The sequence below is a fragment of the Aeromonas sp. 604176 genome (genome assembly GCF_049170755.1).
Lineage (GTDB): Bacteria > Pseudomonadota > Gammaproteobacteria > Enterobacterales > Aeromonadaceae > Aeromonas > Aeromonas veronii_A.
Genome location: NZ_JAAKNE010000009.1, coordinates 1 through 57,671 on the forward strand (window position 1 = coordinate 1; position 57,671 = coordinate 57,671).

At 53.9% G+C, this 57,671-nt stretch carries 40 protein-coding genes and 3 tRNA genes (1 of these 43 running past the window's edge); 17 read left to right on the top strand and 26 right to left on the bottom strand.

The window, feature by feature from the left end:
* Window positions 1-2: 2 nt before the first annotated feature.
* The 5 genes from G5358_RS02855 to G5358_RS02875 all read right to left on the bottom strand — a co-directional run bounded on the left by G5358_RS02855 (window position 3) and on the right by G5358_RS02875 (window position 2,154).
* A tRNA-Val gene (locus G5358_RS02855) sits at window positions 3-76 on the bottom strand.
* Window positions 77-94: 18 nt separating this feature from the next.
* Window positions 95-171, bottom strand: a tRNA-Val gene (locus G5358_RS02860).
* A 12-nt stretch (window positions 172-183) separates the two neighbouring features.
* Window positions 184-260: transfer RNA gene (locus G5358_RS02865), tRNA-Val, on the bottom strand.
* A gap of 159 nt (window positions 261-419) precedes the next feature.
* On the bottom strand, window positions 420-1,799 hold the full coding sequence (locus G5358_RS02870; RefSeq protein ID WP_040069252.1) for an MATE family efflux transporter: 1,380 nt from the start codon (window positions 1,797-1,799) through the stop codon (window positions 420-422).
* Window positions 1,800-1,947: 148 nt separating this feature from the next.
* Complete coding sequence (locus G5358_RS02875) at window positions 1,948-2,154, bottom strand: YaeP family protein (RefSeq protein WP_113739999.1); 207 nt, start codon at window positions 2,152-2,154, stop codon at window positions 1,948-1,950.
* Window positions 2,155-2,287: 133 nt separating this feature from the next.
* Here G5358_RS02875 and G5358_RS02880 point away from each other — a divergent pair, with 133 nt between their 5' ends.
* The 3 genes from G5358_RS02880 (at window position 2,288) to G5358_RS02890 (ending at window position 7,831) form a co-directional block, all read left to right on the top strand.
* On the top strand, window positions 2,288-2,911 hold the full coding sequence (locus G5358_RS02880) for a riboflavin synthase subunit alpha (RefSeq protein ID WP_216953512.1): 624 nt from the start codon (window positions 2,288-2,290) through the stop codon (window positions 2,909-2,911).
* 522 nt (window positions 2,912-3,433) lie between these two features.
* The gene (locus G5358_RS02885) at window positions 3,434-4,714 is read left to right on the top strand and encodes an MFS transporter (protein WP_302055949.1); all 1,281 of its coding nucleotides are present in this window, start codon (window positions 3,434-3,436) and stop codon (window positions 4,712-4,714) included.
* A 54-nt stretch (window positions 4,715-4,768) separates the two neighbouring features.
* Window positions 4,769-7,831: a beta-galactosidase gene (locus tag G5358_RS02890; RefSeq protein WP_421323574.1), complete on the top strand. Its 3,063-nt coding sequence runs from the start codon at window positions 4,769-4,771 to the stop codon at window positions 7,829-7,831.
* Window positions 7,832-8,411: 580 nt separating this feature from the next.
* On the opposite strand, the gene G5358_RS02895 is transcribed toward G5358_RS02890, so the two are convergent.
* The 3 genes from G5358_RS02895 to G5358_RS02905 form a co-directional block, all read right to left on the bottom strand.
* Window positions 8,412-9,719 carry a carbohydrate porin gene (locus G5358_RS02895; protein ID WP_421323575.1) on the bottom strand — a complete coding sequence of 436 codons (1,308 nt, stop codon included), beginning with the start codon at window positions 9,717-9,719 and terminating at the stop codon, window positions 8,412-8,414.
* A gap of 174 nt (window positions 9,720-9,893) precedes the next feature.
* Entirely contained in the window at window positions 9,894-11,237 is a 1,344-nt protein-coding gene (gene melB / locus G5358_RS02900) for a melibiose:sodium transporter MelB (protein ID WP_421323576.1), read from the bottom strand.
* A 208-nt stretch (window positions 11,238-11,445) separates the two neighbouring features.
* Window positions 11,446-13,572, bottom strand: coding sequence for an alpha-galactosidase (locus G5358_RS02905; protein ID WP_421323577.1), 2,127 nt, complete (start codon window positions 13,570-13,572; stop codon window positions 11,446-11,448).
* 1,284 nt (window positions 13,573-14,856) lie between these two features.
* Between G5358_RS02905 and G5358_RS02910 the strand changes: the two genes are divergently transcribed.
* The 5 genes from G5358_RS02910 to G5358_RS02930 all read left to right on the top strand — a co-directional run bounded on the left by G5358_RS02910 (window position 14,857) and on the right by G5358_RS02930 (window position 23,533).
* The gene (locus tag G5358_RS02910) at window positions 14,857-17,454 is read left to right on the top strand and encodes an inverse autotransporter beta domain-containing protein (protein WP_421323590.1); all 2,598 of its coding nucleotides are present in this window, start codon (window positions 14,857-14,859) and stop codon (window positions 17,452-17,454) included.
* Between the two features lie 68 nt (window positions 17,455-17,522).
* The gene (locus G5358_RS02915; RefSeq protein WP_270906224.1) at window positions 17,523-18,227 is read left to right on the top strand and encodes a ZirU family protein; all 705 of its coding nucleotides are present in this window, start codon (window positions 17,523-17,525) and stop codon (window positions 18,225-18,227) included.
* 243 nt (window positions 18,228-18,470) lie between these two features.
* Complete coding sequence (locus G5358_RS02920) at window positions 18,471-20,147, top strand: Ig-like domain-containing protein (protein WP_421323578.1); 1,677 nt, start codon at window positions 18,471-18,473, stop codon at window positions 20,145-20,147.
* Between the two features lie 477 nt (window positions 20,148-20,624).
* Window positions 20,625-21,371, top strand: coding sequence for a hypothetical protein (locus G5358_RS02925; protein ID WP_216953520.1), 747 nt, complete (start codon window positions 20,625-20,627; stop codon window positions 21,369-21,371).
* The gene (locus G5358_RS02930) at window positions 21,368-23,533 is read left to right on the top strand and encodes a putative bifunctional diguanylate cyclase/phosphodiesterase (RefSeq protein WP_323912471.1); all 2,166 of its coding nucleotides are present in this window, start codon (window positions 21,368-21,370) and stop codon (window positions 23,531-23,533) included. Before G5358_RS02925 ends, G5358_RS02930 begins: the two co-directional genes overlap by 4 nt.
* A 75-nt stretch (window positions 23,534-23,608) precedes the next feature.
* Here G5358_RS02930 and G5358_RS02935 read toward each other — a convergent pair whose 3' ends face one another.
* Both G5358_RS02935 and G5358_RS02940 read right to left on the bottom strand, forming a co-directional pair.
* Window positions 23,609-23,920, bottom strand: coding sequence for a hypothetical protein (locus G5358_RS02935; protein WP_216953522.1), 312 nt, complete (start codon window positions 23,918-23,920; stop codon window positions 23,609-23,611).
* An 85-nt stretch (window positions 23,921-24,005) separates the two neighbouring features.
* On the bottom strand, window positions 24,006-24,722 hold the full coding sequence (locus G5358_RS02940) for a winged helix-turn-helix domain-containing protein (protein WP_421323579.1): 717 nt from the start codon (window positions 24,720-24,722) through the stop codon (window positions 24,006-24,008).
* Between the two features lie 1,065 nt (window positions 24,723-25,787).
* Here G5358_RS02940 and G5358_RS02945 point away from each other — a divergent pair.
* From G5358_RS02945 to rplY, 6 genes are all read left to right on the top strand, one after another.
* The gene (locus G5358_RS02945) at window positions 25,788-26,165 is read left to right on the top strand and encodes a winged helix-turn-helix domain-containing protein (RefSeq protein WP_216953524.1); all 378 of its coding nucleotides are present in this window, start codon (window positions 25,788-25,790) and stop codon (window positions 26,163-26,165) included.
* A 750-nt stretch (window positions 26,166-26,915) separates the two neighbouring features.
* The gene (locus tag G5358_RS02950) at window positions 26,916-28,193 is read left to right on the top strand and encodes an HD-GYP domain-containing protein (protein ID WP_216953525.1); all 1,278 of its coding nucleotides are present in this window, start codon (window positions 26,916-26,918) and stop codon (window positions 28,191-28,193) included.
* A gap of 120 nt (window positions 28,194-28,313) precedes the next feature.
* Window positions 28,314-28,736, top strand: coding sequence for a CBS domain-containing protein (locus G5358_RS02955; protein WP_005333273.1), 423 nt, complete (start codon window positions 28,314-28,316; stop codon window positions 28,734-28,736).
* 240 nt (window positions 28,737-28,976) lie between these two features.
* The gene (gene hrpA / locus G5358_RS02960; protein WP_421323580.1) at window positions 28,977-32,876 is read left to right on the top strand and encodes an ATP-dependent RNA helicase HrpA; all 3,900 of its coding nucleotides are present in this window, start codon (window positions 28,977-28,979) and stop codon (window positions 32,874-32,876) included.
* 95 nt (window positions 32,877-32,971) lie between these two features.
* Window positions 32,972-33,805, top strand: coding sequence for a hypothetical protein (locus G5358_RS02965; RefSeq protein ID WP_421323581.1), 834 nt, complete (start codon window positions 32,972-32,974; stop codon window positions 33,803-33,805).
* Between the two features lie 115 nt (window positions 33,806-33,920).
* Window positions 33,921-34,208: a 50S ribosomal protein L25 gene (rplY, locus tag G5358_RS02970; RefSeq protein ID WP_005345280.1), complete on the top strand. Its 288-nt coding sequence runs from the start codon at window positions 33,921-33,923 to the stop codon at window positions 34,206-34,208.
* Between the two features lie 89 nt (window positions 34,209-34,297).
* Here rplY and G5358_RS02975 read toward each other — a convergent pair whose 3' ends face one another.
* Complete coding sequence (locus G5358_RS02975) at window positions 34,298-34,696, bottom strand: MerR family transcriptional regulator (protein WP_216953528.1); 399 nt, start codon at window positions 34,694-34,696, stop codon at window positions 34,298-34,300.
* 122 nt (window positions 34,697-34,818) lie between these two features.
* On the opposite strand from G5358_RS02975, the gene G5358_RS02980 reads away from it, so the two are divergent.
* The gene (locus G5358_RS02980; RefSeq protein WP_216953529.1) at window positions 34,819-35,982 is read left to right on the top strand and encodes an acetyl-CoA C-acyltransferase; all 1,164 of its coding nucleotides are present in this window, start codon (window positions 34,819-34,821) and stop codon (window positions 35,980-35,982) included.
* Here G5358_RS02980 and G5358_RS02985 read toward each other — a convergent pair.
* From G5358_RS02985 to G5358_RS03035, 11 genes are all read right to left on the bottom strand, one after another.
* A complete protein-coding gene (locus G5358_RS02985) occupies window positions 35,979-37,202 on the bottom strand; it encodes an EAL and HDOD domain-containing protein (RefSeq protein ID WP_216953530.1) in 1,224 nt (407 codons plus the stop codon). The two genes, G5358_RS02980 and G5358_RS02985, sit on opposite strands and share 4 nt — an antisense overlap.
* 116 nt (window positions 37,203-37,318) lie before the next feature.
* Window positions 37,319-38,575: an OmpP1/FadL family transporter gene (locus G5358_RS02990; RefSeq protein ID WP_216953531.1), complete on the bottom strand. Its 1,257-nt coding sequence runs from the start codon at window positions 38,573-38,575 to the stop codon at window positions 37,319-37,321.
* Window positions 38,576-38,827: 252 nt separating this feature from the next.
* The gene (locus tag G5358_RS02995) at window positions 38,828-40,114 is read right to left on the bottom strand and encodes an outer membrane protein transport protein (protein WP_421323582.1); all 1,287 of its coding nucleotides are present in this window, start codon (window positions 40,112-40,114) and stop codon (window positions 38,828-38,830) included.
* 402 nt (window positions 40,115-40,516) lie between these two features.
* The gene (locus tag G5358_RS03000) at window positions 40,517-41,296 is read right to left on the bottom strand and encodes a DUF3379 domain-containing protein (RefSeq protein ID WP_421323583.1); all 780 of its coding nucleotides are present in this window, start codon (window positions 41,294-41,296) and stop codon (window positions 40,517-40,519) included.
* Window positions 41,289-41,888, bottom strand: a complete 600-nt coding sequence (locus G5358_RS03005) for a sigma-70 family RNA polymerase sigma factor (RefSeq protein ID WP_005333245.1) — start codon at window positions 41,886-41,888, stop codon at window positions 41,289-41,291. The genes G5358_RS03000 and G5358_RS03005 overlap by 8 nt, the downstream gene beginning before the upstream one ends.
* Window positions 41,889-41,901: 13 nt before the next feature.
* A complete protein-coding gene (locus tag G5358_RS03010) occupies window positions 41,902-43,413 on the bottom strand; it encodes a hypothetical protein (protein ID WP_421323591.1) in 1,512 nt (503 codons plus the stop codon).
* A gap of 20 nt (window positions 43,414-43,433) precedes the next feature.
* A complete protein-coding gene (locus G5358_RS03015; protein WP_421323584.1) occupies window positions 43,434-44,885 on the bottom strand; it encodes a VWA domain-containing protein in 1,452 nt (483 codons plus the stop codon).
* Window positions 44,876-45,868 carry a VWA domain-containing protein gene (locus G5358_RS03020; RefSeq protein WP_421323585.1) on the bottom strand — a complete coding sequence of 331 codons (993 nt, stop codon included), beginning with the start codon at window positions 45,866-45,868 and terminating at the stop codon, window positions 44,876-44,878. The genes G5358_RS03015 and G5358_RS03020 overlap by 10 nt, the downstream gene beginning before the upstream one ends.
* Window positions 45,865-46,404, bottom strand: a complete 540-nt coding sequence (locus tag G5358_RS03025) for a DUF4381 domain-containing protein (protein ID WP_421323586.1) — start codon at window positions 46,402-46,404, stop codon at window positions 45,865-45,867. Before G5358_RS03025 ends, G5358_RS03020 begins: the two co-directional genes overlap by 4 nt.
* A complete protein-coding gene (locus G5358_RS03030) occupies window positions 46,389-47,291 on the bottom strand; it encodes a DUF58 domain-containing protein (RefSeq protein WP_421323587.1) in 903 nt (300 codons plus the stop codon). Before G5358_RS03030 ends, G5358_RS03025 begins: the two co-directional genes overlap by 16 nt.
* On the bottom strand, window positions 47,282-48,232 hold the full coding sequence (locus tag G5358_RS03035; protein ID WP_421323588.1) for an AAA family ATPase: 951 nt from the start codon (window positions 48,230-48,232) through the stop codon (window positions 47,282-47,284). Before G5358_RS03035 ends, G5358_RS03030 begins: the two co-directional genes overlap by 10 nt.
* A gap of 182 nt (window positions 48,233-48,414) precedes the next feature.
* Between G5358_RS03035 and fadI the strand changes: the two genes are divergently transcribed.
* Both fadI and fadJ read left to right on the top strand, forming a co-directional pair.
* Window positions 48,415-49,725, top strand: a complete 1,311-nt coding sequence (gene fadI, locus G5358_RS03040) for an acetyl-CoA C-acyltransferase FadI (protein ID WP_421323589.1) — start codon at window positions 48,415-48,417, stop codon at window positions 49,723-49,725.
* The gene (gene fadJ / locus G5358_RS03045; protein ID WP_337072200.1) at window positions 49,725-51,872 is read left to right on the top strand and encodes a fatty acid oxidation complex subunit alpha FadJ; all 2,148 of its coding nucleotides are present in this window, start codon (window positions 49,725-49,727) and stop codon (window positions 51,870-51,872) included. The genes fadI and fadJ overlap by 1 nt, the downstream gene beginning before the upstream one ends.
* Window positions 51,873-52,040: 168 nt before the next feature.
* On the opposite strand, the gene G5358_RS03050 is transcribed toward fadJ, so the two are convergent.
* The 4 genes from G5358_RS03050 to G5358_RS03065 form a co-directional block, all read right to left on the bottom strand.
* Complete coding sequence (locus tag G5358_RS03050) at window positions 52,041-53,561, bottom strand: SpoVR family protein (protein ID WP_337072201.1); 1,521 nt, start codon at window positions 53,559-53,561, stop codon at window positions 52,041-52,043.
* A gap of 9 nt (window positions 53,562-53,570) precedes the next feature.
* Complete coding sequence (locus G5358_RS03055; protein WP_064337906.1) at window positions 53,571-54,842, bottom strand: YeaH/YhbH family protein; 1,272 nt, start codon at window positions 54,840-54,842, stop codon at window positions 53,571-53,573.
* Window positions 54,843-54,865: 23 nt separating this feature from the next.
* Window positions 54,866-56,788 carry a PrkA family serine protein kinase gene (locus tag G5358_RS03060; protein WP_005345315.1) on the bottom strand — a complete coding sequence of 641 codons (1,923 nt, stop codon included), beginning with the start codon at window positions 56,786-56,788 and terminating at the stop codon, window positions 54,866-54,868.
* Between the two features lie 591 nt (window positions 56,789-57,379).
* A protein-coding gene (locus tag G5358_RS03065; protein ID WP_421211124.1) for a RecQ family ATP-dependent DNA helicase crosses the window boundary here: on the bottom strand, window positions 57,380-57,671 show its end. The gene runs 1,625 nt beyond the window's last position; the window shows 292 of its 1,917 coding nt (coding positions 1,626-1,917); its start codon lies off the right edge, out of view — the gene reads right to left on this strand; the stop codon is at window positions 57,380-57,382.

A 57,671-nucleotide genomic window follows, 5' to 3' on the forward strand; every position in this document is an offset into this window, starting at 1 on the left:
GGTGCGTCCTAGTGGATTCGAACCACCGACCCCCACCATGTCAAGGTGATGCTCTAACCAGCTGAGCTAAGGACGCATAATCAGTGTTCTGTAATGGTGCGTCCTAGTGGATTCGAACCACCGACCCCCACCATGTCAAGGTGGTGCTCTAACCAGCTGAGCTAAGGACGCATCACAGAAAAGTGGTGGGTTTAATTGGATTTGAACCAACGACCCCTACCATGTCAAGGTAGTGCTCTAACCAACTGAGCTATAAACCCACTTTCTCTTACTTCACTACGCCAGCGCTGCTGACGTGGTCGGCATACTACCCATGCCCCCCAAGGCTGTCAACAGGCCATATGCACAAAGGAGACTGTTTGCCCAGTTCTTGCGCAGCCTGTTGATTTTGCAGGCGAGTTGTCGCTTGCCAAGCCCTGTTACTGAGATCGCGACAGGGTAGTGCAGGCTTCCGGAGTGGCAAAACGGCCATAGATGTAGCGCAATCTCGCCCCCAGCATCAGGGCTGCACTGGTGAGGCCGACAATAAAGCCGATCCAGAATCCCTGCGGCCCCATCCGCGGCACCAGCCAGTCGGTCAGACCCAGGATCATGCCGGTGGGCAGCCCCAGTCCCCAGTAAGCGACGATGGTGACGTAGAAGATCGCCTGGGTATCCTTGTAACCGCGCAGTGCGGCGGCCGCGACCACCTGCACAGAGTCCGAGATTTGATAGATGGCGGCGAAGAACAGCAAGATGGCCGCCAGGACGATCACCTGCTGATCATCGGTATAGATGGAGGCGATCTGCTCGCGCAGCAGCACCGTCATGGCGGCAGTGGCAGCAGCGATGGCCATCCCCAGCATCAAGCCGGTGCGAGCTGCCACCCGAGCGTGATGGGGTTGCCCTTCACCGATACTGTGGCCGACCCGGATGGTGACACCCACCCCGATGGAGAGGGGTAGCATAAAGACCAGGCTGGAGAAGTTCAGCGCAATCTGGTGGCTCGCCACAGTCTCGGCACCGAAAGGAGCCAGCATCAGGGCCACCACGGTAAACAGGGTCACCTCGCAGAAGATCGCCATGGCGATGGGGAAGCCCAAGCGGAACAAGCGCCAGATCCGGCTGCCGTTGGGGCGAGCCAGCTGGGAGAAGAGCCGGATCTCGGTGAAGTGACGGGAGAGCTTCACATAGAGGATCATCGCCAGCAGCATGGCCCACAGCACAATGGCAGTAGCCACGCCACAGCCCACCCCGCCCAGTTTCGGCATGCCGAAGTGGCCGTGAATGAAGATGTAGTTGGCGGGAATATTGACCGCCAGCCCGACAAAGCCGATCACCATGGTAGGCATGGTGTGGGAGAGCCCCTCACTGAAGTTGCGCAGCACCTGGAACATCACGAACGCGGGAAGGCCCCACAGGATGGCGTGCAGATAACCAGTGGTCTTGGCCGCCATCACCGGCTCCACATCCATGAACTGCAATGCCAGCGGGCTGTAATAGAGCGCAATCATCGCCAGCGGGGTGACGATCAGTGCCAGCCAGAAGCCCTGATGGACGGCCGGGCGAATTGCCTCCCGTTTACGGGCGCCATTGAGCTGGGAGACGATGGGGGTCAGCGCCATGATGATCCCCTGCACCAGCAGGATCACCGGTAGCCAGAAGCTGGACGCCACCGACACGGCGGCCAGATCGACCGCACTCACCTGACCCGCCATCACGGTATCGACGAAGTTCATGGCGACCTGGGCCACCTGGGCGACCAGAATGGGGCTGGCTAGACGGACGAGCTGCTTCGCCTCGGACCAATAACGTTGCACTGACACCTCCGAGTGGATCAGATAAGAGTAAAAAAGAGCGGAAATCGGGAAGAGCCTTTGCACTTTCGGACGAAAGTGCAAAGGGTGGGGGAGGCATTCTAGCCTGAAATTCAGCCAGGACGAAATAGTTGCCGCCCCAGGGGCAGGATCAGGCGTCTTCGTGATCGCTGATCAGCAGGTTGGCAGCGGCATAGGCGGCCTGTTCACGCAGTTCGGCGGGTACCCGCTCATCGGCGGCGACCGCGTTGAGGGCGCGGATAGTGGCGGCGATGGCCTTCGGCACATAGCCCTGCTCGCCGGAGCCAATCTGGTTATAGGCGATACGGATCGCTTCACAACATTGATATACCTGCATTTCTTTTTTCCTTGTTTACCCGGATGTGAACGGCGTCACTATAGCGATCGGGCGCAAGCTTGTCAGCCTGTACCCTTGTCTCACCTTCTGCCCGAGGTTAACCTGCCCTTTTTGCCGTAGCAGGAGACGAGAGATGTTCACTGGCATAGTGCAGGGGACCGCCGAACTGGTGGCCATCGAGGAGCAACCCAACTTCCGTACCCATGTTATCCGCATGCCAAGCCCGGCGTGGGGGGAAGGGCTGGTCCTTGGCGCTTCGGTCGCCCACAACGGCTGCTGTTTGACCGTCACCCGGGTCGAGGGTGAGCTGGTCAGCTTTGATCTGATGCAGGAGACCCTGCGTCTCACCAATCTCGGCTTGTTGCAGGTGGGGGACAAGGTCAATGTGGAGCGGGCCGCCCGCTTTGGTGACGAGATCGGCGGTCATGCCATGTCTGGCCACATCATTGGCATGGCAGAGGTTACCTCGGTGATCGACACACCCAACAACCGTCAGGTGTGGTATCGCCTTGCTCCCGAGCTGATGAAATATGTGCTGACCAAGGGATACATCGGCATCGACGGCATCAGCCTGACCATAGGTGAGGTGCGCGAGCGGGAGCGGGAGTTTTGCGTTCACTTGATCCCCGAGACCCTGGCCCGCACCAACCTGGGTTGGGTCAAGGCTGGCTGGCAGACTAATATCGAGATCGATCCCCAGACTCAGGCCATCGTCGATACGGTGGAGCGGGTACTGGCGGCGCGCGCGGGTAACTGAAGGCACTGTCCCAGTTATATGTTGAAAGGGAGCATTGTTGCCCAAATTGATGCAGCTTGAATGAAACTAACTGAGGACTCGGTGATCTGATCACCACTACCCTCTATCAAGTCTGCATCATGGGAGCGTCCCTGTCCCCCCATCACCAACGAGTTTGTAGTGGTCTAATCATCTTGGCCACCATCGTAGGGGGAGCAGTTATCACCATGGTCTGCTTAATGACCTGATGAGATCAGGTCGCTATCTCTATAACCTCCATCTACATAATTTCGATTCTATTAATGAAGTTGCTTTAATTTTCCATATTTTATTATTTTTATAATCAGAAATTTATTATTTGATTGTGCTAGTGGGGTCTCTTTTTTATATACTTCCATATGGTGCCGGTGTAATCGTTTACATTGGTGTGTGTTACGTCACAATATGCATCGTAATTAGTTCGTAATCTTGTCATGAGGCGAGGGCAGTCTGAGGACATTCTCTCAAGTCAATGGTTTATTATGGACAATGGATGGATATTTGATGAGTATAGAAAGATTGTTTGGATTGAATAGAAATATGGTAATGTTCGGTGCCATATTTTTTCTTTACTTTTTTGTAATGGGAGCTTATTTTCCATTTTTCCCGATTTGGCTGCATGATGTCAATGGTATCAGCAAGGCTGAAACTGGAATTGTCTTCGGCACTATTTCTTTATTTGCACTTCTATTTCAGCCAGTATTTGGGCTGATTTCTGACAAGTTAGGGCTGAAAAAGAATTTGCTCTGGATCATCATTGGATTACTGGTATTCTTCGCGCCCTTCTTTCTTTATGTATTGGCACCATTGCTGAAATTGAACATCTATCTCGGTTCTATCGTAGGGGGCATGTACATCGGTTTTGTATTTGCAGGCGGGGCTCCTGCCATAGAGGCTTATGTTGAGAAGGTGAGTCGCTCCAGTCAGTTCGAGTTTGGCCGAGCAAGGATGTTTGGCGCAATAGGCTGGGCCCTTTGTGCCTCTATTGTAGGGATCATGTTTACCATCAACAATGAGTTCGTGTTCTGGATGGGGTCTGCTTTTGCTGTTGTAATGGCGGTTTTATTCTATTTTATCAACCCTGGTCGTGGTAGCACCAGTGAAGTGCTAGATAGTATTGGCGCCAATCAGAAAGGGTTTAGCGTAAAACTGGCAATGGGATTGTTAAAACAACCAAAATTCTGGTTCTTCACCCTCTATGTCGTCGGGGTGGCATGTACCTATGACGTATTTGATCAGCAATTCGCGAATTTTTTTACCGCATTCTTTGATACAAAAGAAGAAGGTACTCGTTACTTTGGTTATGTCACTACGATGGGGGAGTTACTGAACGCCAGCATCATGTTTTTTGCCCCACTGATTGTGAATCGAATTGGCGGAAAAAATGCCCTGCTAATCGCTGGGACCATCATGTCTATTCGAATCATCGGCTCCTCATTCGCCGAGACAGTTAGCCATGTCATTTTGCTGAAAACTCTACATATGTTGGAAGTTCCATTCCTGTTGGTCGGTACATTCAAGTACATCACTAGTGAATTTGATGTTCGCTTTAGTGCGACTATCTGGTTGATTGGCTATCAGTTCTTCAAGCAGCTAGCAACCATGTTTATGTCTGTGTGGGCTGGATCTATGTATGAGGTGATGGGCTTTCGTGAAACCTACTTGGTATTGGGCATTATTGCCGCAACTTTCACCTTTATTTCTGTCTTTACCCTCTCGGGAATGGGACCACTTGGGCTGTTAAAGGGTAGAACGATGGTTTCAAAAAAAGCCGCTAGTTACTAACCGACCATTTTGTAATCAGAGATTTGAAAAAGGTTATAAAAGATGAATAACAGTATGGCGTTACACCAAATCATTTGTCGTGCCGATTGGCAAACACAGGCTGTGACCAGTGTTAATCGTTTACCCACCCATACCCCCATGTTCAGCTGGCGCAGCGAAGCGGATGCCAAGGGGGATCTGGCCTCTTCCTCCCATCTCTTGCTCGATGGCGAGTGGCGCTTCTCCTTCTTTGCCGCTCCCGAATTGGTGCCCGAGAGCTGGCTGGCGCAGGATCTGACGGATGCCTGCCCCATCACGGTGCCGGGCAACTGGCAGCTGGATGCCGCCTATCCGGCTGCGCGGCCGCCCACCGATGGCCCCATCTACACCAATATCAAGTACCCCTTTCCTTGCGATCCGCCCCGGGTGCCAGCAGAGAACCCTACCGGTTGCTACTCCCGCGAGTTCGATCTGCCCGCCGGCTGGCTGGCAAGCGGTCAGAGCCGGATCATCTTCGACGGGGTGAGCAGCGCCTTCCACCTCTTCTGCAACGGCCGCTGGGTCGGTTACTCCCAGGACAGCCGGCTGCCCGCCGAATTCGATCTGACCCCATATCTGCAGAGCGGTCGCAACCGGCTGGCGGTGCTGGTGCTGCGCTGGTCCGACGGCTCCTATCTGGAAGATCAGGATATGTGGTGGCTGTCGGGGATCTTCCGCTCCGTCAGCCTGTTGCACAAACCGTCCCGCCATCTGATGGATATGCGGGTGACCCCCGAGCTGGATGCCTGCTATCGGGATGGCCGTCTCAAGATTGCCCTGCAAGTCGCCAATGGGGCTGGGCTGTCGGTAGAGGCCAATCTCTATGACGGTGGCGAGCGGGTCGCGACCCTGCGCCAGCCGATCGGCACCCAAGCCATTGATGAAAAAGGGGCGTATGACGATCGCGCCGAGTGCTGGCTCGACGTGGCTGCGCCGCGCAAGTGGAGCGCCGAGACGCCCCATCTCTATCGCCTGACCCTGACCCTGCTGGACGAACAGGGTCAGGCCATCGAGAGCGAGGCGTGCGATGTGGGCTTTAGGGTGGTGGAGATCCGTGGCGGCCTGCTGCGGGTCAACGGTCAGCCGCTGCTGATCCGTGGTGCCAACCGCCATGAACACCACCCCGCCAGGGGTTATGCCATCGATCGTGCCACCATGGAGCGGGATCTGCTGCTGATGAAGCGGCACAACTTCAATGCGGTGCGCTGCTCCCACTATCCCAACCACCCCGACTTCTATCGCCTCTGCGATCGGCTCGGTCTCTATGTGGTGGACGAGGCGAATCTGGAGACTCACGGCATGACCCCCATGGGGCGGCTGGCGCGGGATCCTGCCTGGAGCAACGCCTTTCTGGAGCGGGCGACCCGCATGGTGGCACGGGATTTCAACCACCCCTCCATCATCATCTGGTCGCTGGGCAATGAGTCGGGGTACGGCCCGGCCCACGATGCCATGTATGGCTGGATCAAGCGCAGCGACCCGAGCCGTCCGGTGCAGTACGAGGGGGGCGGGGCCGATACCCCGGCCACCGACATCATCTGCCCCATGTATGCCAGAACCCATCAGGATCAACCCTTCCCGGAGGTGCCAAAGTGGGCGCTGGCCAAGTGGATCGGCCTGCCCGGCGAGCACCGGCCGTTGATCCTCTGCGAATATGCCCACGCCATGGGCAACAGTCTGGGGGGTTATGCCCACTATTGGCAGGAGTTTCGCGATCATCCACGTCTGCAAGGCGGGTTTGTCTGGGATTGGGTCGATCAGGGGCTCGACAAATACACCGCCGATGGTCGCCACTACTGGGGCTATGGCGGCGATTTTGGTGATGTGCAAAACGATCGCCAGTTCTGCTGCAACGGTCTGCTGTTCCCGGATCGCACCCCCCATCCCGCCCTGTGCGAGGCTAAGCGCGCCCAACAGCCGTTCCGCTTTGCCCTGCTCGAGCACACCCCGCTGCGGGTGCGGATCGAGAGCGAATACCTGTTTCGGGAAACCGACAACGAGCGGCTTTGCTGGCTGTTGTGTGAGAACGGCCATGTGCAGCAGCAGGGGGAGTTCTCCCTTGATCTGGCGCCACAGGGGGTGGTCGAGTTGACCCTGAGCGAGACACTGCCCGCCTTTGCGGCAGGCTCACTGGCCTGGCTCGATCTGGCCATCGTTCAGCCGCAGGCTACCCCCTGGTCGCAGGCGGATCACAAGGTCGCCCGTCAGCAGTTCACCCTGCCGACCCCCCTTGCTCTGCCTGCTCCCGCCGCTGCCGCCACCCTGAGCGAGCAGCCGGATGGCTGGTTGGTCACCACCGCAAACAGTCAGTGGCGGCTCGACAAGCAGAGCGGTCGCATCACCAGTTGGCAAAAATCGGGGCAGGCGCAGCTGCTGGCGCCGATCATGGATCACTTTTACCGCGCGCCGCTCGACAACGACATCGGCACCAGCGAAGCGGATCACGCCGACCCCAACTCCTGGATTGCTCGCTGGCAGGGCTGTGGCCTCGGTCAGTGGCAGCACCGCTGTCTGGGGATCGCGGTCGCCGGAGCGGATATCCGGGTCAGTCATGGCTACTTTCACCACGATGAGCTGCTGCTGGTGAGTCACTGGCATCACCGCTTTACCGACGATGGCGCCATGAGCCTGGAGATAGAAACCGAGCTGGCGCAAGCGCTGCCTTCGCTGCCGCGGATCGGTCTGTTGCTCCATCTGGCCGAGGTCCCGGCGCGAGCTGAATGGCTGGGGCGTGGGCCGCACGAGAACTATCCGGATCGCCTGCTGGGCGCCGATCTGGGGCGCTGGAGCCTGCCGCTGGAGGCGATGCACACCCCTTACATCTTCCCGAGCGACAACGGCTTGCGCTGCGATACCCGCCAGTTGCAGTTGGGTAGCACGACAGTAAACGGCTGCTTCCATTTCAGTGCCAGCCGCTTCAGTCAGCAACAGCTGGCCGCTGCTCGTCACCAGAGCGATCTGGTGGTCGAAGAGGGGCTGTGGGTCTGCCTCGATGGCGCCCACATGGGGGTGGGTGGGGATGACTCCTGGAGCCAGAGCGTGCGTCCCGAGTATCAACTGCTCGAGAGTCGTTACCGTTGGGGCTGCACCCTTTATTAAGTGAAGCCTGCCAGACCATCATGATGAAGCGCCGGGTATCATCCGGCGCTTCTATTTTATGGCGTGTTATAAACATACTTTCTACACCAGGTTAGATTCATGGAGAAGATTCGAGTTCACCAAGCTGGATATCTCATCTGATGGAGATAACAAACTCGTTATTTTCTGGTGTAGAAGCTACCTCATAAAAATCAAGTTTGTAAAAAGTGAGTCATGATGTTTCCCTTAGGGAAGTGTTGATTACTTAACCTCATCAGAACGGTTTTGCTATATTTTTATCGGAGGTTACCAAAAAATATTGCTGGCTTCATCACAGAGAAATATTTATCATGCTTTTTATTAAAGATATTTATATAGAACTGTCACTATCGTGCAACCATGACTATCAATAACATCAATATGAGTATATGGCCTAGAGGCATAGAGTTTTTGTAATGAGTCATTGTAAACACGACTCAGGTATATGTCGTGTCATATACAACCAACTAATAACAATGCCAGTCATATATAACTGACTGGCATTGTGCATAGATAACTTAATACTGATATTTAGTATAGCGACATTTTCCAGTCAATATATTTACCACCATACTTCGATATTAAAGCCGAAAGTCGCTTCGTTTTGACTACCGGCTTTATCGCCAGTCAACTTAACAGGTTTGCCATACACATCGCCTTGACGACTCCACTCATTATCCAGTTCGGCGTAGGTGGCAAATAAACGCAGGGTTGGTCGAGCCCAGACAGAGCGGCCAGCTTGGAACATTTGTGCCAACGTTACCTTGGAGAAGTTGTTCACACCTGAACCATTTTGAGCCTTGACGCGCTCGTAACCAATTTCAAGAGCCGTTGCTGTAAAGTCATTCCAACTATATTGCGGACGCATACCAGCACTGAACCAGTCACTGCCGTACTCATTATCAAGCTCCAGGCTTTGATAAGCTATTGAATAAAGAGCACTCCACTTGTCATTAAAAAAGAGATCGCCATGGTTTATAACGCGGAAACTACTGCCATCATGGTCGACTCCAATCGCATATTTTACTGCTGAGGCTCCCTCGGCACTCATCAAACCGCCAGCCAATCCATCGATACCATACTGCATAGCGAGCGTATTACTACCTAGAGCCCACTTCTGCTGGTATAGCATGCTCAGCATTGCACCGCTATCCGTGATCTCCTGATTTGGATAACCTTTGTTATCAAACTGTTCGAAATGATCATTCTGGGCGAATACATAGTTCAAACCGAGCGTTATATGAGCACCACTGCTTATATTTATATCGGATAGTCGAACATCAAAGTGGTGTAACGAAGGGATCTCGTCATGGTAGGCCCCATTTTCACCAAGGGCATTATAACTGCTCTCCGGGGTGAAATAGGCGAGATGAAGCTTGGTGCCGCTAACGTCAATATTTTCAATACCAAAGCCCTTGTTAGAGACATCCCAATACTTGACATCGATCATGTGAACTTCATGGCGCTGATAGAATCGCTCCCCGGCCCAGACTACCGCGCCAGGCAAACTTGGCAATATATTATGAGCAGAAGACCAGACCTGTAATGTACCGACATCGCTCCACTTGTCGCCACTGCCAATATAATATGTGAAATCGAAGTAAGCCTCCTCTTGCCGCCACAAGTCAGCCTTGAAACCCAACTCCCACCAGTTCATCTCATTACCAAGACGATAGTTGCCATACCCCTCCTGGGCTCGTAGTACAGCATCCAGTTCTCCTTTACCCCCATTACGTTCATCGTTATTCGTGTTTATATTGCCCCACTTGGCATATCCCATAGTTGTGAAATTTTCAAATGCAGCCTGAGAAGACAAAGGCTGCATCGCTAATAAAAGCAGACTGAAGCAGTTTGATTTTTTTAGTTTCATGTATTTTCCTTACTTGTCAATATTAAATGGGTTTTCTTTGCATCGTTAAGATAATAAAAGGCACGACCTATTTCACCAGGTAACCTAGAGCTATTAATGTGAAAATGATGCGACTATCAGTGAGAACCTAAATGACGAACTCACTTATTTCTTGCAAGTTGTTTTTCTCTATATTCAAACTCGACCCAGTGCGGCCAGTATCTCATCGTGAAATTTACCATTGAGCTTATAACTTGATTTATAAATCAGATAGCTCAGACAAATTAGCAGACTCGGAATGCCTAACATCAAGACCTGCATTCCCAGCACAGTGCCTTCGCTTTGCAAAGTATTTGGGACATAGCCAACTATTGTTAGCCCAATACCAGTCAGGAAGCCGGCAAATGCACTGGCAGCTTTCACCAGCATGGTTTGCACCGAGAAGACGACACTTTCACTGCGCATGCCCATCTTGTATTCACCGTAATCAACCACATCTGCCAGCATAAGAGTTGACATCGCCAAGGCAAAGCCTGAGCCCAACTTCATTGCGGCTCCTGCCATTCCGATCAGTAGTGTATTCTCTGGCATAAAATGACCGGTAAGCAGCAAGATGACATAACTCATCAGTGGGAAAACACAAGCAAGGCGCCAAATCATGGGGCGAGATAGTTTGCTGACGATCAGTGGGAATAACACCAGTCCGATGATCTCGGCAGAGCCCGCAAATCCCATGAAGACGGCGAACATATCTTTATCGCCCATCGCATAAGTGAAGTAGTAGATAGCAAAACTACCGGCTAACTGCATTGCCAAGTTAAAGCACAACACAATACCTATCAAAGCCTTTAGTTGATCATTTTGGAAGATAATCGCTTTTACATCTTTAAAGTTGATCTTCTCAGACACCTTGGTCGCAATAGCGTTATCTTCTTTTACTTTCCATACGGTCAGCAAAGCACTCAAAATGAATATTAGCGCAATAATCATCGATACCTTGGCGAAGCCGGCACCACTATCGCCATCACCAAAAATATCGATAGCTTTCATGCCAAAGGCTCCCATAACAAACCAGGCAAAGCTTGCAAACAGGCGAGGGATCACCACAATCTGCTCTCGCTCTTTCTTATTGCTGGTTAGCGCGGGAATGAACGACCAGTAGGGAATATCCATGATTGTATATGTCATTCCCCAGAGGATATAACTGATAGCTGTATAAATGTATAGTGCGGCTCCTTCAAACTCATGGGTGAAGAAAACAGCTACCATCACGACTGAATTTATCAGGGTACCAATAACGATCCATGGTCTGAACTTACCATAGCGGCTGCGAGTATTATCAACAATCATACCCATGATGGGGTCGTTGAACGTATCCCAAATTCTGGCGACTAAAAATAAAGTGCCTACGAATGCAGCTTCAAGGCCAACGACATCGGTATAGTAATACATTAAATAAATGTAAATTATCGAACATGCCAAATCTTTACCAAGGGCTCCTATACCATAGGAAAGTTTGGCGACATTGCTTATACTCATAAAGTTTCATCCTTATTGTGAGTGTCATGTGTGATTTTTCTTGATTAATAAAATAACGTGAAATAATGAAGGTTTAGTCTAAATATAATGAAAACCCAAAGGGTTATCTTGGCCGGTTTTTAATCATGTCGATGACATCGAGGACGGCCATAATTCAAGGGCCGTTTCGCTCTGATTATTTGTGAATCGAGATAATTAAACTGTCAATTTATAACGCTGATATATCGATCAAGATGGCCGTAGTTGGATCAAGAATTGGCATTGCCAGACCTACTTGGCGCAGCCATTCGCCGCTTGATACGATGCCAGCAAGGCTCCAGACGGGTTGCTTGTTAACCAGGCCATTATGAAAGTTATTCGGATGCGCGATGACGTTGACGCGATATTGTGTTTGCGCGATTAATCCCGGTATCCGTAAAGTGCCGCTGTGGGCATATGTAGGCATATCTAGCTGTGCAACCATCACTAATGCATGCTTGGCATCAGGAGTTATGACGGCATGGATTTTTTGAGCTTGTTGATCGTCGCTTTCAATACGGTAGGTGATTCCGCTATGAAGCAGGTTTCTATACTGCTTATGCAATGCGATGTATTTTGCAAAGCCAGCTTTCTCTTCGTCCGACTCTTTGATCGGATCGAGCTCTATTCCCATATGTCCAAACAAGGCTGTGATCCCGCGGAAGTCGATGTCGGATACTCTGCGAGTGGCATGGCAATGTCGAGCGCCAATATGAGAGCCCATCACTTCAGGCGGGAAAAAATAGCTAAACCCGCTCTGGATCTCCTGACGTTTGAGTGCGTCATTGTTATCAGATGGCCAGAAACGTTGCACTCGCTTTAGGATCTCATAATCGATACGGCCACCACCGGCAGCACATGATTCAATCTCGATATGTGGATGCCTTGTTTTAAGCTCGTCCATCAGTCGATAGACATTTTGTACCTGGCGTGTTTGGCAAGCTTGTCCGTGGTGAGCAGGCTGGACCGTTTCACGGTTCATGTCCCACTTGAGATAGGCAATATCATAGCGGCTCAGCAGGTCATCAAGACGTTCCAACAAGTAGGCAAAGGCATCAGGATTCTGCAGGTCGATCAGATATTGGTTGCGACCTGTTGGTTGTTCATAGCCATCGAGTTCCATCAGCCAGTCGGGGTGTTGGCGATATAGATCAGAATCTTTGCTGATCATTTCTGGTTCAACCCAGATGCCAAATTCCATGCCCATGGCTTTGACATGTTCGATAACCGGCTGCAAACCATCAGGATATTTCTGCTTATCCAGGTACCAGTCACCCAGTGCCGCCCTATCATTGCAGCGGCCCTTGAACCAGCCATCATCAATGATGAAGCGCTCCACACCCATCTTGGCTGCCTCAGTGGCCATACACATGATGTAGTCTGGATCATGCTCAAAGTAGATACCTTCCCATGTGTTGAGATGTACCGGTCGGCATGTCTGATAGTTGCGTCGCTGCGGAAAGGTCAGGATGTGCTCACGCACAAACTGGTGAAATTGATGGCTCATGCCATTCAGGCCATCAGCACAATAGGTTGTATAGAGCCAGGGGGTCGTGATGCGTTCATCTTTTTGCAGGCAAATTTCCCCCGGGTAGTAGAGTGCTTCGGCCTGCAAGAAACGACGACCATCAGCCTTTACATCAACTCGCATTCGATGATTACCGCTCCAGGCCAGATGAGCTCCCCATACTTCTCCGTGCTGTTCATCAAATCCTTTGGTGCCGATGATGAGCGCCGGGTAGTGTTCGTGAGACGTACGACCACGGCGGTTCTCTTGCTGGAATCCACCGTGCATCAGGATATGTCGATGCTGTTGGAACTCATTAACCCAACGCCCGTAGAATGACAAACACTCAATGGCGCGCATGGGTAATGGCAATGTTGTCGCGAGCCTGTTTACCGTGAAGGGCTCCTCGCTTTCATTGTTCAGGGTATGGCGCACGGCGACAATGTCAGAAAGAGGATCTATGGTGAGTTCAGTCAAGAGACACAGGCGAGCGACAGGATCATGACTGACAAGGCGTAGGGAATGTTCGTCGTGCTCGACAGACTGAATAGTGAAGACCGGAGACCAATCCTGACCATTTCTATGCCCTTCCAATGCAGGGGAGCTAAAGACGCCCGAACCGGAGTCCGGAAACAAAGTTAACGGGACATCGCAATCCAGTCGGCCAAAAGGCACTGGCCGATCAAGGGATAGGCAGCGCTCCGGGGGCGTCAATGTTAACTTGTTGCCCCAATAGATAATTTCAGCTCCTTGCGTCAGGTTAACGAGCATTTCCGTGCGTCGACCACTTATCTTGCAGATCTTTTCCATTTCTCTACCTTTGGTCTCTGAAAGAGGGGAGTAATTAATGCTGACGGCAGACAGAACAATAAAATGCCGATTAATTAATGTGGTTGGCGCAACAGTAGTGTAAACGATTCCACTGGTGTGACTAAAAAAAATCAATAGCGCTACCTGACTCACAAAAATGGCTTTTTTTTAGCCTTAATTGAATTTTATGGAGGAGTGGTACTGTTTTTTTTAGCACTGATGTCGTAAATGAATAAAGAAAATAACCAATTGGCATAACATTAATTTATTATTTTAATATGAAGAGGTGTCGACCTCTTTTCTATTTATGGCGATGCACTCTCTTTTCATAGGAGGCACGCAAATTATTCGTGCTTTGCTTATGAAGTTTCTGTTCCGCGAGTAAATCACAGCTGATGTACTGTTTAATCGGAAACGTTTGCCAGAGTGGATCAATGTTCGAGCGGTGGTGACACAGAAATATACCAAGGTGAAGTAGGATGCTGATAAAAATTAAGATTCTTTGTTGGTGGATGTTTTTTGAACTTTAAAATGTATTAGGGGAACAGGGGTGCTCATGGACTGACATCGCAGCAAACCTGAACTCAAGCTGTATTATAAATAGATTTAATTGTGATGCTTGTCACGTTTTCTGAATTCCAGTTAAATGAGCATGCCTGATGCAATGGGGCTCAATAAGGTCTGTTTTGTTTGTGTTTATGGCTGATATAAAGAGAAATGCTATATGTATCAAGCTGATACCAAGGTGGGTTATTTAAATTAATTACATTTATTATTTATTTATTGTGACTTTAAAATTTAATATATAGATCTCAAATGCAGCCCCTCATATATAGTCCTGCCGCTAAAGATATACTCAAGGGTCTATTTATGAGTTTCACACCAAGTAAAGTCCATCAAAGCGTCTGGACTTATCTCTTTTTAGGACAGCAGGCATTATTTCCTGTGGCTTATGCGGCTGGGCAACTCTCCATGCCCGCAGCCAAGCAACCTGAACTTATCCGCTATCAGATCGCAAAGGGAGATACGCTTGGTTCTGTCTCACGCCAGTTTGGCACAACACCTCACCAACTGTTGGCATTAAATGGCAACCTGGCGCTAAACGCCCCTCATTTGCCGGTAGGTGACACTATCAATTTACCGCGTGCGTCCGTTTTACCTGCGCTGTCAGGCGCCAATCCACTGCATTTGACGGCGCCTACGCCAACCCCTGTGGATGTCGAGCAGAAGGTTGCCGAGCAGGCTGCCCGCTTGGGGCAGCTGTTTTCACCTGCCGAGTCAGAGATGCCGGCAGATCAGGAAAACCACAGTGAATTGGTTAAGGGGTTTAAACGAAGTCTGCGGCATCTACCACCTTCCGCGCAGAGCGTTACACAGGATGCGACTGCACCGCATCATGGGTCAGAACAAGAGAAGCAGTATTGGCGTCAGCAACTGGTCACCCATTTTGAAGAGGAGGCCAATGCCTATGCAGCATCCTTGCTGGGGACGATGGGCACAGCCAGAACCCGGGTGACACTGGATGACGATTTCAATATGGTCACTGCCGAGGCGGATCTCTTGTTGCCGCTTGCGGAAGAGCAGCAGACCCTGCTGTTTACCCAGTTTGGTCTACGCCGAAATGGGCAGGCGCGCACCATTGCCAACCTGGGGGTGGGCCAGCGTCATTTCCTAGACCGCTGGATGCTGGGCTACAACCTGTTTGCTGATTATGACCTGACCAACCGGCACTGGCGTGCGGGAGTCGGGGCTGAGGCGTGGCGTGACTATCTCAAGTTGGGTGCCAACTTTTATACACCACTGAGCAGTTGGCGTGACTCCCCACGGTTTGAGGGTATGGAAGAGCGCGCAGCACGCGGTATGGATGTGCGTCTTGAGGCCTATCTGCCGGCCTATCCGCAATGGAGCGCATCGCTCACTGCCGAGCAGTATTTGGGGGAGCGGGTTGACTTGCTGGGCGCAGATCAGCTTGAGCGCGATCCGCATGCCATCACTGCCGGTCTGCACTATAACCCCTTCCCGTTACTCAAGATGGATGTCGAGCAAGTTGAAGCGAGCGGCAGGCAACATGACACCCGTTTTACGCTGGGGCTGGAGTGGAAGCTGGGGGCTACGCTCTCGGACATGCTGAATCCGTCCCGTGTCGACAAGTCGCTGGCAGGTATGCGCCACGATCTGGTTGAGCGTAACAATGACATGGTGCTCGAGTATCGCGACAAGGTACTCCTCAAGGCCTCTCTCAACGACCAGTATTCTGCGGGAGAGGGGCAAGCCCTGACCTTGACGCTCAACATTCAGCATTCCCGCCAGATAGCCTCCATCCAGTGGTTTGGCGAGATCCTGGGGCTCAGTGGACTTGGCCCTGCCGATACGGTTGGGCAGGACAAACGTTCCCTTACACTTCCGGTCTTGCCCATCTATCGCATTGGCCAATCCAATCAATATCCGATCGTTGCCATCGTCACCGACATTGATGGCCATGAAGCCATCGCGGAAGGGGTTGTTGTCGTCTCGGAAGACTCTGGGCTGCAACCCGCTATTCAGTTGGCAGAACACTTTGTTCAACTTCGCCCCGGTGCTCACTACCACGTTGACTGGGGGGTGGTTGACCCCCGTCAGAAGCCTGCCAAAGCGCGAAATGGGATCCCGATTGAGAGTATTGAGGGGGATGTAGAAGCGGACCGCGATGGTTACCAGTACCGCTATCGCCTGACATTTCAGGGGCCTGCACAGGTACTGACGGGGCGTGAGCTGGTTGCGCCTGGGCAACCCAACCCCGGCACTCGGTATCGCCTGGATGTAGAGGTCACCTTCCCGAGTGGGCATGTGGCGAGTGACAGCATGGAGTTTGAGTTTATTGATGATGCAACTGTGCCGGGGGCCCCGACGTTGACAGTGACCGACAGCAATGGTGACGACAAGCCAGAGGCCACTGGTAAAGCGGAACCGGAATGTACGGTGACCATTACCTGGCCGGATGGCACGACCAGCACCACAACTGCAGATGAGGATGGCAACTACAGCCTGGAAGCCCCGACGGCGCAGGGTAGTGGCACCATCACCGCCACGGCTACAGACAAGCACGGCAACACGGGGCCGGCTACCAGCGTGAACTACACCGACTCAACGGCACCTGGCGCTCCGACCTTGGTTGCGACGGATCGCAATAGTGACAACAAGCCGGAGGTCAGTGGCAAGGCTGAACCGGGCAGCACGGTGACCATTACCTGGCCGGATGGCACGACCAGCACCACGACTGCAGATGAGGATGGCAACTACAGCCTGGAAGCCCCGACGGCGCAGGGGAGTGGCACCATCACCGCCACGGCTACAGACAAGCGCGGCAACACGGGGCCGGCTACCAGCGTGAACTACACCGACTCAACGGCACCTGGGGCTCCGACCTTGGTTGCGACGGATCGCAATAGCGACAACAAGCCGGAGGTCAGTGGCAAGGCTGAACCGGACAGCACGGTGACCATTACCTGGCCGGATGGCACGACCAGCACCACGACCGCGGACGTGGATGGCAACTACAGCCTGGAAGCCCCGACGGTGCAGGGGAGTGGCACCATTACTGCCACGGCTACCGACAAGAGCGGCAACACGGGGCCGGCTAGCAGTGTGAATTACCTCACGAGCTTGATGGGAGTGACGATTACCGGGCTGGTTAACGGCTTCCCTCAGGTGGGCTCTGTACTGACGGCCGTGCCTGACTGCGGCTCGAGCGCGTGCCGTGCAGGACTGACCTGGCAGTGGCAGGTCGAGGAGGGGGTCGGTACTGGACGTTTTGTGGATATCGCTGGGGCGACCAGCGTGACCTATTTACCCGTGCGAGAGGATCAGAAGAAACGGGTGCGCGTCATTGTTGCGGCGCTGTGAGCATCCGGAGTGGCGTTTATCGACGCCATGTAAGTCATTTTTTGTAGCCAAAAGGAAGAGAGCAAGTGATGAGAAAGCAAAAAATCGCGGTATCGATCGCAATGGTAATGTGGGGGGTAGCCAGTGGCGCCAGCGCGCTGACGTCGGCTCCAACCGATACCGTGAAGGGGCGACCCCCAACGTTGACTGGAGTGTCATTCAACTATGTCGATGTCAACAACAACGGTCGAGTGGATGTAGGTGACAGCCTCAAAATTGAAGAACAAGGTTTTGATGATCCGGATATGGATGCTCAAGCACCGAGTGAGTACAAGTGGTATCGCGATGGCATTGATATGGGGGTAACCGGTGATAGTTATACCCTGACTTTGGCAGATCTTGGTACCCAAATCACAGCAGGAGTAATTCCGCAAACCGATGCAACCACGACAGACCCTTATCAGGGGAATGAAGTTGCGGCGGCGGGGGGCTCTCCTGATGGCGATGGTTCTGTTGATGTGGTTGATCCCAATGAGGTGGATGCCGTCGAGATCGTCATTGCGGCCACTGACGCTGCGCTTGGTGGCAATCCGATTGTCTCGACCGAACTCAGGGCCAAGGTCACTACCAGTGCCGGTGGGGTTGGGGTGGCGAGTGATTACAACTACACATGGCAAATTGAGGATGGTGCAGGTGGCAACTACATCAACATTCCTGGGGCTGTCAGTGAAACCTACACCCCAAGCAAGGATGATCAGAAGCGCAAGCTGCGGGTTGATGTCACCAAGAAGTAAAGCCATCACCAGCCCCGGCTGGATGGGCATGATATTCGGACCATCGCCCGCAGCAAGAGGTTGATGGTTATCGGATGGATAACGGGTTGTCCTGCCTTGCCAGGGAAGGTGGGGTGGGCACATCAATCAGTAATACAGGGCGCCCGCGGGCGCCCACCATTTTAATCAGCTTGGCCTGTAAAAATGGCGAGGCTGGCTAGTTACAGCAGGTGATGGTGCTGTCGTAAACCGGAGAGTGTTTGAATGAAGGTGATATCTCGTTATTTGTCATATCTGGCACTGTGGCTGGTGCTGGGGCAAACGACAGGAGCAATGGCCGAAAGTGCCAACACCCTGTCGGTGCAGGGGCGTGCGCCAGTGGCATCTGGCGTGACACTGACTGGCCCGGCGGCGCCCTTGGTGGGGGATACCCTGCTGGGAACATATACCTTTAATGACCAGGATACTGATGAGGAACAGGGCAGTGTATTGCGCTGGCTGAATAATAGTGACATCGAACTCGCCAGAGGTGATCGCTATCTGTTGACCGATGCCGAGCGTGGCAAACAGCTTCGCTTTGCGGTCATCCCGGCCACCAATCCGGCGGTGACCGATCCGTCCGAGGGGGTCGAGACAAGCAGTTCGCTCTCTGCGGTGGTGCAGGGGCGGCCAGACCCCGCCAAATCCACCTTCAGTGTCGACAAGTCCACCATAGTGGCGGATGGGGTTGATAACGCAGTTTTGACGCTGACCCTCAAAGACGACAATCAAACACCGGTAATCGGCATCAGTGATCGGGTGGAGCTAGGTTATAGCGGTGTGGATACAGATGTTATCTCCCTGATGGAAAACGACCGGGGCAATGGCATCTATGAGTACATCCTGACGGGGACCAAGTCTGGCGTTGTCACCCTGACGCCACAGCTGGATGGCGCTCCCTTGACCACTCTTCCTCCATCACTGCAGGTGACTCTGGCCGCCAACCCTGCCACCGCGAGAGTGGCCCAGCTGGTGACCACCACTGACAATCAGCCTGCGGATAACGTCAGCGCTGACCTGCTGACTGCGACTGTGCATGATATCGAGGGGAACCCCATGCAGGGCGCTAGCGTGGTATGGTCGCATGGCAGCACCACGGCAACCTTGGGCGCAGCGACAAGTGTGACCGACAGTAATGGTCTGGCAACAGTGACCCTCATCAACACCCGGGCTGAGACGGTCGCCGTGACGGCAAGGGCTGAAGCCAATTCCGGTGACACGGGCATGACCAGTGATGCCAACTTCGCACTCTACCCGGTGCTCGATAGATTAGCCGTGGGCACCAATAATCAGCCCGCCAATAATAAGGCCTTGAACACAATAGTGGCCAAATTCAAAGACCTTGCTGGGTCGGTTCTGGCAAATGTGCCGATCACTGTGCAGTTCAGTGCTGACAAGGGCACCGCCACGTTCGATAACGAGTCGCCATGGACGACCACTACCAATGACGTTGGTGAGGTGATCGTGTCACTGCGCAACAGCGTGGTTGAGGATGTGGAGGTGACGCTATATGCGAAAAATAGCGATACCGTGCAAAAAGCGGCAACGGTCAGCTTTACAGAATTGATGATAACAAGATTCCTCAAGCCGGATCCGGCAACCATGAATTGGCTGGATGCCGACAACTACTGCAATAGCATCGGACGCCGTCTACCGACGGTAGCTGAATTGCAGGCATTGTTTGTCGAGATATCTCCTTCTTCTGGTGAGAATTATGCCTTGTGTCATGTTCATGGATGGCCACTGGCTAACAAGTGTGGTGGCTCTTTCGATGACTATTGGACGAGTGAGACGTACGACCCTCTTGCTGTTAGTGCACATGCCGCCGTCTATATGCACACAGGTCTCGTTGGTGGATTCGGTGACACACAGCCTAGCCAGGTAGCGTGCATACGTCGTTGAGGAGGCCTTGTTTCCCGGAACGATACCGATTGAATGGAACTAACCGGGGATAGTGGTGATGTGATCACCATTATCCCCTCAATTTTGCACTGCGGTTATTCACGCCATCACTACTGAACAACAAGAGTGATATCCATATACTACAGCTCGTTGAGCTTGGAATGGTTATAAAACCAACCCCATGCAGAAGTACAAATATGAAAGCTATCAGAGGACGGTTGCCGAGTTTTAATATATGTGGCTCAAAAAATAGAGCCTGAAGAATTAAACTTCACGTTGTAAAAAAATCATTCTTGGAGATTCAATCATTTGTATGGTTATCCATAAAATCGCATTAAATCAATGCGTTATGTTGCCATCATCTGTCTTGGTGAGTGGTTTTTATTATTTTATTAATCATCATCTTTTTGATGGCTCAACTTAAAATCTCAATCTGCCAAATTTGAAACATCATAGACCGGTCAGATTGGGGATGAAATGGAACAGGATAACAGTTGGAACATCGGTGAGGATGATATTGAGTGGTGGAATAGCTACACTCGATTATTTGTACAGGATATTTATAGCAAAGACCCTAAAAAAAGAATGGCTGGTTTCTATTTTAGACCACTCAGTATGGAGGCGGCTTCATTCTATCATTCCTGTGATCACGATTTGCTTTTGATGATCACCTGTGTACAAATGTCACTTCTTGAAGAGTGTTGCAAGGCATATCATCAAGCTGGACGTCGGCCATGTCAGTTATTTTTTAAGGCTGAACCACGAGTATTATCAAAAATATCTAGCCAGCTAATAGCATTGATGGATAGTCTGCGCTCTCAAAAGATAGAGTTGATTCTTGACTTGAATTTACCATATCATAAAAATGATAAGGAGTGGCAAAAGTCACTATTTAAAATAGTCGATAGTGGCCATATGGTTTGTCTGGGAGGGTATAACTGGAAAGATAACGAACCCAGAGATTTCCAGGTGGTTAAAGAACTATTTAAATATGTCAGATTAGGACCGCCTCCGTCTAATTTGGCGGAAGTTAATCACTTTATTGATACCTGCTTCTATGTTAAAGAAAAACTGGCAATGCAACTCATATTAGATAGAGTGCAAAGTCAGACAGATCTGGATATAGCTTGTCGGACACCATTTTTTGCATTGATGGGCGATTATATTTCAACTGCTCATTTAGCAAAAAATCTGGATGATGTCTCCTATAAGGTCATGTTATGAGTGCCATCAAGAATACTACACTTGTTATTGCATTGTGTACATTAACACTCTGTAATATGATTTATCAAGATGTATTCCATACATTGAAAAATGATGGGCATCATCATTCTGAATACAGCATTATCTGGGCACCTAATGCATATCTGGTATTTTTTCTATGGGCATTTGGTCGCTGCATAGATAAGACAATATCACTAATATCAATTTTCATGACAGTAATAGGGTTCAACTTACTCTATTTTAGTAGCCAAAATTATCCTATGGGAATGGGGTCTTATTGGTCATCATTGATAATGTATGCTGTCAATAACACTGTATTTATCATTGGCTTTCTATTTGTGTTGAATTTTTGGCAATCATCAATATCTTTTCTTTCAAAAGACAATGAAGTGCTATCATTTTTATGGCTCCATTTTGGTGGAGCCTTATGTACTCTTATTGCAAGTGTATCTGTCCTGGTTTTCCCTAGTTCCTCAGAAAAATTGGTATATCAGCTGTTTTCCGCAAACCTAATGGCATTTACCTTTTTTACATCATATCTTTTTTTGTCAGAGCAATTCATTCCTGACAACAAAAACCTGAAGATGATGAACTTTTGTTTATTGGTGTCACTGTCATCAATTGTTTTTTTTATAGTAAATGAGTTTTTTCATACCTTGTCAAAGGAAACGTTTGCATTAATCTTGATGGCATCATTTATTTGTCTTTTTATTAAATCCAGACCCTATGTGAGAATTGTTATTGCAGCGTTGGTCTCAGCTTTTTGCGCTGCTGTAAATGTAGCTTTGGATTTATCTCTTTATGATTTTATTTTATTTTACAGTATATGCATTAGTACCAGCATTATCTTGATAATGCGGAAGAAAGAAACACACATTATACATGCGCTGCAGAAAACGGTAGATGAGCTTAGAAAAAGTAAACTAATAGACCCTTTGACTGGCTTGCTTAACAGAGAGGGATTCAGGAGCGTATTAAGTGAAAAATGTAACACCAATGAAGAGTTTCTGGTCGCATATGCAGACCTTGATAAATTTAAAGAAATTAATGATTTTATGGGACACGCTGCCGGTGACCTTGTATTAAAGATATCTTCATCAAGAATGTCATCAATCTTAGGTATGAATAGCCCTGTCGCACGCCTTGGTGGTGATGAGTTTGCTTTTGTTATTCCTGGTGAGAAAAGTGTAGCCCTGCAGCGTTGTCAGGAACTAATCGAAAAAATAACGCAGCCCATCGCAATAGGAGAGCGCACATTTTCAATTGGTATTTCTATTGGAGTTAGCGCTTATCCTCATCAAGCAGTTACAGTAGAAGAGTTGCTTGATAAAGCGGATATGGCCATGTATGCAGCCAAATGCTCCCATGATCGTGCGCCAGTGTATTTTGAAGAAAAGATGGACTACCGAAAAAATCATGAGACATTTTATTTGCAAAGAACATTTAATATAGAGTTAATGTTGGGGGAATGTTATGCGGTATTCCAGCCGCTACACGATATTGAGCAGGGGAGAATAAAGTCATTTGAAGCATTACTGCGACATCCTAATTTTAGCACGGTTGATATAATTCAGTGGGCTGAAGAATATGGCCATATGAATGCACTGTTTGAACTTATGGTACAATGCGCAGTAAATTTTATTCTAAAGTCAGGTTATCCCGTTACAGTCAACATATCTCCCTCTCAGATCATCTTCAATTGTGGGATAATTAGAAACTTAATGGAAAAGGTGATCATAGAATGTAAATTGCCACGAGGTTCATTAAATTTAGAAGTTACTGAGTCGGTACCAATCGTTGAGCAGTCAGTGTTCATGAATGCGGTTGGCCAAATAAAAGAACTCGGAGTAGAAGTTTACCTTGATGACTTTGGTACTGGCTATGCCTTTTTTTCTACACTAAGTATGGGGGCTTTTGATGCAATCAAGATTGATAGGAATCTAGTGTCTGGTATTAATAACTCACTATCCATGCAGCGCCTTTTGAACTCCATATTAACTTATGCGAACGAAGCGGGTATGTACGTTATCGCTGAGGGTGTTGAAGAAGAAGACGAGCTTTGGGTGTTGAAAAACTTGGGGGTAAAATATGTGCAAGGGTACTATTTCTCAAAACCAATGAAAGAAGAGGCCATGTTAAGCTACATAAAAGATTGGCTCTAAGCCGATAAAGAAGGCGTCAATCGATATAAAATTAAAAGCTATGCTACTTAATATCATTGGCTAGCAAGAATAGCATTACCAAAATCCCAACTTGCCAGCCATATTTACCTTGTAAACACGATACGATGGGTTTCTTAGAAGAACCCAATCGTATTGCCCCGCATGAATTTGCTTCGCCGAGTATATATGAGCATCGGTAAACCTTACATTTAGACCATCATCAAAATCGAATATAGGTTTGGATAGTTCTTTTGAATAAACTACAAAAAAAAACAAATCGTCTTTCTTTTTTGCCAAGATTCCTTTAAAAAGTTTTTTCTCTCCACTAATCTTGTTCCATGCGATTGTTTCTACAATGCCGAATCGACATGTGCTTATATATTTCATCTTTACATCATTTGCCTCTGAGTTATAATTGCACCCCATACCATTGATAACTGGAATAATAATATAAGTATGGAGGACTATGAAACTAGTCAACGCTATGAACTTTAATGTCTTGATCATTGTTGTCATATCCATAAAGATAAAGACCAGATTTCTTTTGTATATCGTCAGATATTGACTTTTGCTTGCTTTTATTTAGCTCAAAAACGCCACATATCTTTGTTTTTTCACTTAACTGATAGCAGTAAAGCTCACCTGAAGAAAAGAAATATATGATACCTAATGACAGGATCGCTACGCAATACAGCGAGAATAGTGTTTTGACAAATATTTTTTTAAAATAACTGGCATGATTTTCTTGCGCTATGATCTTTGCGTTAATTTTGGCCATATCAATAATGGCCTCATCTACTTCATCTGAACTTGATTCGGTTGCTTTATTCTCTGTATTTATCTCATTTTTATTTTTTGACGAGTCACAAGGAGGTTGCAGAGCAATCATGCTAGATTGGATCTTGTCTGCTGCGCCATGAAGTATATAACCTCTCCTGTGAACGGTTTCTATCTTAAAAGCCCCGTCAGTTTCTTGTAGTACTTTTCTGATGTTTTTTATAGCAACTGCCAATGAATTGGGAGAGACGAACTTGTTAGGCCACCCTTCTTCAATCAGTTCCTCTTTACTGGAAAACTGATTTAATTTTTTTAGTAAAGCGGAAAAAATCAGTGTCTCGCTTTTGCTTAATCGAGCAATCACTTCTGAGTTCCATGTGACGTCACCTGAGACGGGGTTGTAGTCCAGCATGCAAAACCACCAATGATTAAATTTTACGTTATAAACAAGGCTCTCATCCAGTGAAAGCTAATCCTTAGACCTCTATCTACGGTAGCCTTACTTTTAGTGATTCTATAAGTAACATTACTATAGTTGCAATACTCTTATTCAAGCGCCCTGTATATTATTTGTTCTCAATAGTGAGATGTCGCTCATCATAGTTTCAGTATTAATTAGTTTATCTAATCCATTAATTATAGAAAATTTTAAGTGAGGTGTCTCACTATAAACCTTGACACAAATCTTAACCGTTTATTAGTTGCGTAGTTTTACAACAGATGGAGATGTTTATAAAGCAAAATAAGCAGGATGTGAGAAGTTGCTTTGATTGTCATCTGAATATTTATTGTTGTGGTAAATTTCTTGGTGTTATATTAACTTGTTAGTGGTTGTTGATAATGCTGTTAAATATATGCCAGCTTGACAATAAATATCAAATCATGTCTAGTTTAAATCTGGCTTGATACGTTATGGTAAATAAAGCTATCAAGTGACTGGTAGACATATCTAATGTCGGTTCCTGAGATAATCAGAGGCGGTAACGTAAAAATACAGTTATCAAAGCTGGTGACAACTCTCTGCGATGATCTGGCAAATAGCTACATAGCTATCGGATAATAGATAGATCTAAATTAACTCCCTATTAAATCATATCTTTTCATGTAAATTTGCGTCGAATCAGCATTATATTTAACCAGCATTGTATTCTTTATGTCATGTGAGGATACTCATGAACTCTTTTTATATAGCAGTGATATAAGATTAATCAAGTCGTTATTTCATGGTTTTGAGTATTGAATAATACAGGAGATGACCTTTGAAAAGGTTGCCTGTTACTGAGCATTCTGAGTGATGAATGAACAATGAAATTACTATGACAGATGAGATAGTTCTGGTATAACATACTGAAAAGAAAGACTTTTTTATTTTTATAAATTTATTATTTTAGCATCACTACATTTTGATTAAAACATAGGATTATTGCTGCTTAGTTATCAGGCATATGTGAATCTGTATTGGTCGAGGTGAAATGATATGTATATAAAAATGGTAAATAGAGATAAGGGAGTTACCTTTGATCTTCAAAATGGTATTGTCGAATACAAAGCATTGGGGGGATTGTTGGTACAGTCTAGGCTGGGTAAAAAAGACAGGGATGTATTGATTTATTTGATAAATAACGTAGGGCGATTGATCTCAAAAGATGAAATTTTACATAGTGTATGGACTAATCGTATTGTCTGCGACAATACCGTTTCGGTTTCATTGTCAAATATTAGAAAGTTCTTGAGGAAAGCAGATGAAGATTGCTCATGCCTGACAAATGTCTCTGGGTCTGGTTATATATTCAATCCAGCCAAATCGGGATTTAGATTAGAAAAACAACTGAAAGTAAATGAGTTTGCTGTTTGATTGTTGATATTTATTGGCGGTGCTGGTTATTAATTATATTGGTGAGGCCATTGCTGTAAGGGTTACTGTTAGTATGAAATAGTCGTGGCAAGCTACAGTAGCCCAACGCCATTTCACGAAAAATACTGAAGCATGATAAAGCTCAGGTATGAATACGCTGTCACGCCTTATTTTAACTATCTTGCCAATCAGGAATTATATTTTTAGGTTTGTGGAACGTGGAATATTATTGTTTTTATCTATGGATAACTGCAGAAAATTAATGCCTGGTTGTACGGCTCAAAGATGTGATATCAACATGCACGATCTCTATTTGTTCTCGCTGGTCACCAAGACAGAAAACCAGATTGATGAAGACAGCATAACCTCTCGCCTGCTTTTCATATCTGAAACCTCTTCAGCCATCCGAAGCACCGCGCGACTGCATTTAGCTGCAAGACGAGCTTTGTTTAACACCAGTGTGCGGAACCTTATGGTGTCGCGACTGCTCGCATATGCTGTGCGATGACCGCTTTTATCCTTCTACGCCGGTTGGGTGTATCCCGGCAATGCCATCGAGCAGCAGGTCTTGTTCGCGTGAAAGAGGCCCGGTTGAGCGGTAGTAGGGATACAAGGGCTCTATAAGCCTCTTTGCACTGCTTTTTGCAAAACCGTGATGAGGTAAACCATGGGATTAATGACTAGATTTATCAGTAGCAAGGAGTAAAACGACACCCTTGCATCATCACAAAACAGCATGGGACAGGGATCATGAACAGAGCGCAGGAAGCCGGTTCGTGCTCGCTTCAGGTGGATCTCAGACAGGTCGTTTATGCCTTGTCTGCGTCACTGGATCTGGTAGGAATTGGCGATGTGGCCCATGGTAAACGGGTCGGGATCATGGCGGCCGAGTGTGGTCGGGTATTGGGGCTGGATACAGCTGAATGTTGTTTGTTGTTTGAGCTCGGCGTGCTGCACGATATTGGTGTCTCCTCGACCATCACCCATCACCATCTGGTTAGTGAGTTCGATTGGGAGTCCTCCCAGCGCCACTGCGAGGTGGGATATCAGCTGCTCAAGGATTTCCGTTTGCTGGCCCCACTGGCCCTGCCTATCCGTTATCACCACACCCACTGGCACCTGTTGCGCGAGATGGCCGATGTGGACCCCAATGTAGCCCGTCAGGCCAACCTTATCTTTCTGGTGGATCGCTGCGATGCGTTGGCGGCGCCCTACTATGGCGATGGTTCATTGTTGATGCATACCAACGAGATCCGCGCACGCCTGCAGGATTTCCGTGACGAGTTCTTTGCCCCCGAGCTGGTGGATGCCTTCCTCAAGGCGTCTCGCTCTGAGGCATTCTGGCTGCAGCTGGAGGCTCGCTCCATCAATGATTACATGTTGGAGATGCTGCAGGTGCGGGAGCCTTGCCTGACTTTCAACGGGGAGCTAAAAGCGCTGGCGCAGATCTTCTCCGGCATTGTCGACGCCAAAAGCCCATTCACGATGACGCATTCACTCGGTGTGAGCAGGTTGTCTCGGGCATTGGCCGAGCAGATGGGAGTCAGTGCCATCCATTGTGACATGCTGGAGATCGCCGGTTTGCTGCACGATTTGGGCAAGCTCAGGGTGCCGGACGAGATCCTCGACAAGCCTGCCAGCCTGACGAAAGAGGAGCGGGCCATCATCAATACCCACAGCTTCGAGACTTACCAGATCCTGCGCCATATCGAAGGGTTTGAAGAGATTGCCTGTTGGGCGGCCTATCACCATGAGGAGCCTGACGGGGAGGGCTATCCGTTCCACCTGCCGGCATCCGCCATGGCGCTCGAAGCGCGGATCCTGCGGGTCGCCGATATTTTTCAGGCCATGGTGCAGGACAGACCTTATCGGCGCGGTCTGCCTGCCCGTGACGCATTGACCTTTATGCAGCAACTGGCGGATCAGGGGCGGGTCGATCCCGCTGTAGTGGCGGTGCTGGCCGATCACCTGCCGCAGATGATGATGGCAGCCATTCCGGATCGCGAGCCGGATCATGCCATCAATTGAGGGAGAGGCTGGCCGCTGACTCATACTGCTGCGAGCCAGCTATGCTTGGAACAAGCCGAGCATGGTGCCGGTACCGGCGCACAAGACGCCAGCTTGATGGACTACCGTAGGGGAGCAGATATGGAATCGCTAAAAGCCAAGGATTATATGCAGAGCAGACCCATCACCTTCACTGCCGACATGATGGTGCAAGCTGCGGTCGAGAAATTTCTGAACAGTCATCAGCTCGGTGGCCCGGTGGTGGATGGCCAGGGCCATCTGATTGGCTGGATCTCCGAGCAGGATTGCATCGCAGTGTTGCTTAAGGAGGCCTATCACTGCGAACAGGTAGCGCAGGTCAAGGATGTGATGCGCAAGGAGGTGTTGTCGGTGGGTCCCGATACCAGCATTTTGAGTCTGGCGGAGATGATGATGGGGCAAAAGCCGAAGATCTATCCGGTAGTGGAGGAAGGGCGTCTGCTCGGTGTCATCAACCGCCACAACGTCATGCAGGCCATTCACGCCCAGCTCACTACCTGTTTTGTCCATCACACCCACGGTTAATCCTGTTTTTCTCTCTCCCAAGGCAAGCTTCGGCTTGCCTTGGCTATTTCATATGCTGCCATTTATTCATGTTATGCCATCTTACAATGGTTGTTTTGTCATGTTTGAGGAGCGGCCAATCTCTCGGTCTTCCCATAGATAACGCTACGTTAAGGCTTGCACCGCCCCCGCTCGCTCTTTAGGATCGCTCCCAGCTTATCGATATGGCCCCTCTGGGCACCTATTTAAGGAATTCGTACCTTGTCTCTCTCTATCGAGGCGCTGCGCCGCCGTCTCTCTGCCTGCATGAACCTCGACGCCCGCCGTCTCTCCAGCCGTCTGCACGGTGCCAAGAAGTTGCCCGAGGGCAAACAGGCTGCGGTACTCGAGACCATTGCCGCCGATCTGGATGCGGCGCAGGCGCGTTACCAGTCCCGTTTGGCGGGCGTACCCAAGGTCACCTATCCGGACAACTTGCCGGTCAGTCAGAAGCAGGTGGAGATCGCCAAAGCCATTGAAGAGCATCAAGTGGTGATCATCGCCGGCGAAACCGGCTCGGGCAAAACCACCCAGATCCCCAAGATCTGTCTGGCGCTGGGGCGCGGGGTGAAGGGCTTCATCGGCCACACCCAGCCGCGTCGTCTGGCGGCCCGCACTGTGGCGGCCCGTATTGCCGAGGAGATGGAGTCCGAACTCGGTCACTACGTGGGTTACAAGGTGCGCTTTACCGATCAGGTTAGCGAGCAGACCCATATCAAGTTGATGACCGACGGTATCCTGCTGGCGGAGATCCAGAACGACCGGATGCTCACCCAGTACGACACCATCATCATCGATGAGGCCCACGAGCGCAGCCTCAATATCGACTTCATCCTGGGCTATCTCAAGCAACTGCTGCCCAAGCGCCCGGATCTCAAGGTGATCATCACCTCGGCCACTATCGACCCGCAACGCTTCTCCCGCCATTTCAACAAGGCGCCGGTGATAGAGGTCTCTGGCCGCACCTATCCGGTAGAGGTGCGCTACCGCCCGCTCACCAGTGATAAAAGTGAAGGGCTGGAAGAGCGCGATGAGCTGCAGGGGATTTTCGATGCGGTGGAAGAGCTGGCTAGAGAAGGTTTAGGAGACATCCTTATCTTCATGAACGGCGAGCGGGAGATCCGCGATACCGCCGATGCCCTGCGCAAGCTCAATCTGCGCGACACCGAGGTGCTGCCGCTCTACGCTCGCCTCTCCAACGCCGAGCAGAACAAGGTGTTCCAGCAACATGCCGGACGGCGCATCGTACTCGCCACCAACGTGGCGGAGACCTCGCTGACGGTGCCGGGCATTCGCTACGTCATTGATCCGGGCACCGCCCGCATCAGCCGCTACTCCTGGCGCACCAAGGTGCAGCGCCTGCCCATCGAGCCGGTCTCCCAGGCCAGCGCCAACCAGCGTAAAGGGCGTTGCGGTCGGGTGGCGGACGGCATCTGTATCCGTCTCTACTCGGAGGAGGATTTCAACAGCCGTCCCGCCTTTACCGACCCCGAGATCCTGCGCACCAACCTGGCCTCCGTCATCCTGCAGATGCTGGCGCTCGGCCTTGGCAACATGGAGGCGTTCCCCTTCGTGGAGCCGCCGGAATCGCGCCATATCAAGGACGGCCTGACCCTCTTGAAGGAGCTGGAGGCGGTGCGCGAGCTGCCCGCCACCGGCGATCGCGAAGCAAAGTTGCAGCTGACCGAGACCGGTCGCCAGCTCTCGCGCATCCCCCTTGATCCGCGTTTGGCGAAGATGGTGATCAGCGCGGCGCAGACCGGCTGCTTGAGCGAGGTGATGGTGATCACTGCGGCCCTCAGCATTCAGGATCCCCGCGAGCGGCCCATGGAGAAGAAGCAGGCCGCCGACGAACAGCACAGGCGCTTTGAGGACAAGGATTCCGACTTCCTCGCCTTCGTCAATCTGTGGAACTACCTGAAAGAGCAGCAGGATGCCCTTGGCAGCAATCCATTCCGCCGCATGTGCCAGAAGGAGTTTCTCTCCTATCTGCGGGTGCGCGAATGGCAGGACATCCATTTCCAGCTGCGTCAGACGGTCAAGGAGCTGGGTTTTAAAGCCAACCATGAACCGGCGGATTTCAAGACGGTGCACTGTGCCCTGCTGACCGGCCTCTTGAGCCACATCGGCAACAAGGATCTGGAAAAGCCCGAGTTCCTTGGCGCCCGCAACGGCCGTTTCCACCTGTTCCCGGCCTCGGGTCTGTTCAAGAAGCCGCCCAAGTGGGTGATGGCCGCAGAATTGGTGGAGACCTCGCGCCTCTATGCCCGCATCAACGCCAAGATTGAACCCGAGTGGGTGGAGCCGCTGGCGGGGCACCTCATCAAGCTGCACCACAGCGACCCCCACTGGTCGAAGAAAAATGGCGCCGTAATGGCCAAGGAGAAGGTGACGCTTTATGGCCTGACCCTAGTCAACGAGCGCATCATCAACTTCAGCCGCATCGATCCGGCGCTGTGCCGCGAGCTGTTCATCCGCCGCGCCCTGGTGGAGGGGGATTTCGAGACCCGTCACCGTTTCTTCAGCGATAACCGCAAGCTCCTGGCCGAGGTGGAGGCGCTGGAGCACAAATCCCGTAGACGCGACATTCTGGTGGATGACGAGGATCTGTTCCGCTTCTACGATGCCCGTTTGCCGGAGGAGGTGATCTCCGCTCGTCACTTCGACAAGTGGTGGAAAGAGGCGCAAAAGCGGGATCCCGAGCTGCTCAACTTCGAGAAAGAGATGCTGATGAAAGGGGATGCCGCCCACATCAGCGATCTCGACTACCCCAACTTCTGGCAGCAGGGGCGCCTCAAGCTCAAGTTGACCTATCAGTTCGAGCCGGGGGAGGCCGCCGATGGCGTGACCCTGCATATTCCGCTGCCGCTCCTGAATCAGGTGGAGGTGAAGGGGTTCGAGTGGCTGATCCCGGGGCTGCGCCACGAGCTGTTGGTGGCCCTTATCAAGTCGATGCCCAAGCCGATGCGCAAGAACTTTGTGCCGGCGCCGAACTATGCCGATGCGCTGCTTGCCAGCATCAACCCCGAGCAGGGGCCGCTCTTGGACGAGATGGAGCGTCAACTGCGCCGCATGACCGGCGTCACCGTACCTCGCGAATCCTGGGACTGGAATGCGGTGCCCGAGCACCTGAAACTCACCTTCCGGGTGGTGGACGACAAGCACAAGAAGGTGGCGGAAGGGAAAGATCTGGAAGCCTTGAAAGAGTCGCTGCGTGGCAAGGTGCAGGAGACCCTGTCGCAAGTGGCGGATGATGACATCGAGCAGTCCGGTCTCACCCTGTGGAGCTTTGGCGAGCTGCCCCAGGAGTACAGCCAGAAGCGCGCCGGCTTCGAGGTGAAAGCCTATCCGGCGTTGGTAGACGAGAAGGATTCGGTCGCCATTCAGCTGGTGGAGAGCCCTGTGGTGCAGCAGCAGCTGATGTGGGCGGGCCAGCGCCGGCTGGTGCTGCTCAATGTGCCATCTCCCATCAAGTATCTGCAGGAGAAGCTGCCCAACAAGGCCAAGCTGGGGCTCTATTTCAACCCGTTTGGCAAGGTGGCGGAGCTGATTGATGACTGTATCGCCTGTGGCTGCGACAAGCTGATCGAGCAACATGGCGGGCTGGCCTGGGACGAGGCCGGTTTCGAGGCGCTCAAGGAGTATGTCCGCGCCGAGCTCAACGATACGGTGGTGGAGGTGGCCAAGCAGGTGGAAGCCGTGCTGACGCTCTCCCATGAGATCAAGAAGCGGCTCAAGGGCAAGATGCAGCTCGACACCGCCTTTGCCATGTCAGATATCCAGCAGCAGCTCGGCAACCTTATTCACAAGGGCTTTGTCACCGAGACCGGCTGGCAGCGGCTGCCTGACTTGCTGCGTTACCTGCGGGCCATCGAGCGACGTCTGGAGAAGCTGGCCATCGATTCCAACCGGGATCGGGTCTACATGCTCAAGGTGCACAGTGTGGAGTCGGAGTACAAGGCGCTGCTGGCCAAGATCCCCAAATCCCAGCTGGTGCCCACCGAGGTGGCCAATATCCGCTGGATGATCGAGGAGCTGCGGGTGTCGTTCTTCGCCCAGAATCTGGGCACCCCTTATCCGGTCTCCGATAAACGGGTGCTTAACGCCATCGCTCAGTGCTAAGCTGCTATCTAACTGTTTTAACAGCATGATAGCGCGTGATAAGAAGGGGTTGCCGGTCAGGTAGCCCCTTCAAACCGCAAGTCAGGGAGGCAAGGATGCTGGGGGTCTGGTTGAGTGTGGCGCAGGTGGTGATCAGCGGTTATCAACCCATTGCGGAACAAACCTGGGTGCAGTTGAACCCGGAATATTACCCGCTGGCGCGCACGCCGCCTGCGATGTTTGTGGCTTGGCGTGGCAATCAGTTTCCGCCGCTGGCCCAAAAGCAGAAGCACGGTCGCTGGCAGATCCTCTTTCCCGCCCGATTGGTGCCCCCCTTCGATCTGTTCGAGGGGGAGGCGCAGCTCTCCAAAACCTATCTGGCAAGACTGCGGCGCATCGACGAGATGGCTTACGGGGTCGCCCCCGGCCAGGTCGCTGCAACCGTGCAGCATGGCAGTGTTTCACCTTTTGAGCCATCGCAACCCATAGCGCCCTTTATCGCCGAGTTCAACGTTCCTCGTGCCATGCCGGTTCAGTTGGCGGTCGCCCCCCGCTACGCAGCAGAGCCATTGCTGGCGTTGCTTGGTGCCGCAGTTGGCGAGAGGGGGAGTCGCAGTGATGGTCTGCTGGCGGCCAGCGTGTCATCTGATAGCACCACACTGACACTCTCTGCGCCGGCGGTTGGCGAGGGGCGCTCAGTGTGCCATCGGGTCGCGGCGGGTGAGACGCTGTGGCGCATCGCCAATCAGCTATCCAGCAGGGTGGGGGCAGATACTTACAGCTATCTGCTGGCCTTGGCCGCAGAAAACAGGGCGGGCCTCGGTAACAGTATCCGGGTCAAAACCGGGGAGGGGCTCTACTGTCCTCGCGCCGAGACGCTTGCGCAGTTTGATGCGTTGAGTCCGGCCCAGCGGCAACAGCAATTTGCTCGTCTTGAGCAGGGGCGTTAAAGCGCGGGATGAGCCTTGTATCCGCTATTGGCCCATGGTAGTATTCGCGCTCGTTTTGCGAGGTGCTGACCGGTCGCAGTTTGCACCATACATTCCTTTAAAAGAGATACATACTATGTCTTTCGTATTCCAAGCTGAAGTCCGTTCTGACCTGGGGAAAGGTGCGAGCCGCCGCCTGCGTCAAGCTGACCAAGTTCCTGCCATCGTTTACGGTGCAGGCAAAGAAGCCCAGTCCATCACTGTTGACCACAAGAAATTCATCTTGGCCCAAGAAAAGCCGGAATTCTATGAGTCCGTACTGACTCTGGTTATCAACGGCGAAGAAGTTAACGTGAAAGTGAAAGCTATCCAGCGTCACCCGGTACGTTACAAGCTGGTTCACCTGGACTTCGTTCGCGTTTAATCACGAACCGTCAGGTAGCAGAAAAGCCACTCTCAGGAGTGGCTTTTTGTTATCTGAAGCATGAGAAGGGGATCTCACGGCCCCCTTCTTTAACGACCCAGTTGCTGCAATGCCTGTTGACAGCGCCGCTCCGCGGCATCCAGCTCCAGCAGCACCATCCTGATATCTTCCATCTGCTGCTGCAGCGTCTCCCGCTTCTCGGTAACCAGCCCGAGCATGGTTTGCAGCTGGGTGCGGCTGCTCTTGTCGGCATCATAAAGATCAAACAACTCCCGGATCTCGGCCAGACTGAAACCGAGCCGCTTACCACGCAGGGTCAACTTGAGACGAACCCGATCCTGCTTGCTGTAGATGCGGGTCTGCCCTTCTCTGGCGGGATTGAGTAACCCTTGATCCTCATAGAAACGGATGCTACGCGTCGTAATATCAAATTCCCGAGCCAGTTCACTGATGCTGTAGCTCCGGGCTTCATCCTTGTTTTTGTTCATATAAACTTCTTGGCGAGCTAAATCCTGCTGGCACCTTACCTAAACGTAAACTGCACTGCAACTCTTGTTCCCATGGCATAGAAAACCTATGTTATGACCATGTAACTAAAAGAGGCGGGCAAATGGATATTGCAATTGTGGCAGCAAAACGTACGCCAATGGGGGCGTTTCAAGGGGCACTGGCAGAGGTGGCGGCCCCGGAGCTGGGGGCCTGTGCCATTGCCGCTGCGTTGGCACAGGGCGGGCTTGTTCCCGAGCAGATCGATGAAGTGTTTATGGGCAATGTGCTCTCGGCAGGTGTGGGACAAGCGCCGGCAAGGCAGGCGATGTTAAAAGCGGGATTGCCAGAGAGTGTGCCTGCTACCACGGTCAACAAGGTGTGTGGCTCCGGCATGAAGGCGGTGATGCTGGCGGCAGATTCCCTTCGTCTGGGCGATAACAAGATTGTGGTGGCTGGGGGGATGGAGAGCATGAGCAGGGCCCCCTATCTGCTGGATAATGCCCGCAATGGTTTTCGGATGGGCCATCAACAGCTGTTTGATCACCTTTTCCTCGACGGATTGCAGGATGCCTATGATGGCCAGTTGATGGGAATACACGCCCAGCGCAGCGCCGATCATGCCAGTTTGACCCGCATTGCCATGGATGAGTTTGCCCTTGCGTCGTTGCAGCGTGCCCGCGCTGCGCAGCAAGCCGGCGCGTTTGCATCCGAGCTGGCAAGTGTCTATCGCGGTGATCGCTTGTTGCTGGCCGAAGACGAACAACCGGGCAAAGGGAGGCCGGAGAAGATCCCGACCCTGAAGCCTGCATTTGGTAAAGATGGCACCATTACGGCGGCCAATTCGAGCTCCATCTCGGACGGCGCGGCGGCGCTGATATTGATGGATGGTGCCACTGCGCAAGCTTGGCAGGTACCTGTATTGGCGCGGATCGTCGGTTATCAGAGCCATGCGGCATTGCCGGCCGAGTTCACTTCCGCTCCCGTTGGCGCAATATCCAGACTGCTGGCTCGTCTCGACTGGTCAGTGGATGAGGTTGACCTGTTCGAAGTCAACGAAGCCTTTGCCATGGTCACCATGCTGGCCATGAGCGGGTGCGGGATCCCCCATCACAAGGTGAATGTTCATGGTGGCGCCTGCGCATTGGGTCACCCGCTTGGCGCGAGTGGAGCACGTATTCTGGTGACGCTGATCTCGGCATTGAGGTTGCGGAGAGAGAGACGAGGCATTGCGTCTCTTTGTATCGGTGGCGGAGAGGCGACCGCTATTGCGGTAGAGATCCCTTAATCGCCGGTATCCATCGCTTGCAGTTGCTCGTTCACCCAGGTCGTTGCCGCGAGATAAAGGTGGCTTACCTTATCTTCATTCAACCCCAGGCGGGCTGTTCGGGCCGTGACTTTGGGCCAGTTGGCATTCTCGTAGTCTTCACAAAATGCGAGATAGAAACCGAGAGTGCCTTTGCGCTCGAGCAGCGCCAGCCGGATATCCTCGATCAGGGGGATAGTCCCCAGCAGCTTGTCCATCGGCTGCTCCATAAGCACATCCAGTAGCGAAAAGAGACCGGTGATAAACGCTTGCTGAGCCTGCAGGGTCGGCGCATGGGTATGCGCCAGCAACTCGCAGAAACGGGCACGGATCATCGACATCTGGTAGAGCTCGGCACTTTTCCCCTTGCCTGCACTGGTCGCAGCCACCAGTGAAACAAAACGCTTTAGCTGGGTATTGCCCAAGTATATCGCAGCCTGGCGAAACGAGGAGATGGGGTTGGCATGGCCTTTGAGATGATTGACATAGCGCAGCAACTTGAGTGACAGAGAGATATCCTGGCTGAGCAGTTGCTCGATCTTGTTGATATCGGGTTCTGTCTCGTTGACCACATTGAGCAACTGCATGACCACGACCTGGGCGGGCTCCATAGTGGCTTGTTTGACCATCTCGGGGCGGCTGAAGAAAAAGCCCTGAAACAGCTGGATCCCCAGCTTTTTGGCTCGTTCGAACTCAGCCTTGTCCTCAACTTTTTCTGCCAGATAGGTGAGTCCCAGCGCCTGATGGCGCTTGATGAACACCCTGATCTGCAACAGGGGCGTGTCACGCAGATCAAACTTGATGATGTGGATAAACGGGAGGAAGCGCTCCCAATCCGGCGACATGGTGAAGTCATCGAGTGCCAGCTGATAGCCCAGTTTGTGCAACTGCTTCACCTTTTCCAGCAGGGCATCATCCGGAGGGGCATCCTCCAGAATTTCGATCACCACCTTTTCGGGTGGCAGGCACTCGGCCAGTCCTTCCAGTAACAGTGAGTGGGGAAAATTGATAAAGCAGGGGCGGCCACCCAACAGCTGATCGATATTCTGTTGCAGAAACTGCTCGACCACCAACCGGGAGGTGGCTTGTTGTGAGGAGATGCTCGGGAAGACATTATTCAGGCTATCGCGAAAGAGCAGCTCATAGGCATGGGTATTGAGGTCTCTGTCGAGGATCGGCTGTCTGGCTACGTAGGAATACATGCCTTGCTCCAGTATGGGTACTGGGTTGATTTTATGGTGTTGCAGAACACTATGCCAGTTTTGACCCTGTTCGGTAAGGCAATAATTGGCATAGTGTTTTTCTGCAGGGAGGGAACTTAGAAGAGATAACTCATTTGGGCGCCAGCCAGCCAGGCATCTCCCTCGGAGGTGCCCTGGAAGGTGGAGGTGCTCTGCGGGTTGCCCGGTTGCAACTCCATTTTTTCAGTAACATCAACCTTCTTGCCATCGATCAGGGTTAACCCCAGATCCATGGTCAGGTTGGGGGTGAACTGATAACCCATCCCCAGGCTGTACCAGATCCGGTCGGCATCAGGAATGGAGATAGTACGGCGATCCGCTGGTACCGGGCTCGCATCGTAAGCAACTCCCGAGCGCAGCTGCCACTGGGGAGTCAGTTGATAGGTCATCCCGATCGCATAGCGCCAGCTATCTTCCCAGTGTTCATCCTTGATATGCATGTTGGGCAGTGTATCCAGATCGGCTTCCAGCTGGACAAATTTGCTCCAGTTGGTCCAGTTCAGGCTGCCATGGATCGCCAGTTTTTCGGTCAGCTGGTGAAATGCAGCAAGCTCTGCCGTTGCGGGTAGCGGAAGATCCAGAGAACCTGTGTCTTTTAGCTCCTTGCCGTTGGGCAGGCCAAGAATGGCATCACCCGAGAGTGTCAAATTGACATCGTGGCGGTATGAGAGCCCAATCCGGGTTTGCTCCGACAACTCCAGCAAGGTGCCGATATTCCAGCCCCATGCCCAGCCATCCCCTTGCAAATGTTTTGCGATCAGGTTGCGAGAAGGGAAGGTGCCACCGACTTCGCCTTCGCCCTGAATAGCAGAGATCCCGGCACCAATTGACCACATTTCATTGATGCGATAGGCGAGTGAGGTACCCAGATCCATGGTCTTGATATCGGAGACATTGCCAAAGTGTCCCGCGCTGTAGTTATCCGGCATCTTGACGCCAAGGCCGTAGTAAGAGGTTGCCGAGAAGCCGAGTCGCCACTGCTCATTGAGTGGAATGATGAGATAGGCGTTGGGTACCCAGGCTGCGGCGGCGATATCGTGTGCACTGGCATCGGAGGTGACGATACCGGCTTTGGTCGGCAAGCGGGTGTTGCCTTCAATATTGACGTCAGGACTGACATAGATGACTCCGCCAGAGAGCGCCATCTGATCGAAGCGGGTCATGGCTGCTGCATTGCGGGAGAGTACACTGGCGTTATCCGCGATGGCTGCCTCACCGGCAAAGGCGCGTCCCAGTCCTGTAGCGGACTGTTCAGCCAATTGGAACCCGGCGGCATGGGTCTGACCCGCGATCACCAGCAGGGCGATGGCGGACGGTTTGATGATGGGATGCATGGCAAAATCCTTGCTGTTACCCGAAGGTTCAATCGGTCATATGAATGGAGGCAGGATTTTATATGGTATGACCAGTAAGGCAACGGTAATGGCCAGCATCTGGATAAAACAATATTAAATGCTGGGATGATGCACTCTAATAGCTTGATTGGAAAAGAAAAATAAACACGTGTGTGCTACATGTGTGCGCTGAAATCTAAGTTATGGATAAAAAAAGAGCGCCTGGCGGCGCTCTTTCCATTCTATCAATAATCAGAACTTCATGTTGAACTGGGCAGAAGCCAGGAAGGCGTTGCCGTGGGAAGTTCCTTTCCAACGCAGGCTGTCGGAGTGGCTACGCAGACCTTCGTTGACGTCAACTTCTTTACCGTCCAGATAAGCCATACCAAAGTCAACGCTCATATCGGTGTTGATATGGTAGGTGGCACCGGCGCTGTACCAGATACGGTCTGAGTCGGGAATGCTCAGGCTGCGGTAGTCAGCTTCGATCGGGGTGTTGTCATAGGCAAAGCCCATGCGAGCTTCCCATGCTGGGTTGATATACCAGGTACCGCCGATGGAGTAGCGAGTAGAATCTTTGAACTTCTCATCTTTTTGCAGACATACGCCGCCAGCACATTGGCTGCTGGTTGCTTTCAGCTCCTGGAAGGCGCTCCAGTCAGTCCAGTTTACAGAGTAGTGAACGGCGAATTGCTGATTCAAACGGTGATAACCGGCAAACTCGGCCTGAGCAGGGAGATCCAGTTTCAGATTGCCATCAACAGTGCGGTTCCCTGAAGTGAGCCCCTGGAAGTCACCATCAAAGCTCATATCGACCTGTGAACGGTAGGTCAGTGCAAAGCGATGGTTTTCATTGACTTCATACAGGGTACCAACGTTCCAGCCAAAGCCCCAGGTGTCGCCTTTCAGGTGAGCCAGACGAGTATCTGTCGGCAGCGGGCCACCTTGGCTAGGTGGGTTCAGCGGGCCCAGCAGACCGGCATAGCGGTTGAGTTCGGCGGCACCGTAAACGGCGTTGATACCAGCACCGACACTGAAGTGTTCGTTGACACGATAGGCAATGTTCGGGTTGATATTGAAGGTCATCAACTCGGTATCACCAGCACCGGCACCAGCCGGGAAGGTTTTGGAGTATTCGGTGGAGAGACCGTAGTTGGAGAAGATGCCAATACCCCAAGCCCACTGGTCATTCAGCGGCTGAATAAAGTAGGAGGCGGGAACGAAGGCTGCCGGAGCAATGCCACTTTCGCTGGCTGGAGCCATTTTGTTCGCGCCAGCGTAAACAGCACCATCCACATCGACATCCGGTTTGATGTAGGTGCCGGAGACAGAAACTGCCATCTTGTCGAAGGTGGTCATGGCGGCCGGGTTACGGGCCAGAACGGAGGCGTTGTCGGCGATAGCCGCTTCACCGGCATAGGCGCGACCCAGACCGGAGGCCGAGTGCTCGTTCAACTGGAATGCCGCAGCATGGACTTGACCGGTGGCCAGCGCGATGGTGGCGGCAATCAGGCTCTTCTTGAAAATAGTTGTCGTCATGGTGTTCTCTCTTGTAGGCAGATTTTTTTGCCGATATTGGCTGCACGTTCAATGCAAACCTCGACAAAATCCGTTTTTATTTCAGCTTCTTCCCAATCAATTCTGGCGTGATTCTATGGATCTGGTAGGAGGTAAGAAATCAGACCAGTGACAGCAGAATACATAAAAGTGATCGATGTGTTAATCATTTGTTTTAACTTGCTGTTTAATTCATCATTTTCATGGCCTAAAGATGGATTATTGACCTGGATTGCCGATCTGCGTCACAAAAATAATTTTGTCAATTTTTCGAAATCTTGAGGCAAATGAGTGACAAAGGGGAGTAATCAGGGGGGGAACAGGCAGCGGCTGGTGACCGCCGCCTGCTATTGAGAATGGATCTGAGGTTGTTAACCGGCGATGTTAAATGTCCCACTGCAGACGTGACTGCAGGGCGTTGGCAACGGGGGCAAGTGGCTCTTTCATCTCGCCAATCAGTACCATATTGGCGCCTTTGAGCTGGACTATCTCCCCTTTGAGGGTGCCATCTTCAAAGGTGGCCTGTTGCAGGGTTAATGGCACATGTTTGGGCACTAAAAAGAGGGTGACAGGGCCCATCTTTCCCTGGATCACCATGTGCAAGGCTGGTCCCTGATAAAACGAGCAGTGATTGACATAGGTCACCTTGAGCCCATCCATCCCGCTTAAGGTGGCGCCATACTTCTCCATCTTGGCATTTATGTTATGCAGATTGACCTGCTCATCGACACCTTCAATAAAGGGTTCTTCGCCATAGACATGAGCCATCGCCACCTGTGCGAGGGAGAGGGCCGCAGGAGCCGTTTCTGGCAGCGTGATCCAGCGGGTGCTCATTCCCAGCAGGAAGGCGACCGATGCAGCCAGGGCGATCTGGCGCCAGGATGTTGATGTCCGGAGCTTGACTGGCGCCGTGCCAAGGGGTCGGGATGGCGGCATATCATCTGGCGCATCACTGTCTTGCAGCATGGCTTGCCTGAGCAGGATCCGCTCGGCCAGTCCGGCGGGAACCTCTACCTGCATGGCGTGCTTGAGGCTTCTGTCGAACTGCTTCATCTCGTCGAGGTAGTTCCGATTAGCCTGGCTTGCTTCGGCGGTTTTGAGAAAGTCCGGTTGTTGATCGTTGGGCTGGATCATGGCGTTGCGGCGAAATTCGAGTTCATCCATGTCCGTGTCCTCTTGCTTGGTTCTTCTGCTCCATCGCCTCCTTGATCTGGTTGCGGGCGCGAAACAGTCGGGTCATGACGGTGTTTTTGTTGAGGCCGAGCATCTCGGCAATCTCCTCACCACTGAATCCTCCCACGACTTGCAGCAGCAGTGGCTCCTGATACTCCTCGGGCAACCGGGCGATGTGACGGTGCAACCACTCGTTCTCCATCTCCTGTTCGCTGTGCAGTGCATCGTGCTGAGGTTGAGGGTGATCGTCGAGATCCACCAGCTCCAGCTGTTTGCGTTCAAAGCGGCGGGCGTTTTCCCGTCTGAGGATGGTGATCAGCCACCCTTTGGCCGCCTTGTCATCCTGCAGGGTGTCGATAGCCTTCCAGGCACGCAGGAAGGTCTCTTGCACCAGATCTTCCGCCACGTTGGGATCCCGGGTCAGCCAGTAGGCATACCGATAGAGATCGCCATGCAGCGCATGAACCAGTGCTTCAAATTTGGTTTGTTTGTCAGCCATGGGATCAGAGACCGGCGAAGTGGCCGGATCATTTCCACCAATATGCTGCTGAGCACGTTTTTTTCTAAAAAACAGCAGTGCCATAGGGCAATCCTTGTCAGGGGGCGTGGCGGCGGGAGCGGGAACTCCCGTGCGCCAGCAGGTAAATCAGATGCGCAATACCGGCCGTTTCATCAGCCCTGAGGGTGCGCGCCAGAGCGCGCCACTCGATGGGCTGGCCAGAAGAGGGCCGTGCAAAACAGGCTCGCTCGAGTGCGGCTAGCCCGTTGCCGAGCCGATTATGCCCAGCGTCAGGCAACTGGCCTAATTGATAATAGGAGACCTGCCAGCGCATGGTCGCCCACTTGATCAGCGCCTTGCGACTGGCATCCGGCTGGTGTCGGGCAAGGGCTCGTTGCAGTTGATAGAAGGCACGCCAGCGGGGCCAGTGGCGCCATAGCGTACGCAGCGTCACGGCCAGCACGACCCACCAAAGGCTCTCTCGCAGTGCCATCTGCGATGTCTGCTGATCAGGTTGCCGATTTGTCGTTGCCTGAAACGTCAGCGTGATGGCAGGCAGGCTGGCCTGCTCAATCCGGCCACTTTGGGTATTAAACCAGGGCAGATCAATGGGGGGCAGCTGGTAGTCGCCGCTCTGCTCCGCGACCAGAGTCTGGCGCCACTGTCGCTCAAACAGCAGCTTGCCATCTCGGTAACGCTCCTGCTGTTGCTCGCCATCGGGATGTGCCTGTATGCCGCTTGGCAGTTGATGGGCCATCAGGGGGGCAAGCTGGATCTGGCCGCTGTCACCATTTTCCATGGTCAGGGTGAGGATCCGGATCAGCGGTTCACCCACTTCCCCCTTGGAGGCCGGTTCAAGCCGTTGACTCAGGGTCAGCCGGGTGGCCACCGGCGTGGCGGGGGCCTTGTCGACCCTCACCTCGAGCGGTGCCGCGCGGGCCGAGAGTTTTTGCGGCTTGCTCCCCTGCTGCGTGAGCTGCCCCTGCAAGCGGGGTGAGTCGAGGAGCCATAGCCCAGGCGCTTTTGCCTGAACGAGCCAGCTGCGGGTGAGCCTGCCGGGCAGACCAGCCTGAGCGGGGGCGATCCACTCGTCGCTACCGAGGCGACGGATAGTGAAGTGGGCAGAGCTAAGCTCGCTCAGGGCCGGGTTTTGCATACTGGTGGGCAGCCACAGTGTCAGCCGGTAGATCACCGGCTGGCCGGGATAGAGCGGGCCCTGATGCTCAAGGCTGGCCTGCATCTCGAGGGGCGAGGGGGCTGCGGGTTGCGGCAGCGAGGCAGTTTTCGCCTCTCTCAATGGTAGGGTGAGCGAGGGGGTAAACTCATTTCCCAGCTTGAGCGGGGCAATCACCACCTCGGTATTTGCAGGTGAACCGCTCTGGTGCAGCGGGATCTGCCAGCGAGTCAGTTGTTGTACCGGGGTGGTGACCCGGCTCATGGTCACTCTGCCCACTGCAAACTGGCGCAGTAGGGGGGTGATCTCCAGTTCGCTGCTCTGGCGCTCGCCATCCGCTTCGATGATCAGCAGCCAATCGCTGGGGTCAGCCCCCGTCAGCAGCTCTGCCCGGGGGGGTAAGGCCCAGCAAAGTGGACTCACCAGTGCGAGCAACAACCCCCATCCTGCCCGCGTCACCAGGGCTCCTCCACCTTGATAAGATCCCGGCGCAGCGCCTCTTTACGCAGTCGCTGCTCCAGCAGCAACACCGGGGGAGAGGAGGGCAAGGGCATTGCCGTCGCCTGCTGAGCTGCCGATGGTTCGGGCTGCTTACTGTTGCTGGTATCGGGAGCGGCCGCCGCAGCGCCCTGTAACAGAGAGAGATTATAGAGCGCATCTTCATGCCCGGGTTCGAGCGCCAGAGCGGCCAGATAGGCCTCTTTGGCTGCGGCAAACTCCCCCAGTTGCAGCAGGGCATTGCCGCGGTTGTAGTGGGCAGTGGCGCTCGCCGCTTCCTGATAGGCTGAGATGGCTTGCCGGTAGGCACCAGCTCGATACCAGGCGTTGCCGCGCCAGACTGGATCGTTGAAGGTGCGGGCTGCCCGCTGAAAATCCCCCTCTTGATAAGCTTGCATCGCTTGCAGGTCTCCCCTCTCTGCCGCTTGCAGGTCTTGTGGCGCAAGCAGCTGAGCACCCACCATCAGCGCCATCATCAACCGGGCGCCGACTCTGGCCAGCAAGGCCAGTGGTAACAAGGGGATCAGCAGCCAGGGGCCAAGATCCAGTGGTGCCGGGGTGAGGGCCGAGGTCGTGGCGGGGAGAGGGGCAAATCGGGGTACATCGCTACCAAGCCATTGCAGCTCACCGCCGAGGCGATTGGCCAGTGCGGCAATGGCCTGACTATCGGGGGCGGGCAACTGCGCGGGCATGCGGGCGGCAAACCCCAACTCATTGGCCGGAATGGCGGGCATGGGGGCCGGTTGACCACTGCTGGCAAGCAGAATATCGAGGCGTGCCGACTGGGTGTCGCGGCAAAGAAGGCGTTGCTGGCAGGGCCACAGGGCGGCGATTTGGGTCATCTGATTCCGGGTGAGGTCGTCGGTGATCAGCAGCAGACGCGCTTGTTCTCCAGGGGCCAGCTGCTTCATGGCAAGTTCCACCGCCCGTGCCGGGTTGCTGCCCTGCAGCGGCATGATATCGGGGCGCAAGTCGGGCAGCAGCAGCGAAAGGGCTTGATGATCCCGGGTGGGCGGCATGGCGAGGTAGGCATCGCCTGCGTAGAGGATCAGCGCGATGCGCTCGCCCTGAGCACGGCTCAGCAGTTGCTGCAACTGCCACCTGACCCGGGTCGCCCGATCCGGTTTGAGGTCGGTGGCGGTCATCGAGCGTGACAAGTCCAGCAGCCAGATATCGAGCGGCGCTGCAGGCTGCTGTTGCAGCTCGCCGCGCAGTGCCGGTCCGCTCAGAGCCAAAATGACGGGCAGTGTCGCCAACCAAAGCCAGGGGCGTTGAGGACGGGATGCTGGCAGCAGATAAGCCTGCATCGCAGGTGCGAGCAGCGGGGGCCGGCGACGACGGTGCCACCCTTGCCAGAGCCAGGGGATGAGTGCGATCAGCCACAGAGGGCGGAGCAAGATCAGCTCCATCTGCGCGCGCCTCGTGCCAGCCAGTTACGCACCATGCGAAACTCCAGTCTGCCGTGCCCTGATGGCAGAAGCAGCAAGCCACAAAGCAGTGCCAATGGCCAGGGGTAGAGCTCGATCACCGGCTGGTACTGGGCAATCGGCATGGGGGCAGGTTCAAGGGCATTGAGGGTCGCGTTGATGGCATCGAGATCGCTCTGGGTGCGTGCCCGAAAGTAACGCCCCTGGCCTGTCTGTGCCAGCTCTTTCAGGAGCGGCTCGTCCAGTTCGCTGCTGGGATCGGCCTGACCGCTGCCCGCCTCATCGTAGGGTTGAATAAAGGTATCGGGATCGGCCCCGACCCCCAGCGTGTAGATCCGTATTCCCTGTGCCGCGGCGAGTTTGGCCTCCTGCAGCGGGTCGGCATTGCCTGCGGTATTGCGGCCATCAGTGACCAGCAGCAGGGCGGTGGGGCGACCCGGATCTCCATGCTGACGTGCCAGCTGGATGGCTTCGCCAAGGGCGGTGGTTCGGCCGACAAGATCAAAATCGATCTCGTTGCTCAAGGTCAACAGCGCCGGGATCTCCTGAGTGAGGGGAGAGAGCAGGTAGGCGTGATCGGCAAAGACAATGAGGCCCACCCTGTCTCCGGCCCGTTTGGCGATCAGCGTCTTGATCTGCTGGCGCACCGCCGTTAGCCGTGCTTGCTGCTCGCCGTTATCGAGCATATCAGGGGTGCGCATGCTGTCTGACAGATCCACCGCCAGCAGCAGATCCCGACTCCCTTCATATTGAATAACCGGTTCTCCCCACCACTGGGGGCGGCAGAGGGCGAGGATAAGGGCGCACCAGAGCAGCATGGCGCGCCAGAGCGGTAATCCGGCCTGAGGACGCAGCAGCGCAAACCCGGGGTGAGCCAGATAGCCGCGGCGCAGGGGCGGCAAGCCGAAGCGCACCAGCAAGGGCAGTACCAGCGCCAGCGCAAACCAGGGCCAGGCCAGGATCATGAATGCCTCCGTGCGGTTTTACGCCCCGAGCGGGGAGAGCGTTGCAAGAAGAGGGTTTGACCCCAGCGCCGATAATCTTGCCGCAACTGTTCGCACTGCTCGCTGCTCGGGTTCTGGCTGCCATAGAGCCAACCGCTCCAGTGAGGGGCGAACTGGCTGAAATCGCTGCCCCCGTGGCGATCGACGAAGGCGAGCCACGCCTCTCCCTGCAATTGGCGCGCCTCGGGCCAGCGTTGCAGTGCTTCATGACGCAGGGCCTCCTGTATGCGTGCCACCAGCAGCGCCGGATCTCCCTCCAGCTGATGACACCAGCGGCGGTAACGTATCACTCTCCGGGCAATCATGACGATCAGCAGCAGCAATAACGCTGTGATCAATAGCCACAGTAGCGCCTGCACTCTGGGATCAAGACTCTGTTCAATCAGACCAGGTCCCGGGTGGATGTCGCGCATCAGGGCGGCCAGCGGCGGAGTGATGGCGTCGGAGGCTGGACTGGCGCTGTCGAGTTCGGCGGGCGAGATCATCCCTGATGACATAACCCCTCCTGCCACTGCTGTTGCAGCGTCTGGCTGTTATCAAGCAGATAGAGGCGCTGTACCAGCGGCAGCAACTGCTGCTTGCTGTGGACCAGCTGGTGCTCGGCGGCTTGCCGGTAGCGGCGGGAGAAACCGACATGAACCCCATCCAGCCAGCCCTGATAGTGCTGGCCTGGCCGATCGATGGCCACCGGTAGCTGGCCGCCTTGGGGAAGGGCTGCCTCGAGGGGATCGCGGATCTGCCAATAGTGAATATCGTGGCGCCGCGAGAGCAGCTGCAATTGCTGACAGAGCGCCGACTCGCAGGGTCTGTGGTCGGTGATGATCGTCAGCTTGGCACCGTGGGGCAGCTTCAGGCCGGACAAGGTGTCGCCCAGCGAATGGGATAGTGCGCGACGTGCCAGCCCTTGCTGATAGTGATGGCAGAGGGATTCGAGCAGGGGCAGCACGCTGCCGCGCTGGCTCTGGTGATGGGGGATAAGCCCGTTGCAGATCAGGGTGTTGTGCTGCTTCTCCCCTTGCCAGATCAAGGCTGCTGCCAGCTCGCATCCCAGACGAGCCTTGAGCTGCAACGTGGAGCCGAAATACATGGCGGGAGAGAGATCGAGCAGCAGCCAGTGCGCCTGATCCAGCTCCTCGCTATAGAGGCGGGTATAGGGACGACCGAGGCGTGCGGTCACTCGCCAGTCGATATGGCGTACCTCGTCACCAGCCTGATAGGCGCGCAGCTCGCGAAACGTGAGTCCGGGAGGTCGGCCCGGTTTGCCGCGTTCGCTGTTGCTTCTGCCTGCGTGAGGTGGCTTCCTGGCCTTGGCCCAGAGCCGGATATTTAGCAGCCGTGGCAGCGACAGGGCGATATCGGGATGGAGCTCCGGCGCTAGGGACATGGCACCTGATCCAGCAGTTGGGCGATCAGGATATCGTTATCCAGATTGTCGGCCAGTGCCTGATAGCTGGGAATAAGGCGGTGGCGCAGCACAGGATAGGCTTGCAGCTGAATATCTTCCGGCAGCACATAATCACGTCCGGCGAGCCAGGCTCGGGCGCGGGCGGAGCGAGCCAGTCCCAGCGTAGCCCGAGGGCTGGCCCCCACGGCAATCAATGGCTCAAGGGCAGGGCAAAGACCACTGCCCGGGCGAGTTGCGCAGACCAGCTCCACCAGATAGTGCTCCAGTCGGCTTTGCATGGTCACCGCCAGCACTTCGCTGCGGGCACGCTGCAAGGTGGTCTGACTCAGGGTCACTGGTGCCGCGCCAAGCTGTTCGCCGCTGGCGTTGAGCTGCAAGATGGCGAGCTCCATCGTGGGGCTCGGGTAATCCACCATCAGCTTGAGCAGAAAGCGATCGAGCTGGGCCTCCGGCAGGGGATAGGTTCCCTCCTGCTCGATGGGATTCTGGGTGGCGGCGACCATAAAGAGCGGTGGCAGCCGCCAGCTCTTTTTGCCCACGGTGATCTGGTGTTCAGCCATGGCTTCCAGCAGCGCTGATTGTACCTTGGCTGGCGCCCGGTTGATCTCGTCTGCCAGCACCAGATGGTTGAAGAGGGGGCCTGGCTGGAAAACAAAACTGGCATCCTGCGGGTGAAACACCTCGCTGCCGGTGAGGTCGGCGGGAAGTAGGTCGGGGGTAAACTGGATACGGGAAAAGCGTCCCTCGACGGCGCCAGCGAGCGCCTTGACGGCGCGGGTTTTGGCCAGCCCGGGAGCCCCTTCGATTAACACATGTCCTTCACATAACAGGGCAATCAGGAGCCCTTCAATTAGCTCCTCCTGCCCCAGGATCTGACTGCCAAGATAGTCCCTAAGCGCTCTGAACTCCGCCGCTGCCATGCGATAAACCCGTTGTTTTTATGGAAGTTGATCTTTTTATACTCCAGTTGCTCCCCAAGGGCGAGCAAAGGGGCCTTGCCGTGCTTAATTTAGTTTCAATCAGCTGTATGAAACTTGTGATTGGATTGTTAAGATGTGGCGCAATGAGGTCAGACCTCTGCCTTTTAAACCAAGGAGCCAGGATGAAACAGCCATTGAAACTGACGACTCGCCAGGGCGAACGGATTGCCGTCGTGGCGGGGCTGCGTACCCCCTTTGCCAAGCAGGCCACCGCCTTTCATGGCGTGCCTGCAGTCGATCTCGGCAAACTGGTGGTGAGCGAGATGCTCGCCCGTACCGATCTCGATCCCAAGCTTATCGACCAGCTGGTGTTTGGCCAGGTGGTTCAGATGCCGGAAGCCCCCAACATTGCTCGAGAGATCGTGCTCGGTACCGGCATGAGCGTCAATACCGATGCCTATAGCGTCTCTCGCGCCTGCGCCACCAGTTTTCAGGCGGTGGCCAACGTCACCGAATCCATCATGGCCGGTACCGTAGACATCGCCATCGCCGGCGGTGCTGATTCCTCCTCCGTGCTGCCGATCGGGGTGAGCAAGAAGCTGGCCCGCGCCCTGGTGGATCTCAACAAGGCGCGCAATCTGCAGCAGCGCTTCAATATTCTGCGGACATTGAGGGTCAAGGATCTGCTGCCAGTACCGCCCGCTGTGGCGGAATACTCTACTGGCCTCTCCATGGGACAGACCGCCGAGCAGATGGCCAAGAGCCACCAGATCAGCCGCGAGGCGCAAGATGCGCTGGCGCACCGCTCCCACACCCTGGCCGCGCAGGCTTGGGCCGATGGCAAGCTCAGCGGTGAGGTGTTTGCCGCCCATGTGCCGCCCTACAAGTCGCCGCTCGAGCGGGACAACAATATCCGTGAAAACTCGGATCTGGCGAGTTACGCCAAGCTCAAGCCGGTTTTTGACCGGGTTCATGGCACAGTGACTGCGGCCAACGCCACGCCGCTGACCGATGGCGCCGCCGCAGTGTTGCTGATGCGCGAAGGTCGGGCGAAAGAGCTGGGACTCGAACCGTTGGGTTATATCCGCAGCTTCGCCTTCTCGGCCATCGATGTGTGGCAGGACATGCTGATGGGCCCCTCCTATGCCACGCCGCTGGCGCTGGACAGAGCTGGTATCACGCTCGGTGATCTGACCCTGATCGACATGCACGAAGCCTTTGCCGCCCAGACTCTGGCCAACCTCAAGATGTTTGCCAGCCACGATTTTGCCCGTGACAAGCTGGGCCGCGATCAGGCCATCGGCGAGGTGGACATGGAGAAGTTCAACGTCCTCGGTGGTTCGCTGGCCTATGGCCACCCCTTTGCCGCGACCGGTGCGCGGATGATCACCCAGACCCTGCACGAGCTGCGTCGTCGCGGCGGGGGACTGGGGCTCAACACCGCCTGTGCGGCGGGTGGATTGGGCGTGGCTATGGTGTTGGAGGTTGAATGATGAGCGCTAAGACTTTTTCCCTGGATGTTCGCAAAGATGGCATCGGTATCCTCACCATGGATGTGCCGGGCGAGAGCATGAATACCCTCAAGGCTGCCTTTGTGGAGGAGATCCGCACCGTGCTGGCCGAAGTGAAACGTAACAAGGATTTGATCGGTCTGGTGATCACCTCCGGCAAGAAAGACTCCTTCATCGCCGGCGCTGACATCACCATGCTGGCCGCCTGCACCAGTGCCAAGGATGCCGAGACCCTGTCGCGGGAAGGGCAGGAAATCTTCGCCGAGATCGAGGGGCTGACCATTCCGGTGATCGCCGCCATTCATGGTCCCTGCCTCGGTGGCGGGTTGGAGCTGGCGCTGGCCTGTCATGGCCGGGTGGTGACCGATCATGGCAAATCTGTGCTGGGATTGCCGGAAGTGCAGCTCGGTTTATTGCCGGGTTCTGGCGGTACCCAGCGTCTGCCGCGCCTTATCGGGGTGGCCAAGGCGCTGGATCTGATGCTGACCGGCAAGCAGGTTCGTGCCAAACAAGCCAAGAAATTGGGGCTGGTGGACGATGTGGTGCCGCCGTCAATCTTGCTGGATGCTGCCATCAAGCTGGCCAAGAAGGGTAAACCGCGCCATCAGTTGAAGCGGGATCTGCAGGGCAAGGTGCTGGAGACCAACAAGCTGGGCCGCAAGGTGCTGTTCGATCAGGCCAGCAAGGGGGTGAAAGCCAAGACCCGCGGCAACTACCCGGCGCCGGAGCGGATCCTGGATGTTGTGCGCATCGGCGTGGAGGAGGGGATGAAGGCCGGTCTGGCTGCCGAATCCCGCCACTTTGGCGAGCTGGTGATGACTGCTGAGTCTGCCGCCCTGCGTTCCATCTTCTTTGCCACCACCGAGATGAAGAAAGAGGTCAACTATCAGGGGGCCGAGCCGCGCAAAGTGGCCCATGCTGCTGTGCTGGGCGGTGGTCTGATGGGGGGCGGCATCGCGTTCGTCACCGCTACCAAGGCGGGCGTGCCGGTGCGGATCAAGGATGTGGCAAGCTCCGGGATCGGCAATGCCATGCGCTACAGCTATGACATTCTGGCCAAGAAGCTCAAGCGCCGTCACATTCTGCGCAGCGAATTGGAAAAGCAGATGAGCCTGCTGACCGGCACCCTCGACTACTCCGGTTTCCACCGGGTGGACATGGTGGTGGAGGCGGTGTTTGAAGATCTCGCGCTCAAACACCAGATGGTGAAAGACGTAGAGCGTGAGTGCGGTGAGCATACAGTGTTTGCCTCCAATACCTCGTCACTGCCCATCAATCAGATTGCGGCAGAGGCGGCACATCCGGAGCGGGTCGTGGGGCTGCACTACTTCAGCCCGGTGGACAAGATGCCGCTGGCGGAGATCATCCCCCACGCTGGCACCAGTGCCGAGACGGTCGCCACCACCCTGGCCTTTGCCCGTGCCCAGGGCAAAACGCCCATCGTGGTGAAGGACGAAGCCGGTTTCTACGTCAACCGCATCCTCGCGCCCTACATGAATGAAGCGGCGCGACTGGTGCTGGAAGGTGAGCCGGTGGAGGTGTTGGACAGCGCGCTGCTGGACTTTGGTTTCCCGGTTGGTCCCATCACCTTGCTCGATGAGGTGGGGATCGATGTGGGTGCCAAGATCTCCCCCATTCTCGAGAAAGAGCTGGGCGGCGAGCAGTTCCAGGCACCCAAGGCGTTCGACAAGCTGCTGCAAGACGATCGCAAGGGGCGCAAGAACGGCAAGGGCTTCTATCTCTATGGCAAGGCGGCACCGCGCAACAAGCTGACCGGCAAAGAGGGCAAGAAGACGGTGGACGAGAGTGTCTATGGCGTGCTCGGCATCAAACCTTCCGCCAAGCTGGCCCGTCAGGAGATTGCCGAGCGTTGTGTGTTGCTGATGCTCAACGAAGCCGCCATGGCGCTGGATAGCGGTGTGGTGGCCTCGGCCCGTGATGGCGATATCGGGGCCATCTTCGGCATCGGCTTCCCGCCGTTCCTCGGCGGTCCGTTCCGCTATATGGATACACTCGGGATCGATCATCTGGTTGGTCGTCTGGAGTATTACCAGAAGCGCCACGGCGACCGGTTTGCTCCCTGTGCCCGCCTCAAGGCGATGGCCGCGGAGCAGCAGACCTTCTACTGATAATCGCTGCAGAGTGACCGCAAGGCAAAGAGGCCCGCACACCATGCGGGCCTCCTTCTATGTTGTGGTTTGTTCGGGTTGTACGGCTTGGGCAGCGCTCATGCTGGCAGAAGCAACCGATTAAAAAACGGCCCACCGAAGTGGGCCGTCGAGATATCGGGTCACGGGTCAGATCCCCGGTTTGCGCTCCGGGCAACGACCTATGATATCGGGCGGCAGCTCGCCGTTATCCTGCTCCAGCACTACATCAAACCCCCACAGCTGATGGAGGTGTTTGAGCACCTCATGGCGTGAGTCGCCAAGGGGGATGCGGTTGTGGGGCACATAGCGCAGGGTGAGGGATCGATCCCCCTTCACGGCGACGTTGTAGACCTGAATATTGGGCTCCAGATTGCTGAGATTGTATTGAGCTGACAGGGTGTTGCGCACCTGACGGTAGCCCTCGTCATTGTGGATGGCGGAGACCTTGATGTAGTTCTTCAGATCGTCGTCATCAATGGCGAACAGCTTCATGTCGCGCATCACTTTGGGGCTTAAGAACTGGCTGATGAAGCTCTCGTCCTTGAAGTTTTGCATGGCAAAATGAAGGGTCTCCACCCAGTTGCTGCCGGCATAATCCGGGAACCAGTATCTATCCTCCTCGGTTGGGTTCTCGCAGATGCGGCGCAGGTCGGTAAACATGGCAAACCCCAGCGCATAAGGGTTGAGCCCCGAGTAGTAGCGACTGTTGTAAGCCGGTTGATAGACCACGTTGGTGTGGCTGTGCAGCACCTCCATCATGAAGCGATCGCTCAGCTTGCCCTCGTCATAGAGGTGGTTGAGGATGGTGTAGTGCCAGAAGGTGGCCCACCCCTCGTTCATCACCTGAGTCTGCTTTTGTGGATAGAAATACTGGCTGATCTTGCGCACGATGCGTACCACTTCTCGCTGCCAGGGCTCCAGCAAGGGGGCATTCTTCTCGATGAAGTAGAGAATGTTCTCCTGAGGCTCGGCAGGATATCGTCTGTCCTCCACCCCTGCCGCTTTATGCTGCTTTGGCAGGGTGCGCCATAGCTCGTTGACCTGAGTCTGCAGATAATCTTCCCGCGCCTTCTGACGCCGCTTCTCCTCCGCCATCGAGATCTTCTGGGGACGCTTGTAGCGATCGACCCCGAAGTTCATCAGGGCATGGCAGGAGTCGAGCAACTGCTCCACCGCCTCGATGCCGTGCTTCTCTTCACACTCGGTGATGTATTTTTTGGCAAACAGCAGGTAGTCGATGATGGAAGAGGCATCGGTCCACGCCTTGAACAGGTAGTTGTTCTTGAAGAAGGAGTTATGACCGTAGCAGGCGTGGGCCATCACCAGCGCCTGCATCGGCATGGTGTTCTCCTCCATCAGATAGGCAATGCAGGGATCGGAATTGATGACGATCTCGTAGGCCAGTCCCATCTGTCCGCGCTTGTAATTGCGCTCGGTATGGATAAAACGCTTGCCGAACGACCAGTGCTGATAGCCGATGGGCATGCCGACGCTGGAGTAGGCATCCATCATCTGCTCGGCGGTGATCACCTCGATCTGGTTGGGGTAGGTGTCCAGCTTGTAGAAACGGGCGACCCGGGCGATCTCCTGGTGATAGGTCTCCAGCAGATCGAAGTTCCAGTCTGGTCCGTCATCCAGTGGCGCTACACGTTTTTCAGTTTCGATCATGTGACCTCCTCACGCCGCTTGTTTCTTGAACAGCTCGCGGAACACCGGATAGATATCCTCGACCTTGCGAATGTGCTCCATCGCAAAGTGGGGGAACTGGCTGGCTACCGACTCATATTCGTGCCACAGGGTCTGGTGGGCACGGGTAGTGATCTCGATGTAGGAGTAGTACCGCACCCTTGGCATGATGTCCCGCACCAGGATCTCCCTGCATTGCGGTGAATCATCTGCCCAGTTGTCACCATCCGACGCCTGCGCCGCATAGATATTCCACTGGTTGGCGGGGTAACGCTCGTTGATGATGTCATTCATCATCTTGAGGGCGCTGGAGACGATGGTGCCGCCGGTCTCCTGGGAGTAGAAGAACTCGTGTTCGTCCACCTCCTTGGCCTGGGTGTGGTGGCGGATATAGACCACCTCGACGTTCTTGTAGGTCCGGCTCAGGAACAGATAGAGCAGGATATAGAAACGTTTTGCCATCTCCTTGGTGGCCTGATCCATGGAGCCCGAGACGTCCATCAGACAGAACATCACTGCCTGACTGGAAGGGACGGGCCGTTTGACGAAGTTGTTGAACTTGAGATCGAAGGTGTCAATAAACGGCACCGCATCGATCCGTCGTTTCAGCTCCCTAATCTCCTTCTCGAGCAGGGCGATTTCGGCAAAGTGCTCGTTGGGATCGGCGGCCAGCAGAGCCAGCCTATCTTCCAGTTCATGCAGTTGGCGCTTCTTGCCCGCTTGCAGCGCCATGCGCCGCGCCAGTGAATTTTGCAGGGAACGCACCACGTTGATATTGGCGGGCACCCCGTTGGAGGTGTAGCCCGCCCGATAGGTTTTCACCTCCATTAGCTGGTTGAGCTGGGTTTTCTGCAGCCTGGGCAGCTCCAGATCTTCAAACAGCAGATCGAGATACTCATCCTTGGAGATCTGGAACACGAAGTCATCGGCCCCTTCACCCTGATTGGATGCCTGCCCCTCGCCGGAACCCTGTCCGCCGCCCCCTCCTTTGGGGCGGTCAATCTTGTCGCCGGAGACGAATTGATCATTACCGGGATGCACCATCTCCCGTTTACCGCCGTGTCCCTGATGAAAATGGGGCTCGCCGATATCCTTGGTCGGGATGCTGATGCTCTCACCCTTGTCTACGTCCTGAATGCTGCGCTTGGAGACAGCATCCGAGACCGCTTGTTTTATCTGCTTCTTGTAGCGGCGGATGAAGCGCTGCCGATTGACAGCGCTTTTGTTTTTGCCGTTGAGCCTGCGGTCGATAAAATGCGCCATAACTCCCCCTTGAACAGTCAGGGTCAGGATGACTTGCGTACCCTGAGATACCATTCGGAGAGCAGTCGCACCTGTTTACGGGTGTAGCCTTTCTCCATCATCCGTTCGACAAAGTTATCGTGCTTCTTCTGCTCCTCAGCCGAGGTTTTGCTGTTGAAGGAGATAACCGGCAGCAGCTCTTCCGTGTTGGAGAACATCTTCTTCTCGATCACGGTGCGCAGCTTCTCGTAACTGGTCCAGTTGGGGTTACGGCCTGCATTGTTTGCCCGGGCACGCAGCACGAAGTTGACGATTTCGTTACGGAAATCTTTCGGGTTGCTGATCCCGGCAGGTTTTTCAATTTTCTCCAGCTCGCTGTTGAGGGATGCTCTGTCAAACAGCTGGCCGGTTTCGGGATCACGGTACTCCTGATCCTGGATCCAGAAGTCGGCGTAGGTGACGTAGCGATCGAAGATGTTCTGCCCGTACTCGGAGTAGGACTCGAGATAGGCGGTCTGGATCTCCTTGCCGATGAACTCCACATAGCGCGGGGTCAGATAACCCTTGATGAACTCAAGGTAGCGATCGTGCAGCTCTTGCGGGAACTGCTCGCGCTCGATCTGCTGCTCCAGCACATAGAAGAGGTGCACCGGGTTGGCGGCCACTTCCGCGTGGTCGAAGTTGAAGACGCGGGAGAGGATCTTGAACGCAAAGCGGGTAGAGAGACCATTCATACCTTCGTCTACACCGGCGTAGTCGCGATACTCCTGATAGCTCTTCGCCTTGGGGTCGGTGTCTTTCAGGCTTTCGCCATCATAGACCCGCATCTTGGAGTAGATGCTGGAGTTTTCCGGCTCTTTCAGCCGTGACAACACAGAGAACTGGCCCAGCAGCTCGAGGGTACCCGGGGCACACTTGGCCTCGGTCAGCTCGCTGTTGATCAGCAGCTTCTCGTAGATCTTCACCTCTTCCGAGACGCGCAGGCAGTAAGGCACCTTGACGATGTAGACCCGGTCGAGGAAGGCCTCGTTGTTCTTGTTGTTGCGGAACTGCTGCCATTCGGATTCGTTGGAGTGGGCCAGCAGAATGCCGTCAAAGGGGAGGGCGGAGAGCCCCTCGGTGCCGTTGTAGTTCCCCTCCTGTGTTGCAGTCAGCAGCGGGTGCAGCACCTTGATAGGCGCCTTGAACATCTCGACAAACTCCATGATCCCCTGGTTCGCCTTGCACAGCGCACCGGAGTAGGAGTAAGCATCGGCATCATCCTGGGCGAAGTGCTCCAGCATGCGGATGTCGACCTTGCCGACCAGTGAGGAGATGTCCTGGTTGTTGTCATCACCGGGTTCCGTTTTGGCGATGGCGATCTGGTCGAGGATGGAGGGGTTGACCTTCTCCACCTTGAACTTGGTGATGTCGCCGCCAAACTCGTGCAGGCGTTTGGCCACCCAAGGGGACATGATGGGACGCAGGTAGCGGCGTGGGATGCCGTACTCTTTTTCCAGGATCTCACCATCCTCTTCGATATCGAACAGGCAGAAGGGGTGATCGTTGACCGGTGAGCCCTTGATGCGATAGATGGGCACCTTCTGCATCAGGGATTTGAGTTTCTCTGCCAGCGAGGATTTACCGCCGCCAACGGGGCCCAGCAGATAGAGGATCTGTTTCTTCTCCTCCAGCCCCTGGGCGGAGTGTTTGAGGTAGGAGACGATCTGTTCGATGGCCTCTTCCATCCCGTAGAAATCCTTGAAGGCGGGATAGCGTGCCACGACGCGGTTGGAGAAGAGTCGGCTCAGTCTGGGGTTGGCTGAGGTGTCTACCATTTCTGGCTCACCGATGGCGGTCAGCAGACGTTCGGCGGCAGAGGCGTAGCAGGCTTTGTCCTGCTTACACATATCCAGGAACTCCTGAATGGTATATTCCTCTTCTCTCGCTTTTTCATATCGCTGTTGGTAATGCTCGAATATGCCCATAACTTTGCCCTCGTTATAGTCGCTTACCCTGAAAAAAGTGGATGACTGCTTTTGTGTTGTGCGCTTTTAAAGCCTAGTCAACAGACTCCAGTAATCCATCACGGTTGATAGGTTAAATTCTGAAGAAACCTGCCCGATCCTTGTGCGGGGAGGGTCAGTCAACAACACCGCTATGTTACTGACTGTTAAATTATTTTTGCCACGATAGCGAGGTAAATGTCAAAGACATAAAAAATAAATGTTTATGGGAAACAGGGAACTTATTGCGAAAAGATTAAGGGGTTTGACGAAAGGCAATGGGGCTGCGGGTTGGCGGGGTTATGGATGAGAATGTCATTACGTGAACGTCAACGTAAATCACTTTGTTTGGAGTTTTGGCTCTAATTTTTACATTGACGCTACATTTTGAGTGCCCTAGATTGGCGATGTGTGAGCAGCAAGATGCTTTAGCAAGAGAGTTGACTGTTGCCTCACCAAGCTCTGTTTAAGCACGTTTCCGTTGGCTTGACCCTCGCAACCGCGAGGGTCTTCTTTTTCTGCGTCTGTAAACGCTTGTTACTGCTGGTGGCTATTGACGCAGCCAGCACTCACCTAGCAAGGGTAGGCTTGTTGCACGGCCGCCAGGACGCGGGCAAACGGGTGGGCGGCCAACTGGCCTGCGCCCGCCAGCGATTTGGCCTTGACCCGGCTGGTCAGCGGTGTGGCGATACCGCACAGGAAACGGGCCAGAACACGCGCATCCACGGAACCGGTCTTGGCAATCAGCGGATCGCACCAGGCGCGGATCCCCGCCTCGTTTGGCATGGTCAGTGAGGGCAGGGGCGGGAGATGCGCCACCTCGCCGCGACAAACCGAACAGTGGCCACAATGAACCGGCGCCACC

Excerpts from the sequence above, each read along its gene's own strand:
- G5358_RS02875 (WP_113739999.1), bottom strand. The coding sequence starts at position 2,154 with ATGCAGGTATATCAATGTTGTGAAGCGATCCGTATCGCCTATAACCAG.
- G5358_RS02880 (WP_216953512.1), top strand. The coding sequence starts at position 2,288 with ATGTTCACTGGCATAGTGCAGGGGACCGCCGAACTGGTGGCCATCGAG.
- G5358_RS02885 (WP_302055949.1), top strand. The coding sequence starts at position 3,434 with ATGAGTATAGAAAGATTGTTTGGATTGAATAGAAATATGGTAATGTTC.
- G5358_RS02890 (WP_421323574.1), top strand. The coding sequence starts at position 4,769 with ATGGCGTTACACCAAATCATTTGTCGTGCCGATTGGCAAACACAGGCT.
- G5358_RS02895 (WP_421323575.1), bottom strand. The coding sequence starts at position 9,719 with ATGAAACTAAAAAAATCAAACTGCTTCAGTCTGCTTTTATTAGCGATG.
- melB (WP_421323576.1), bottom strand. The coding sequence starts at position 11,237 with ATGAGTATAAGCAATGTCGCCAAACTTTCCTATGGTATAGGAGCCCTT.
- G5358_RS02905 (WP_421323577.1), bottom strand. The coding sequence starts at position 13,572 with ATGGAAAAGATCTGCAAGATAAGTGGTCGACGCACGGAAATGCTCGTT.
- G5358_RS02910 (WP_421323590.1), top strand. The coding sequence starts at position 14,857 with ATGCCGGCAGATCAGGAAAACCACAGTGAATTGGTTAAGGGGTTTAAA.
- G5358_RS02915 (WP_270906224.1), top strand. The coding sequence starts at position 17,523 with ATGAGAAAGCAAAAAATCGCGGTATCGATCGCAATGGTAATGTGGGGG.
- G5358_RS02920 (WP_421323578.1), top strand. The coding sequence starts at position 18,471 with ATGAAGGTGATATCTCGTTATTTGTCATATCTGGCACTGTGGCTGGTG.
- G5358_RS02925 (WP_216953520.1), top strand. The coding sequence starts at position 20,625 with ATGGAACAGGATAACAGTTGGAACATCGGTGAGGATGATATTGAGTGG.
- G5358_RS02930 (WP_323912471.1), top strand. The coding sequence starts at position 21,368 with ATGAGTGCCATCAAGAATACTACACTTGTTATTGCATTGTGTACATTA.
- G5358_RS02935 (WP_216953522.1), bottom strand. The coding sequence starts at position 23,920 with ATGAAATATATAAGCACATGTCGATTCGGCATTGTAGAAACAATCGCA.
- G5358_RS02940 (WP_421323579.1), bottom strand. The coding sequence starts at position 24,722 with ATGCTGGACTACAACCCCGTCTCAGGTGACGTCACATGGAACTCAGAA.
- G5358_RS02945 (WP_216953524.1), top strand. The coding sequence starts at position 25,788 with ATGTATATAAAAATGGTAAATAGAGATAAGGGAGTTACCTTTGATCTT.
- G5358_RS02950 (WP_216953525.1), top strand. The coding sequence starts at position 26,916 with ATGAACAGAGCGCAGGAAGCCGGTTCGTGCTCGCTTCAGGTGGATCTC.
- G5358_RS02955 (WP_005333273.1), top strand. The coding sequence starts at position 28,314 with ATGGAATCGCTAAAAGCCAAGGATTATATGCAGAGCAGACCCATCACC.
- G5358_RS02965 (WP_421323581.1), top strand. The coding sequence starts at position 32,972 with ATGCTGGGGGTCTGGTTGAGTGTGGCGCAGGTGGTGATCAGCGGTTAT.
- rplY (WP_005345280.1), top strand. The coding sequence starts at position 33,921 with ATGTCTTTCGTATTCCAAGCTGAAGTCCGTTCTGACCTGGGGAAAGGT.
- G5358_RS02975 (WP_216953528.1), bottom strand. The coding sequence starts at position 34,696 with ATGAACAAAAACAAGGATGAAGCCCGGAGCTACAGCATCAGTGAACTG.
- G5358_RS02980 (WP_216953529.1), top strand. The coding sequence starts at position 34,819 with ATGGATATTGCAATTGTGGCAGCAAAACGTACGCCAATGGGGGCGTTT.
- G5358_RS02985 (WP_216953530.1), bottom strand. The coding sequence starts at position 37,202 with ATGTATTCCTACGTAGCCAGACAGCCGATCCTCGACAGAGACCTCAAT.
- G5358_RS02990 (WP_216953531.1), bottom strand. The coding sequence starts at position 38,575 with ATGCATCCCATCATCAAACCGTCCGCCATCGCCCTGCTGGTGATCGCG.
- G5358_RS02995 (WP_421323582.1), bottom strand. The coding sequence starts at position 40,114 with ATGACGACAACTATTTTCAAGAAGAGCCTGATTGCCGCCACCATCGCG.
- G5358_RS03000 (WP_421323583.1), bottom strand. The coding sequence starts at position 41,296 with ATGGATGAACTCGAATTTCGCCGCAACGCCATGATCCAGCCCAACGAT.
- G5358_RS03005 (WP_005333245.1), bottom strand. The coding sequence starts at position 41,888 with ATGGCACTGCTGTTTTTTAGAAAAAAACGTGCTCAGCAGCATATTGGT.
- G5358_RS03015 (WP_421323584.1), bottom strand. The coding sequence starts at position 44,885 with ATGGAGCTGATCTTGCTCCGCCCTCTGTGGCTGATCGCACTCATCCCC.
- G5358_RS03020 (WP_421323585.1), bottom strand. The coding sequence starts at position 45,868 with ATGATCCTGGCCTGGCCCTGGTTTGCGCTGGCGCTGGTACTGCCCTTG.
- G5358_RS03025 (WP_421323586.1), bottom strand. The coding sequence starts at position 46,404 with ATGTCATCAGGGATGATCTCGCCCGCCGAACTCGACAGCGCCAGTCCA.
- G5358_RS03030 (WP_421323587.1), bottom strand. The coding sequence starts at position 47,291 with ATGTCCCTAGCGCCGGAGCTCCATCCCGATATCGCCCTGTCGCTGCCA.
- G5358_RS03035 (WP_421323588.1), bottom strand. The coding sequence starts at position 48,232 with ATGGCAGCGGCGGAGTTCAGAGCGCTTAGGGACTATCTTGGCAGTCAG.
- fadI (WP_421323589.1), top strand. The coding sequence starts at position 48,415 with ATGAAACAGCCATTGAAACTGACGACTCGCCAGGGCGAACGGATTGCC.
- fadJ (WP_337072200.1), top strand. The coding sequence starts at position 49,725 with ATGAGCGCTAAGACTTTTTCCCTGGATGTTCGCAAAGATGGCATCGGT.
- G5358_RS03050 (WP_337072201.1), bottom strand. The coding sequence starts at position 53,561 with ATGATCGAAACTGAAAAACGTGTAGCGCCACTGGATGACGGACCAGAC.
- G5358_RS03055 (WP_064337906.1), bottom strand. The coding sequence starts at position 54,842 with ATGGCGCATTTTATCGACCGCAGGCTCAACGGCAAAAACAAAAGCGCT.
- G5358_RS03060 (WP_005345315.1), bottom strand. The coding sequence starts at position 56,788 with ATGGGCATATTCGAGCATTACCAACAGCGATATGAAAAAGCGAGAGAA.